This is a genomic window from Pseudoalteromonas aliena SW19 (genome assembly GCF_014905615.1).
GTDB classification, from domain to species: Bacteria; Pseudomonadota; Gammaproteobacteria; order Enterobacterales; family Alteromonadaceae; genus Pseudoalteromonas; species Pseudoalteromonas aliena.
The window spans coordinates 115,343-173,013 of the sequence record NZ_AQGU01000026.1 but is presented as its reverse complement, the minus strand read 5'-3'; the positions used below and the strand labels follow the sequence as shown (position 1 = coordinate 173,013).

Annotated in this window: 48 protein-coding genes and 1 other RNA gene (2 of these 49 running past the window's edge); 29 read left to right on the top strand and 20 right to left on the bottom strand. The window is 38.5% G+C overall.

Translation table 11 applies throughout. The features are described from left to right. Window positions 1-846 carry the 3' portion of a TonB-dependent receptor gene (locus PALI_RS12005; RefSeq protein WP_193156009.1) on the top strand. It extends 1,377 nt beyond the left edge of the window, so the window shows 846 of its 2,223 coding nt (coding positions 1,378-2,223); its start codon lies off the left edge, out of view; it ends in the stop codon at window positions 844-846. A gap of 154 nt (window positions 847-1,000) precedes the next feature. Here PALI_RS12005 and PALI_RS12000 read toward each other — a convergent pair whose 3' ends face one another. After that, window positions 1,001-1,366: a hypothetical protein gene (locus tag PALI_RS12000; protein WP_138585002.1), complete on the bottom strand. Its 366-nt coding sequence runs from the start codon at window positions 1,364-1,366 to the stop codon at window positions 1,001-1,003. A gap of 51 nt (window positions 1,367-1,417) precedes the next feature. Here PALI_RS12000 and PALI_RS11995 point away from each other — a divergent pair, with 51 nt between their 5' ends. Together PALI_RS11995 and ggt are read left to right on the top strand one after the other, a co-directional pair. After that, window positions 1,418-1,855 (top strand): GNAT family N-acetyltransferase, encoded by a 438-nt coding sequence (locus PALI_RS11995; protein ID WP_193156008.1) that lies wholly within the window; start codon window positions 1,418-1,420, stop codon window positions 1,853-1,855. Between the two features lie 67 nt (window positions 1,856-1,922). Continuing rightward, the gene (gene ggt, locus PALI_RS11990) at window positions 1,923-3,596 is read left to right on the top strand and encodes a gamma-glutamyltransferase (RefSeq protein ID WP_193156007.1); all 1,674 of its coding nucleotides are present in this window, start codon (window positions 1,923-1,925) and stop codon (window positions 3,594-3,596) included. A gap of 128 nt (window positions 3,597-3,724) precedes the next feature. Here the strand turns inward: ggt and PALI_RS11985 are convergent, their stop codons facing one another. Next, the gene (locus tag PALI_RS11985; RefSeq protein ID WP_193156006.1) at window positions 3,725-4,927 is read right to left on the bottom strand and encodes an aromatic amino acid transport family protein; all 1,203 of its coding nucleotides are present in this window, start codon (window positions 4,925-4,927) and stop codon (window positions 3,725-3,727) included. Between the two features lie 227 nt (window positions 4,928-5,154). On the opposite strand from PALI_RS11985, the gene PALI_RS11980 reads away from it, so the two are divergent. Then, a complete protein-coding gene (locus tag PALI_RS11980) occupies window positions 5,155-6,051 on the top strand; it encodes a DMT family transporter (RefSeq protein WP_193156005.1) in 897 nt (298 codons plus the stop codon). Window positions 6,052-6,065: 14 nt separating this feature from the next. On the opposite strand, the gene PALI_RS11975 is transcribed toward PALI_RS11980, so the two are convergent. Then, complete coding sequence (locus PALI_RS11975) at window positions 6,066-6,944, bottom strand: flagellar protein MotY (RefSeq protein WP_193156004.1); 879 nt, start codon at window positions 6,942-6,944, stop codon at window positions 6,066-6,068. Between the two features lie 206 nt (window positions 6,945-7,150). Between PALI_RS11975 and rnt the strand changes: the two genes are divergently transcribed. Next, the gene (gene rnt / locus PALI_RS11970; protein ID WP_193156003.1) at window positions 7,151-7,846 is read left to right on the top strand and encodes a ribonuclease T; all 696 of its coding nucleotides are present in this window, start codon (window positions 7,151-7,153) and stop codon (window positions 7,844-7,846) included. Here rnt and PALI_RS11965 read toward each other — a convergent pair. Beyond that, window positions 7,830-9,455 (bottom strand): DUF342 domain-containing protein, encoded by a 1,626-nt coding sequence (locus PALI_RS11965; RefSeq protein WP_193156002.1) that lies wholly within the window; start codon window positions 9,453-9,455, stop codon window positions 7,830-7,832. The genes rnt and PALI_RS11965 overlap by 17 nt on opposite strands. A 264-nt stretch (window positions 9,456-9,719) precedes the next feature. On the opposite strand from PALI_RS11965, the gene ssrA reads away from it, so the two are divergent. The 16 genes from ssrA to PALI_RS11885 all read left to right on the top strand — a co-directional run bounded on the left by ssrA (window position 9,720) and on the right by PALI_RS11885 (window position 28,650). Further along, window positions 9,720-10,076, top strand: a transfer-messenger RNA (tmRNA) gene (ssrA, locus tag PALI_RS11960). A gap of 217 nt (window positions 10,077-10,293) precedes the next feature. Beyond that, window positions 10,294-11,505, top strand: a complete 1,212-nt coding sequence (locus PALI_RS11955) for an integrase domain-containing protein (protein WP_193156001.1) — start codon at window positions 10,294-10,296, stop codon at window positions 11,503-11,505. Beyond that, window positions 11,498-12,544, top strand: coding sequence for a hypothetical protein (locus tag PALI_RS11950; protein WP_193156000.1), 1,047 nt, complete (start codon window positions 11,498-11,500; stop codon window positions 12,542-12,544). Before PALI_RS11955 ends, PALI_RS11950 begins: the two co-directional genes overlap by 8 nt. A gap of 318 nt (window positions 12,545-12,862) precedes the next feature. Further along, on the top strand, window positions 12,863-13,072 hold the full coding sequence (locus PALI_RS11945) for a helix-turn-helix transcriptional regulator (RefSeq protein ID WP_193155999.1): 210 nt from the start codon (window positions 12,863-12,865) through the stop codon (window positions 13,070-13,072). Then, window positions 13,069-13,281 (top strand): hypothetical protein, encoded by a 213-nt coding sequence (locus tag PALI_RS11940; protein ID WP_193155998.1) that lies wholly within the window; start codon window positions 13,069-13,071, stop codon window positions 13,279-13,281. The genes PALI_RS11945 and PALI_RS11940 overlap by 4 nt, the downstream gene beginning before the upstream one ends. A gap of 127 nt (window positions 13,282-13,408) precedes the next feature. After that, window positions 13,409-14,029 carry a YagK/YfjJ domain-containing protein gene (locus tag PALI_RS11935; RefSeq protein WP_193155997.1) on the top strand — a complete coding sequence of 207 codons (621 nt, stop codon included), beginning with the start codon at window positions 13,409-13,411 and terminating at the stop codon, window positions 14,027-14,029. After that, window positions 14,030-14,284, top strand: a complete 255-nt coding sequence (locus PALI_RS11930; protein ID WP_193155996.1) for a hypothetical protein — start codon at window positions 14,030-14,032, stop codon at window positions 14,282-14,284. Window positions 14,285-14,609: 325 nt separating this feature from the next. Next, window positions 14,610-15,533, top strand: a complete 924-nt coding sequence (locus PALI_RS11925) for a restriction endonuclease (RefSeq protein WP_193155995.1) — start codon at window positions 14,610-14,612, stop codon at window positions 15,531-15,533. Window position 15,534: 1 nt separating this feature from the next. After that, complete coding sequence (locus PALI_RS11920) at window positions 15,535-17,976, top strand: type I restriction-modification system subunit M (RefSeq protein ID WP_193155994.1); 2,442 nt, start codon at window positions 15,535-15,537, stop codon at window positions 17,974-17,976. After that, window positions 17,976-18,170, top strand: a complete 195-nt coding sequence (locus PALI_RS11915; protein WP_193155993.1) for a hypothetical protein — start codon at window positions 17,976-17,978, stop codon at window positions 18,168-18,170. The genes PALI_RS11920 and PALI_RS11915 overlap by 1 nt, the downstream gene beginning before the upstream one ends. After that, window positions 18,163-19,503, top strand: coding sequence for a restriction endonuclease subunit S (locus tag PALI_RS11910; RefSeq protein ID WP_193155992.1), 1,341 nt, complete (start codon window positions 18,163-18,165; stop codon window positions 19,501-19,503). The genes PALI_RS11915 and PALI_RS11910 overlap by 8 nt, the downstream gene beginning before the upstream one ends. After that, window positions 19,496-20,512 (top strand): virulence RhuM family protein, encoded by a 1,017-nt coding sequence (locus tag PALI_RS11905; RefSeq protein ID WP_193155991.1) that lies wholly within the window; start codon window positions 19,496-19,498, stop codon window positions 20,510-20,512. Before PALI_RS11910 ends, PALI_RS11905 begins: the two co-directional genes overlap by 8 nt. 53 nt (window positions 20,513-20,565) lie before the next feature. Beyond that, window positions 20,566-21,453: a DUF4145 domain-containing protein gene (locus PALI_RS11900; RefSeq protein WP_182758910.1), complete on the top strand. Its 888-nt coding sequence runs from the start codon at window positions 20,566-20,568 to the stop codon at window positions 21,451-21,453. An 18-nt stretch (window positions 21,454-21,471) separates the two neighbouring features. Next, a complete protein-coding gene (locus PALI_RS11895; RefSeq protein WP_193155990.1) occupies window positions 21,472-24,738 on the top strand; it encodes a type I restriction endonuclease subunit R in 3,267 nt (1,088 codons plus the stop codon). After that, window positions 24,738-27,509 carry an AAA family ATPase gene (locus PALI_RS11890; protein WP_193155989.1) on the top strand — a complete coding sequence of 924 codons (2,772 nt, stop codon included), beginning with the start codon at window positions 24,738-24,740 and terminating at the stop codon, window positions 27,507-27,509. The genes PALI_RS11895 and PALI_RS11890 overlap by 1 nt, the downstream gene beginning before the upstream one ends. Continuing rightward, window positions 27,502-28,650 carry a hypothetical protein gene (locus tag PALI_RS11885; protein WP_193155988.1) on the top strand — a complete coding sequence of 383 codons (1,149 nt, stop codon included), beginning with the start codon at window positions 27,502-27,504 and terminating at the stop codon, window positions 28,648-28,650. Before PALI_RS11890 ends, PALI_RS11885 begins: the two co-directional genes overlap by 8 nt. A 356-nt stretch (window positions 28,651-29,006) precedes the next feature. Here PALI_RS11885 and PALI_RS11880 read toward each other — a convergent pair whose 3' ends face one another. The 5 genes from PALI_RS11880 to PALI_RS11860 form a co-directional block, all read right to left on the bottom strand. Further along, entirely contained in the window at window positions 29,007-32,312 is a 3,306-nt protein-coding gene (locus PALI_RS11880; protein ID WP_193155987.1) for a PAS domain-containing hybrid sensor histidine kinase/response regulator, read from the bottom strand. A 20-nt stretch (window positions 32,313-32,332) separates the two neighbouring features. Further along, the gene (locus PALI_RS11875) at window positions 32,333-33,547 is read right to left on the bottom strand and encodes an ABC transporter substrate-binding protein (RefSeq protein WP_193155986.1); all 1,215 of its coding nucleotides are present in this window, start codon (window positions 33,545-33,547) and stop codon (window positions 32,333-32,335) included. Window positions 33,548-33,736: 189 nt separating this feature from the next. Beyond that, window positions 33,737-34,579, bottom strand: a complete 843-nt coding sequence (gene yghU / locus PALI_RS11870; RefSeq protein ID WP_193155985.1) for a glutathione-dependent disulfide-bond oxidoreductase — start codon at window positions 34,577-34,579, stop codon at window positions 33,737-33,739. A gap of 48 nt (window positions 34,580-34,627) precedes the next feature. After that, entirely contained in the window at window positions 34,628-35,209 is a 582-nt protein-coding gene (locus PALI_RS11865; RefSeq protein WP_182703313.1) for a rhomboid family intramembrane serine protease, read from the bottom strand. 115 nt (window positions 35,210-35,324) lie between these two features. Then, window positions 35,325-36,008 (bottom strand): type 1 glutamine amidotransferase domain-containing protein, encoded by a 684-nt coding sequence (locus PALI_RS11860; protein ID WP_138586717.1) that lies wholly within the window; start codon window positions 36,006-36,008, stop codon window positions 35,325-35,327. 156 nt (window positions 36,009-36,164) lie between these two features. Here PALI_RS11860 and PALI_RS11855 point away from each other — a divergent pair, with 156 nt between their 5' ends. Then, entirely contained in the window at window positions 36,165-37,088 is a 924-nt protein-coding gene (locus tag PALI_RS11855) for a LysR family transcriptional regulator (RefSeq protein WP_193155984.1), read from the top strand. Window positions 37,089-37,109: 21 nt separating this feature from the next. On the opposite strand, the gene PALI_RS11850 is transcribed toward PALI_RS11855, so the two are convergent. The 4 genes from PALI_RS11850 to PALI_RS11835 all read right to left on the bottom strand — a co-directional run bounded on the left by PALI_RS11850 (window position 37,110) and on the right by PALI_RS11835 (window position 42,643). Continuing rightward, the gene (locus PALI_RS11850; protein WP_193155983.1) at window positions 37,110-37,844 is read right to left on the bottom strand and encodes a dienelactone hydrolase family protein; all 735 of its coding nucleotides are present in this window, start codon (window positions 37,842-37,844) and stop codon (window positions 37,110-37,112) included. Window positions 37,845-37,916: 72 nt separating this feature from the next. Next, window positions 37,917-39,212 carry a glycerophosphodiester phosphodiesterase family protein gene (locus tag PALI_RS11845; RefSeq protein ID WP_193155982.1) on the bottom strand — a complete coding sequence of 432 codons (1,296 nt, stop codon included), beginning with the start codon at window positions 39,210-39,212 and terminating at the stop codon, window positions 37,917-37,919. A gap of 340 nt (window positions 39,213-39,552) precedes the next feature. Beyond that, the gene (locus PALI_RS11840) at window positions 39,553-40,398 is read right to left on the bottom strand and encodes a carboxylate/amino acid/amine transporter (protein WP_193155981.1); all 846 of its coding nucleotides are present in this window, start codon (window positions 40,396-40,398) and stop codon (window positions 39,553-39,555) included. A gap of 109 nt (window positions 40,399-40,507) precedes the next feature. Further along, window positions 40,508-42,643 carry a M3 family metallopeptidase gene (locus PALI_RS11835; protein WP_193155980.1) on the bottom strand — a complete coding sequence of 712 codons (2,136 nt, stop codon included), beginning with the start codon at window positions 42,641-42,643 and terminating at the stop codon, window positions 40,508-40,510. 381 nt (window positions 42,644-43,024) lie between these two features. On the opposite strand from PALI_RS11835, the gene PALI_RS11830 reads away from it, so the two are divergent. From PALI_RS11830 to yegD, 6 genes are all read left to right on the top strand, one after another. Then, window positions 43,025-43,885, top strand: a complete 861-nt coding sequence (locus tag PALI_RS11830) for a mechanosensitive ion channel family protein (RefSeq protein WP_193155979.1) — start codon at window positions 43,025-43,027, stop codon at window positions 43,883-43,885. 562 nt (window positions 43,886-44,447) lie between these two features. After that, window positions 44,448-46,733, top strand: a complete 2,286-nt coding sequence (locus PALI_RS11825) for a TonB-dependent receptor (protein ID WP_193155978.1) — start codon at window positions 44,448-44,450, stop codon at window positions 46,731-46,733. 105 nt (window positions 46,734-46,838) lie between these two features. Next, complete coding sequence (locus PALI_RS11820) at window positions 46,839-47,138, top strand: hypothetical protein (protein ID WP_193155977.1); 300 nt, start codon at window positions 46,839-46,841, stop codon at window positions 47,136-47,138. A gap of 434 nt (window positions 47,139-47,572) precedes the next feature. Next, on the top strand, window positions 47,573-48,229 hold the full coding sequence (locus PALI_RS11815; RefSeq protein WP_193155976.1) for an HAD family hydrolase: 657 nt from the start codon (window positions 47,573-47,575) through the stop codon (window positions 48,227-48,229). A gap of 32 nt (window positions 48,230-48,261) precedes the next feature. Continuing rightward, entirely contained in the window at window positions 48,262-49,104 is an 843-nt protein-coding gene (locus tag PALI_RS11810; protein WP_193156149.1) for a DNA ligase, read from the top strand. 62 nt (window positions 49,105-49,166) lie between these two features. Further along, window positions 49,167-50,531: a molecular chaperone gene (gene yegD / locus PALI_RS11805; RefSeq protein WP_138586928.1), complete on the top strand. Its 1,365-nt coding sequence runs from the start codon at window positions 49,167-49,169 to the stop codon at window positions 50,529-50,531. A 9-nt stretch (window positions 50,532-50,540) separates the two neighbouring features. On the opposite strand, the gene PALI_RS11800 is transcribed toward yegD, so the two are convergent. The 3 genes from PALI_RS11800 to PALI_RS11790 are packed head-to-tail and all read right to left on the bottom strand — an operon-like array spanning window position 50,541 to window position 52,884. Then, on the bottom strand, window positions 50,541-51,005 hold the full coding sequence (locus PALI_RS11800; protein ID WP_077537355.1) for a methylglyoxal synthase: 465 nt from the start codon (window positions 51,003-51,005) through the stop codon (window positions 50,541-50,543). A gap of 38 nt (window positions 51,006-51,043) precedes the next feature. Beyond that, a complete protein-coding gene (locus tag PALI_RS11795) occupies window positions 51,044-51,688 on the bottom strand; it encodes a LysE family translocator (RefSeq protein WP_182700822.1) in 645 nt (214 codons plus the stop codon). Then, a complete protein-coding gene (locus tag PALI_RS11790) occupies window positions 51,688-52,884 on the bottom strand; it encodes a multidrug effflux MFS transporter (protein ID WP_077537357.1) in 1,197 nt (398 codons plus the stop codon). The genes PALI_RS11795 and PALI_RS11790 overlap by 1 nt, the downstream gene beginning before the upstream one ends. Before the next feature lie 182 nt (window positions 52,885-53,066). Here PALI_RS11790 and PALI_RS11785 point away from each other — a divergent pair, with 182 nt between their 5' ends. After that, a complete protein-coding gene (locus PALI_RS11785) occupies window positions 53,067-53,540 on the top strand; it encodes a hotdog fold domain-containing protein (RefSeq protein ID WP_077537358.1) in 474 nt (157 codons plus the stop codon). A gap of 1 nt (window position 53,541) precedes the next feature. Here the strand turns inward: PALI_RS11785 and PALI_RS11780 are convergent, their stop codons facing one another. The 4 genes from PALI_RS11780 to hppD form a co-directional block, all read right to left on the bottom strand. Further along, on the bottom strand, window positions 53,542-54,024 hold the full coding sequence (locus tag PALI_RS11780) for a bactofilin family protein (protein ID WP_077537359.1): 483 nt from the start codon (window positions 54,022-54,024) through the stop codon (window positions 53,542-53,544). Then, window positions 54,014-55,180: a M23 family metallopeptidase gene (locus PALI_RS11775; RefSeq protein WP_193155975.1), complete on the bottom strand. Its 1,167-nt coding sequence runs from the start codon at window positions 55,178-55,180 to the stop codon at window positions 54,014-54,016. The genes PALI_RS11780 and PALI_RS11775 overlap by 11 nt, the downstream gene beginning before the upstream one ends. A gap of 217 nt (window positions 55,181-55,397) precedes the next feature. Continuing rightward, entirely contained in the window at window positions 55,398-56,711 is a 1,314-nt protein-coding gene (gene fahA / locus PALI_RS11770; RefSeq protein WP_193155974.1) for a fumarylacetoacetase, read from the bottom strand. A gap of 136 nt (window positions 56,712-56,847) precedes the next feature. Then, window positions 56,848-57,671, bottom strand: the 3' portion of a protein-coding gene (gene hppD / locus PALI_RS11765) for a 4-hydroxyphenylpyruvate dioxygenase (protein WP_077538966.1). It continues 223 nt past the right edge of the window; 824 of the gene's 1,047 nt are visible here — the last part of the coding sequence; its start codon lies beyond the right edge, outside the window; it ends in the stop codon at window positions 56,848-56,850.

Sequence of the window (57,671 nt, the reverse complement as noted above, 5' to 3'; positions counted from 1 at the left end):
GATGCGAATGCTATTTTCCCATCATTTCCTGCACGTAAATACGTAACTGCAGATTTTGACGCTATAACATGGGATATTAACGCATCATATCAGCTCAGTAGTAATATGAATGTGTATGGTCAAATTCAAAAAGGCTATCAAACTGGTGGTTTTCCACCGCGTCCATTTGGTGGCCCAGATCAATTTACTTCTTTTGATGAAACGAAAGCGGTTAACTACGAGATTGGTTTAAAAGGGCAAGTGCATGAAAATGTATCTATGATGCTTGCTGTATTTGTTACCGATTACACTGATTTAGCACTGCCATTCTCAGATCCTACTGCGGGTGGCGGCTTTGTAACTATTGTAGAAAATGCCGGCCAATCTAAAGCGCAAGGTATTGAGCTTGAAACAACGGTTGCTATCACAGATGACTTCACTATTCGCAGCGCTGTAGGTTATCTTGATTCTGAAATTACTGATGTTGCACAAGGTGTACAAGGCATTGGCAAAGGCGATTCACCCGCTTTAACTCCACGCTGGACTGTAATGGTTGCTCCATCTTACTTTATGGATTTAAGCAATGGCGGCACTTTGGCGTTAAATGCTAATTACTCATACCGTAGTGATATGCAAGGACAGTCGGTTTATAACCAAAGTGAAACAATCGATTCTCGTGAATTAGTGGGTTTTAATATCTCTTACACTAACCCGTATGGCGATATGGAAGTAACGCTTTATGGTGAGAACGTATTAAATGAAGTGTACGACGTAGGCCGTTTACAGCAATCAGGTTTTGTTGGTGTAATGCGCAGTAATGACCGAAGTGAATTTGGCTTAAAATTCAAAAAAGACTTTGAATTATAAATAATATCAATAGCGTTAAATTAGAGGTTTCTAGCTTTTTATAAAAGCCTCATTAAGCGCTATTTTAGTCGTTAAAATCGAAGTACTTTAATAGCGCTGCGATTAAACAAAAAAGGTAAGCCTAGGCTTACCTTTTTTATTAAAAGTAGGAAGATTAACCTTCTTTGTGAGCTTGACGAGCTTGTTCAATTTCGTCAGCAATTTCTTGTGCTTTTTGCTTTGTTTTTTCAGTTAATTCGCCAGCGGCTTCTTTACTTTTTACCCATGCCTCAACAGCAATTTCTTTGCCATCATCGTACATGTCTAGGCCCATAGCTTTACTTTGTTCTAATAGTTCATTTAACGACTCATCATTTTTTAAATCGTTTGTAGTCTCTTTTACATCATCCCACGCATCACCAAGCTTTTCTTGCATTTGCGCGCTTTTTTCTTTTGCATCTTCTTTTACTTCATTGGCGTCTTCACAACCAGTTAACGTAATTAAGGTGCCCAATAAAGCTAAACCTGCTAATTTGTTCATGTGTTATTCCCTTTAAAGACTAATTATTAATTCAGGGCTAATTGTAAAACAATGAAAATGAACGTACTCGGAACAGAACGATTAAATTTAAAATTAATGCATGAAGGCGCAGGCCCACAGCTATACGAACAAACATGTTGGGGGCTATGGGAGATAACAATAAAACAAAGTAATGTTTTTATTGGCTACATACTTGTAAAGCCAATGGACTTATTTAGTGAATTACCTGATTTTAGTGATATTGAAATTGGTTGGCGTTTAAAGCAAGAAAGCTGGGGAAACGGCTATGCTACAGAAGCTGCCAACCTCATGTTTAATGAAATAGCGAAGCAGCCAGATATAAAAAAAATTAGTGCGACAGCGAATAAAAACAATCAAGCTTCTATTAAGGTGATGGAGAAACTAGGCATGCAATTTATTAAAAATTATATACAAAAAGAAGAAAGTGGCGATGTGCCTTCAGTGCATTATTCAAAATGTATAAATTAACAAATTGTGTGATGATTACTTGGTATTTAAAAGCAGATTGCTATAAACAATAATTTAAGGATGTTCGATGGGACTATTTTTATCTAGAAGTACGCTTATCGCTAAAAGCGTATTTATTTTACAACTCAGTGTGTTTAATCTCGCAGCAAAGCCATTATCTCAAAGTGCTGTAGCAATGCCTGATGCATTTAGTGCAGATGCCGCTAAGAGTATTTTAGATCAAGGTGGTAATGCTATTGATGCGGCTATAACGGCGCAATTTGTACTTGCGGTAACGTTACCTGAGGCAGGTAATATTGGCGGTGGTGGTTTTATGCTTATCCAAAAAGGTGGGCAGGGCGATTTTATCGACTACAGAGAAACTGCACCAAAGGCATCTTATCGTGATATGTATTTAAACGATAAAGGTGATGTAATTACTAATAAATCTATTTATGGCATTAGCGCCAGTGGTGTACCTGGTAGTGTTGCCGGTATGTGGCTTGCACATAAGCGCCACGGCACACTGCCTTGGAAAACATTAGTGCAGCCAGCAGTGGCTTTAGCTGAACAAGGTTTTGTCGTGCCTCCTAAATTAGCAAAAGGTGTTAGCCATTATATAGCCCATCTAAAAGAGCAAAAAATAAATGTAAACTTTGAAAAATATTTTATTGATGTAAAAGCGAATAAAGTATTTAAACAACCAGAGCTTGCGACCACCCTCAAGCGTATCCGCGATAACGGACAAGATGGTTTTTATAAAGGTGAAACAGCCAATATTATTGCAAAATTTATGCATCAACATGGTGGTATTATTGATCAGGATGATTTAAAAAATTACACCGCTAAGTCTCGAGTGCCTATAAAAGTAAAGTGGAATGGTTATGAAGTACTTACTTCTCCACCGCCAAGTTCGGGCGGTATTGCTATTTTGCAATGGCTTAAAATGTACGAGTTGAAAAAGCCAAATAATGGTCTTGCACACAACTCAACGCAGTACGTTCATTTACTCGCAGAAATAGGTAAACGCGTGTTTGCCGATAGGGCTGAATACTTAGGCGATCCTGACTTTTTTAATGTGCCAGTAACAGCGCTAACAGATATAAATTACCTTAAAAACCGTAGTAACGATATTTCGTTAACGGCCATTTCAAACACAGAAAGTATTAAGCCAGGCCTTAAAGAAAGCGAGCAGACTACGCATTTTTCAATTGTTGATAAAATGGGCAATGCAGTTGCCAATACAACCACAATTAACTTAGGTTTTGGTAGCGGAGTTGTGGTTGAAGGTGCTGGGTTTATTTTAAATAATGAAATGGACGATTTTAGTGCAAAACCTGGGGTAATGAATGTGTTTGGTGCTATTGGAGGTAAAGCAAACGAAATTCAGCCACATAAGCGTATGCTTAGCTCTATGACGCCTACAATATTACTTAAAAATAATACGGTTAAAATGGTAACCGGTTCGCCTGGTGGTACAACAATTATTAGCTCTGTATATGAATCAATATTAAACGCTGTTGAGTTTGATATGAACGCAGCAGATGTTGTTAACAGCGCAAGGTTTCATCATCAATTGTGGCCTAAAAACGTGATTAGAATGCATGCGGGTTTAAGCGCGAAGGTAAAAGCTGAGCTTGTAAAAATGGGCTATGTTATTGATGAACGCCACTTTGGTGATCTAAACGTCATTATTAATAAAAACGGTAAGCTAGATGCGGCGTCTGAGGCGTTAGGTCGAGGAAAGTCCATTGTTTTTTGATCCATGTTAAACGTGGGCAACCTTTATTTGGGATTTATGCGTTGTATTTAACAACGCGTAAATACCAAACAGTCTGCTGAAAATTTAACCTCGAAAGATAAACAGGCCCCAGTTATTCGAGTGCAGTGTTACCCAATTGCAGGTATAACGCCTGCCATTTGCATAAACTGCGCTGCTATAATTGTTATCCCGCATACGGCCGCTATTCCAAGGCCTACATTACCGCTTCTTACTTTATAACCTGTTTTATCTGATGACATGCGTTGTTTATACACCATTGCAACAGGTAAAAATACGGCAAGCACCACTAATGCAATTGCAGCGTAACCGAGTGCCATAATAAATCCTTGAGGATAAAATAATGCAAATCCTAAGGGGGGAATAAAGGTAATAAATGCTGTTTTAATGCGATCTGTTTTATTATCCCCTTTTTTAAATGCATCAGCAAAAAAGTCGAATAAACCTAAGCTTACGCCTAAAAATGAAGTGGCAAGGGCTAGATCTGCAAATAATTTAACAGCAATTGCTACATTGGGGTTATGAGCAATGCCCGCCACACTTTCTACAAAGCCACTGAGCCCTTCGCTGTTAAGCAAGTTTGCTTGACTCATAATACCTTGGCTTAATAATTGCCAAAAAATATAAATAACCAACGGAAGTGCTGCACCTGCAATCATAACCTTACGCAGCACTTTTATGTCAAGGCCGACATATTTAACAATCGAAGGTATCGAGCCATGAAACCCAAATGAGGTAAATATAACGGGAATAGCAGAAAGGAGTAAGCCTTGCTCTACAGGCATTTCTAATAGGTGTTTACCTTGCACATAAGGTGAAAGCATATAAAACAAGCTACCTAATACAATAATTTTTATTGTAAACAATACCCTATTAAATTTATCGACTTTACTCGTTCCTAGCGTCACTACGCTTGCAATAACAATTGCTAATATGACAGAGCCAAGTTGTGGTGCAATATTTGTGTTAAATCCTGAATTTATACGATCTTGCAGCTGCGCCCCACCTCCTGCTATATACGCAGCACACAAAGCATAAAATAAAAATATCATTGAAAAATTAGCAATATATTGACCTTTTTTACCAAGCCATAATTTAGCCAACGTATTTAAAGTTGCGTCTCGTGGTGCGTACTGATGTAGTTCTAACATGAGCAATGCGGTGTAGGTCATAAGCAACCAACTACACACAATGAGCGCAAGCGCAGTGGTAAAACCTAAACCAGCTGAAGCGATTGGAAGCGCCAGCATTCCGGCTCCAATGGTTGTTCCTGCAACAATTAACATGCTACCTATTGTTTTATTTTTAAGCACTTAATAACCCTGATAATTCGAGAGAGGTATGCACGATATAACTAGTTGCTCAAAACTGAAATAGTTTTGTGGTAAAAGGCTGCAATTAAAATGTAACTTTCAATTTACAACTGTATTTTTAAGCGTGTTTTAACTGATGAAACACAATTAAATACGTTAAAGTGCAACAGTTTAACGGTATAATTTGTTGTTTATCATTTATGCTAATTCATAACTCAGGAATAAACGTGCCAATTAAAGCATCGTACTTTTTAATGGTTCTAATATGGTCTACTACACCACTTGGTATTGTATGGAGTAGCGAAACTGTGTCGCCTACACTTGCGGTGCTAATGCGTATGCTGGTGGGCTTATTTTTAGGTGGCTTAATTGTTGCTGTTACTAATATTAGAGTGCCTTGGAGTAAAAATGCGTGCTTACTTTATTTTTATTCGAGCATCGGTATTTTTGGTGGCATGTTATTGAGTTATATGGCGGCTAAAACAGTTCCTTCGGGCATTATTTCACTCATGTTCGGTTTAGCACCTATTTTGTCGGGATTACTTGCACAACAATTGCTAAGTGAAGCTAGGTTTAGTCCTATTAAGCTAATGGCATTGGCATGTGCATTAATTGGTTTATATTTTGTCAGTTATAACCAAATTCAACATTCGCAAACACAAGGACTTGGGTTGTTGTATGTATTTATGGCGGTGTGCTTTTTTAGTTTAAGTGGTGTGATGATAAAGCGTGTACAAATAGCCATTCACCCAATGGCGACCACGTTTGGCGCATTGGTGTTTGTAACACCGCTATTTTTTATCGCTTGGTGGTTAGTTGATGGTGAGTTACAGATAAATAATTGGAGTGCAAAGTCGCTTTGGTCTATTGGTTATTTAGGTATATTTGGCTCGCTTATTGGGGCACTTGCTTACTTTCATGTATTACAAAACTTAAATGCCAGTACGGTTGCTTTAACAACGCTCATTACACCGAGTTTTGCACTGGGGCTTGGTGCATGGCTTAACAATGAAGCACTTAGTACAGAGCTTATTATTGGTGCTGTTATTATTTTAATTAGCCTAGGCGTATTTCAATTTGGTGATAAATATTTAAAGCGTAATAAGCAACGAGCTAAAAGCTAGAGTGCTGTCAGCGACTACATTTTAGCTATTTGAATAATCAAACGACGGTTTTTATCTCGTCCTAAAATGTTGTCGTTGCTGTCTACAAAACGTTTTTCGCCCAAGCCCGTTGTTTTTACTTTGGCTTCATCAACACCTAAACTCACCATATAATCTTTTATTGTTTTTGCACGTTTACGCGAAAGATCTAAGTTATTCCAACGTCCGCCATAGCTATCTGTATACGAATCAATACTAATAGATTCAATTGTTGCGTCATTTTTTAAATACTCAGCAATTTGATCTAGGCGTTGTTGCGATGATTTCGTTAATTTACTGCTGTTTGATTTATAGTTCATAACTGTAAATGAAATATCTTCAAAACTGTAAGGAAGCAATTCATCACGGCATTGTAGAAATGCCCAGTACGCTTGTTTAAAGTTTACACTTGATAAGCCAACGGCAATTTTATCGGCACTGTTTTGCCAGTCTTGGTAGTAAAAAGTAGGGTAGAAGCCTTTCTCAAGCTCGGTGAGCATTTCCCACGAGATGCTATTATCAAGTTCGCCATCAAACTTTTTAAGTAACTTCATGTTGGTAATATCACGAGCCGGCAAACCAGCACGCCAAGAAGGGGGAACCGCTTTTAACCCTGCAATTGAATAATTGTCTGGGCGTACAACCATGTCTAAATTAAAGGTTAGATTTTTGTTTTTGCTAGCGGATGCTTTAAATACGGCCTCGCCATAATATGGAACTTCATGATTTAATTGGCATTGTAAGCGAGTTGTTTTAACTACATTCCAATTCGAATTATCTTGGTTTGCAGTATATTGGCGCATAGCAGCATCGGCACTATTGTTTAACAGTACCTCACAAATACATAGGCTAATAAATAACAACTTAAACTTCATGGGGTATTCTCCAGTAAATCGGGCATGCCAATAATTTGGCAAAATGCAGTGCCATTACAGTTAAAGTAAATAACACTCAGCTAGCTATAACTTTAAAGCAAATTGTATGCCTATAATTTAAGGCATAATTAATCGAGTAAGTGACTAGCCGAAAGGCCCTCACTTTTGACATAATAGAGGGCTTATACCTACAAACCAAGAATACTATGGCAAATACTGAGCAAACACTTTTCGCAAAACGCTTTCGCGGCTTTTTCCCAGTGGTTATTGATGTTGAAACAGCAGGGTTTAACAAAAATACCGACGCTTTATTAGAAATAGCTGTTTCTGTTTTAAAAATGGATGACGAAGGGTTGCTTAGCATAGACCATACAGTGCATTTTCATGTTGAGCCTTTTGAAGGCGCTAATATAGAACAAGCTGCTATAGAATTTAACGGTATTGATCCATTCTCACCGCTGCGTGGTGCTGTCGCTGAAGACGAAGTAATAAAAGAAATTTGTAAAGTTGTGCGCAAAGCACAAAAAGCAGCGGGTTGTCAGCGCTCAGTAATAGTGGCGCATAACGCCGCGTTTGATCATGGCTTTTTAAATGCAGCAATAGAGCGTAATAATATTAAACGTACGCCGTTTCATCCGTTTGTCAGTTTTGATACAACAACACTTGCAGGATTAGCTTTAGGGCAAACTGTACTGGCTAAAGCATGCCGTGCTGCAGGTATTGAGTTTGATAATAGCCAAGCGCATTCAGCACTTTACGATACGGAGCGTACTGCTGAACTATATTGCTTTATCGTAAATCGTTGGCAGCAGCTCGGTGGTTGGCCATTAGCAGAAGCTCAGGATAACGATGACGAGCCACAAGCAGATGATATTAATGAGAGCACTAAAACGACAGAGTAATTTTGCCTTCGCTTAGGTGAATCATATGGGGCGGATAAATACGGGCAAACTGCATAGTCTCTTTCGCTATTTTAAGCTCTACGCCTGGGTACATTAGCTCATTAACCTTTAAGCGGCTTGTTGCTAATAGCCGAGCTATCTTTTGTTTAATAAGCTTTTTTTGTCGCTGAACATTTGCTGCACGGGCTTGTATTTGCTGTTCATTGGCCGTTATTTTATCTAAAAATAATTGTCGTTGGGCAGCTGATGGTATTTTTTTTGCTTTGTCTCGCGCTTGTTCTAATGACGCGGATTTACTCGCCAGTACTTTTTCAAAGTCAGCAATTTGGATTTGTTTATCACGAAGTTCGAACCAGTTTTGCGCTAATAGAACGCGCGTTTTTATACCCGCAGGAGCGCCTAATTCACCAGTTTCAACGCGAATTGCATCTAAAATATTGCCGCCTATAATCTTCCCTTGAGGATCATCTGCTTTACCAACACGTATTAACCGCCGAGCACTTAAATCGCAATGAAGAGCTTGGCGCTCAATAAATAGATCTTGCTCTGTTTTTATATCGCAGTACTGTGCATAAGTAATCGAAATTGTTCGCTGGGCTATAATTTGGCATGTAAAAGCATCATCGTTTTCACGTTTTCGGCCAATCGCACCTTGCATAATTGTTACAGCACTTTTACTTTCAACGATGCCAGACTCAACAAATCCTAAGACAGTAATATCGCCATTTGCTTTTACGCGCATGCCATCTTTAATATCACCGCTAATAATAACACTGCCATCAAAGTCAACATGTCCGGTGCTAACATCCACATTATCAAAACATAAAACATCATCAACACGCATACCATGGGGAAGGGCAACAGGCACACCTTTGCTATCTGCAATTAACATGTTTGGATTGTTGGGATCAATTTTCGTGCCTTCAAAAGGCTGTAGTTGGTATTCGTTTCCAGGGTTTGCTGGTATTAAATCCCCAAACACCGTGTAGCCATCTTCACCATAAGTTGCAGCTACGCGCTGCATTAACGCCATACCCGGTTTAACGGTGATAATAGCACCGAGATCTTTCATATCAACTTTGCCGCCTTCTGTAGCTTGTGGGCTAAGAACACGGTCTTGAGCTGTTGAGCATAAGCGAACAAATTTTGCGTCACTGCCTTTTTTAGGGTTTCGTCCGTGGGCAACTATGGCGCTATACACGCTCCCAGCCGGTTGCTCAAGTTGTTGACCTAAAAATGTATCAAGCGCTCTGGGGCTAATCCCTTTTTTTACACCAACATCGGCAAGCGCTTTTTGTGCGTCTTCCATCGATAGTAAAGCTCCCCCTTTCGCTGTCGTGATAGTCGCCTCTGCAAGCATGTTTTTTTCATCAATATTAATTACAATAGACGCGTTAATAGCCTTAGCAATAACTAACGACTCTTCTTGATAATTTTCACTTTGTGCAAAAAGCTTGCCTATGTTGGCTGAAATAACCTCGAAATCACAATATGAAGATTGTTCAAATAACTCGATTAGCTCTGTGCCACTGGTCGGAAAACCACTATCGACAGGGTGCTTTATTAAAGACAAACTCCCTGTTTTTTCATCAAATGAAAAAACCGACATTCATTTATTCCCCACTCAATATGTGTATTATTTTTATAGTATTCAACGCGTTTATTTTTTATTACACTAAATAGCTCTCTATTTGAGCATAACAGCGTTGTTATGTTAAGCAAATGTTGTTTAAGCACTTTGTGATATAAGGCGAGAATGTGTGTTTAATACGCCGTTTTTATAATAACTAAAATAAAAGTGTGTTACCTCTTGAGTATCAGCACTTTACTCAGTTATACTGCTCGCACGCTCTGAATTGAGTTTACTAATTCAGGGGCTGATTAGGATTCGACGGAATTCAAGACGCCCAAGGTGCATGTCGAGGTGCGGTTTGCCTCGTTAAACAGCCGCAACCTAAAGTAATCGCAAACGACGATAACTACTCTCTAGCAGCTTAGGCTAGCTAGCGCTCCTTCCATGTATTCTTGTGGACTGGATTTTGGAGTGTCACCCTAACACCTGATCGCGACGGAAACCCTGGCCGGGGTTGAAGCGCTAAAACTAAGCGGCCTCGCCTTTATTTATCGTGTTCGTCCGAGATCTAAAGGTTAATTAAATGACGATACTAAACATGTAGTACCGACGGTCGAGGCTTTTCGGACGGGGGTTCAAATCCCCCCAGCTCCACCAATTTGCTGTTCGATAACATCCGAACAGATACAGGAAACCCGCTAGCCACATAGGTTAGCGGGTTTTTTATTGCCTGTAATATCCCAAGATGTTTACCTACGTCCAGTATTTTTAGTACCATGGTTAGTACCAAAGCCCTCACTTGTGAAAATGCTGTGGTACTAAAAATAAGAAAGCCTTGAATTCACAGGGCTAGAGCATGGTATATATAAAATAAATGGCCAGAACTGTAAAACCCCTCAACGATACCCAAATTAAACAAGCTAAGCCTAAGGAAAAGGAATACTCACTTTCTGATGGTAGTGGACTTCAGTTATCAATAAGGCCTAATGGTACTAAAAGTTGGTTATTTAAGTACTACAGACCATTCACTAAAAAAAGAACTAACCTCTCTTTTGGGCAGTACCCTCAAATTACCCTTGCCGCTGCTAGAGCAAAAAGAGAAGAGGCTCGCGGGCTTCTTGCTAATGAAATAGACCCAAAAGAGTACAAAGAGCAACAATATACTCAAGAGACTCAATCACGTTTAAATACATTAGAGAAAGTAGCGCTCGACTGGTTTGAGCTTAAGAGGAGTACGGTTTCACCTAATTACGCAGAAGATGTGTGGAACTCACTTGAAAGGCATATATTCCCTACTTTAGGCCAACGTCCTTTAAGTGGTCTAACGGCAAAGCTCGCTATCGATACTATTAAGCCTATTGCAGCCAAGGGGGCGCTTGAAACTGTAAAAAGGTTATGCCAGCGTTTAAATGAGATCATGGTTTATGCGGTTAATACAGGAGTCGTAGAGCATAACTCTTTGGCGGGTATTAAAGCTGCGTTTCAAACTCCGATCAAAAAGTCTATGGCCACTATAGGCAGTGAAAGGTTACCTGAGTTTATGGAGGCTCTTTCAAGAGCAAGTATTAAGTTTACAACTCGGTGCTTAATCGAATGGCAACTGCATACAATGGTAAGGCCTAGTGAAGCTGCTATGGCTGAGTGGTCTGAAATAGATTTTGAAAGCAAGGTATGGATATTACCCGCAGAAAAAATGAAAATGTCGAAAAGCCATAAAGTACCGTTAACGCCAAGTACATTACGTATACTCGAAATAATGAAGCCTGTAAGTGGTCATCGCCAGTATATTTTTCCTGCCGACAGAGAACCAAGAAGTCATACTAATTCTCAAACTGCTAATGCTGCAATTAAGCGCATGGGTTTTAAAGGTGAGTTGGTTGCTCATGGCCTCAGATCACTTGCTAGTACAATATTAAATGAAACTAAACTGTTTGATTCAGAATTAATAGAAGTTGCATTGGCTCACCAAGAGAAAAACGAAATTAGAGCTGCTTATAATCGTGCAGAGTATGTTGAAAACCGAAGAGAAGTAATGAGCTGGTGGAGCGATTATATCAATAAAGCTAAGGTGGCAGCGAGTGTTTGACAAGCTATCTCAATTCAATGCCCTTGATATTACTACTGCTAGTCTAATTTCAAACGATAAAGAACTTATAGAGTCAGGCTCTTTGTTAGCATTTTTAGATAAGCTTAGTCATTCACTATTAACCATTGAAGACAATACTGCTTTAACAGTCTTTGATGAGTTGCATATGCTTGGCATTACTCGTACAGAGATAAAGACTAAGCTCGATAAACTATATGATGCCGTTGACGCAAACGAAGAGTTGCGGCCTTCAGACTTTTTAGCGTTAGGTGAGCTTATTGGTGAACTAAATGCACTGAATCGCTATTCGAAAAGCCTGATGTATCATCAAGGGATTGCCTTAAGAAATGAGAAAGTTGCCAAGGTAAGGCAGTTAAAAACTCTAACGTATCAACGTGTGGCTAAAGAGCTGTATCAAATAGTAGTCTCGAAGGAGGCTTATAGTACTTTTGATGCTTGGAGTATTATTTCAAGTATAGACTTGTTACTTAGAATGTATCTAAATCCAAAATTAGTCATATCTGAGCATAAAGCTACCCAAAGTTTAGCAAAATACATCGGCGTTAATTTAAGCAAAGGTAAAAGGAGCCAGCAGCAAGTAAAGCAACGAGATATTGTGTTTAGTTACCTTGAAAAGCACTTTGCCTGTGATTGTACTACTTTATACCAGTCGTTTTTTGATAGTGGTTGCCAAGATATTAATGGCATAGCTATGCCTCAAGAAGATCGGCGACTCACGTTAGCTTACAGTGCGATTGATAAACTTATCAAGCTAAAAGCTTTTCAAAGCTTAAAACCTAATATTAGCCTCGATGTGCTAGTTGATAAAATACTCAAAGGGCTTGCTAAAAAGTATCGTATTTCAGTATTTGATGCTTACAACGAGGCCATCTATATTAGCAAGTTATACGCTGAAATCCCTAGTTATGAGCCTTTTTACTATCAAAATAATAGGGCTCACAAAAAGTTAAGATCTATTCAAAGTGGCAAGCTTGATGAAATGGTTAGTAATGTATTTAAAAAAACAGCATTCATGTAATGCTTGATATCGCCCTTACTAAAAGCTTGTTTGGCATACCATTTGATTAAGTTGTTACTTTATAAAATAAGATAACAAATGTAGTGAAAAATACTTTTCACTACATTGCACTCCGCAGTATTAGAACCCCTAAATTGTAGCGCTATTACGTAACGTCCAATAAGCTCTTTTAATCATTTTTTAAATGGAGTTTTGTTAGTTAAACTCCATTTAAGGTATTTGTTTTTGTATTCATAATCCTTCCCGTACTTAAGCGAACGTCCTAGTTCGTTTTAATAACTTATGGGATTCAAACCCTTCAATAATTGGAATGATATTATGAACTTAAACAACTTGTTAACTGATAGTAAGAGAATTCTTCGCCTTAAAGATGTGCAAACTTTAACTGGTTTATCTCGTACTATGATTTACGACTTACAGAGCAAAGGCGAGTTCCCTCAAAGTATAAAGTTAGTGCAAAGTGGGCGCGCTATGGGGTGGCAATATAGCGATGTTATCAATTGGATTGACTCAAGAATGCAAGCATGAAGTTTATAGCTAAACGAGAAGTTAAAATTGCTGATGAGGATATTTTCATTTCAAAATTAGCAATTCAAAAACACTTTGGTTTTTCGTCTTACTTAGTAGGCAAGCTAGTAAAAGAAGAAACTCTTTCAGAGCCTGTGAAGTTGGCTCAAAAAGTTACTGGTTGGCCTTTGAGTGAGGTAAAACAGCTCAACCAAATTAGCACTTCTTAGGATGATAAGGGATGTTATTTTAACAGGTAGACCCTTTTATATGACCGTTACTTGCTTAAAACGTCAATCATAGTGCGGTTAACTTCATTGTAATAGTGCAGGTTATTTATAATATTTAGAGAAAATCATGCCATCTCAGTTAGTTCAAAAATTAAAAGATAAATATGGTGTTGAAGTGCATTATCAAAAGCTATCAGAAGAATCTTATATGGCTTTGGAGATAATGAATTTCCCTAGTGGATATTACTACGACATTATTAAAGCTACGTTAAAGCAGTTGGATGTGATGCTTTGTAAGTTTTCCAAAGTGCTTGTACTCAGGCTCGATTTGAGATTAGAACAATATAGTAAAAATAATAAAGTTGTTTCACAGTTTATTAATAGTATTCAAAAGAAAATAAAGCATACATACGGTGAGTTCGCCTATATATGGGTAAGAGAGCAGAACAAAGCTGATCAGCAGCATTACCATATAGCTTACTTTTTTAATGGTCATAAAATTATGCACCCTAGTAAGGTCATAAGTTTAATTGAGGCTGGGTGGTTTAAGGCTTCGGCTGGTGGCACACTATATATACCTGAGCATTGCTTTTATCAGTTGTTTATTAATCAGCCTAACTTTTACGATAACTTTAAGGAGGCTGTTTACAGGCTTAGTTACCTTGCTAAATGCTATTCTAAACGACGTGTTTCGCAATCAGTAAAAAACTACTCTTCAAGTAGACTTGAATATATGGAGGGGAGTTAGATGCCGCGAGGAGGTAAAAGAAAAGGAGCAGGAGCCCCGAAAGGCAATAAAAATGCCTTTAAACATGGTGGACGTGCAAAGGTATTCTTTGGGGTTGCGTTAAACAAAGAGTTAACTTTATTTGAATATCGTGCTTTATGTTTAATGCAGCTCAATGAGCTACAAGAGCGGGTGCAATCAACAGGAAATAAGCAGCTAATTTATAAATATTTAAAGCGCTATAAAGGAGCTGTTATGGTGAACTTTAATCGGTAACGGGGGATGCCTAGGGCATAATAATATGGTTTAAATTAAGAGTTTTATAGAATCTAAAAGAGTTCGATCAGGCAGCCAAACAATCAAAAAATGAATTAAAGTTGTTTATTATCAGTATTTTATACTTACCACTGGATTGGGCGATCACTTTTAAATAAGTGATCACCTTGTAAAAGTGATCGCTTTATATTGTGAAATAGCAGAGGTTACGTTTTTGTAAGGAGTATATTTTGCTTGAAAATCTTTATTTGTATATTATGTTGATTAACAAAAGCAATGGATTAGCCATTTAGTTTTTAACGAATATGGCAGACAAAGGAATTATATGCCACTCCCTGATTACCAATCTTTTATGACCCCGTTGCTAGCATGTTTAGCCAATGGTAAAACCGTTAAACTGCGTGATATTGATGCCGATGTTTACCGAAAGCTTGGGCTTAGTGCCGATCAACTAAAGCTCCGCATACCGAGCGGCAAGCAAACCTATGCCTATCATCGCTTGGGATGGGCTAAAACTTACTTAGTCCAAGCAGGTTTAATAGAGCAGCCTAAAAGGGCTTTTTGTAAAATCACTCAAAAAGGGCTAGCTGCAATCGAGTCAGGCGCGCCAATCAATAACCAATACTTAAGTAAGTTCGATGCTTTCCTTGATTTTAAAACACGCTCTAAAGGCGCAAATGAGCCCACACAAGTAAACACCACCAGCATAGTAAGTAATAACTCAGATAAAACCCCTGAAGAGCTTCTAGAAGCTGCAGTAGATACACTCAATACCAACCTAAGTGACGAAATACTAAAAGCGATATTAGCAGCCTCCCCCGTATTTTTTGAAAACCTAGTGGTCGATTTAATGCTCGCTATGGGTTACGGCGGTTCACGTAAAGATGCAGGCCAAGCTACTCAATACACGCAAGATGGTGGCATTGATGGTGTAATCAAAGAAGATAAACTTGGTCTTGAAATGATATACTTGCAAGCCAAGCGTTATACCAATAAAACAGTTGGTCGCCCAGATATACAAGCCTTTGCAGGTGCGCTTGATATGCACCGTGCTAAAAAGGGCGTGTTCATTACCACCAGCAGCTTTAGTAAGGATGCCCTCGAATACGTAGGCATGATAGAAAAGCGCATAGTGCTGGTGGATGGCGCACAACTAACCGAACTCATGCTCACCCATAACTTAGGTGTAAGCACCAAACATGTATTTGAAGTAAAAGCGCTCGATAGCGATTACTTTATGGAAGATTAAAATGACAACTAATAATAACTTTTCTCAAACAGCTGCTTTTATCTGGTCAGTAGCTGATCTGCTTCGCGGTGACTTTAAGCAGTCTCAATATGGCCGTGTTATTTTACCTTTTACTTTATTACGTCGCCTTGAATGTGTACTCGCACCAAGTAAAGATGCAGTAGTCGCCGAGTTTGAGCGCATTAAAGCGTTAAACCTCCCAGAAGATGCACAAGAAAAGCTATTAATAAGAGCTACAAACGGCTTAACCTTTTTTAATACCTCGCCTATGGATTTGGGCAAAATGGGGCAGGGTGATATTAAAGCCAACCTTGAGCGTTATATTCAATGCTTTTCAGCCGATGCCCGCGAGATTTTTGAGCACTTTAAGTTTGATGAGTTTATAGGGCTATTAGATGACGCCAACTTGCTTTTTAAAGTCGTTAAAAAATTCGCTACAACTGACTTGAGCCCTCAAGCTATATCAAACCACGATATGGGATTAGTGTTTGAAGAGTTAATACGTCGCTTTGCTGAAAGCTCTAACGAAACCGCAGGAGAGCACTTTACCCCGCGCGATATCGTGCGTTTAACTACCTCACTGGTGTTTATGGAAGACGATGACGCCCTAACCAAAGAAGGGATTATCCGTACCATTTACGACCCAACAGCAGGTACTGGCGGCTTTTTATCATCAGGTATGGAATACGTACACGAGCTTAACCCTAATGCGGTTATGCGCGCATTTGGTCAAGAGTTAAACCCAGAATCTTACGCGATATGTAAAGCCGATATGCTTATTAAAGGACAAGACGTAAGCCGTATTAAACTAGGTAATACCTTATCGAATGATCAGCTTGCAGTAGATAAGTTTGACTACATGCTGTCTAATCCGCCATTCGGTGTAGATTGGAAAAAGATTGAAGGCGATATTAAAGACGAACATACCATTAAGGGCTTTGATGGTCGTTTTGGTGCAGGTTTACCAAGAGTGTCTGATGGTTCGCTATTATTTTTAATGCACCTAATTAGTAAAATGCGCGATGCATCACCCTCTGCAAATGATTCTAACAGCGGCGGGCGTATTGGTATTATTCTAAATGGCTCACCTTTATTTACGGGCGGAGCTGGCAGCGGTGAAAGTGAGATTCGTCGCTATATTTTAGAGTCTGACTTACTTGAGACAATTATAGCCTTACCTACAGATATGTTTTACAACACAGGTATTGCTACTTATGTGTGGGTATTGTCGAACAAAAAAGCGCAGCAGCAAAGCGCTGAGCGTAAAAATAAGGTTCAGCTAATTAATGGCGCTAACCTATGCGGTAAAATGCGTAAATCTCTTGGTTCTAAACGTAATATCATGAGCGAAGACGACATTAAACTAATCACTCGCAGCTTTGGTAACTTTGCACAAGTAGAAACAACAACACTTGAAGAGCTAGGTTTAATTAAACCAATAGAGGCTAAAAGTAGCCGAGGTCGCCAAGCGGCTAACCCTAAAGTCGATGTAGCAAAAACCTTTGCTAGCAAAATATTTAATACCTATGAGTTTGGTTTTCGCCGTATCACTATAGAGCGCCCACTTAGGTTGTCAGCGCAAGTAACTGATGAAGCTATTGCATCCCTGCGCTTTGCACCTAAGCCTTTCAATGCAGCCATGATGGCGCTTTATGAAAAATTTGGCGCACAGTGGACTACTGACAACTCGGGTAATAGTCAATATGGCGATTTAAGCGCCGTTGAAATTGAAGCCAGAGCGATTATTAAAGCCGACTTCCCAGAGCTGAAAGAAAAACAAATTAAAGATGTATTAGAGCCTAAACTTTGGTTATTCCAAAAATCACTTATGGAAAAAGCGCAGCAACTACAAACGCAATTAGGTGATGATGCTGGTGGCAAGCACTTGCAATCAGACGACTTCAACCAGTTTGACATTACCTATACACAAGCGCTTAAAGCCTTAGATATTAAGCTCGAAACCAAAGAGAAAAAACAACTGCTCGATGCCATTACGTTTAAAAACCCAGAAGCTGAATGCGTGGTTGATAAATTATTTAAAGATCAGGCAGACCCAATGTATGGAGCATTTGAATATCAAGGTAATGTTAAAAAGTGGCAAGGAAAAGTAGTTACTTATAAGCAAGATGGCGACCTGCGTGATAACGAAAACATCCCACTCAAAGAAGCTTATGCTGAAGGTGCACTGCAACCCAATATGACGACCAAAGAGATGGTTGAAAACTACTTTAACCGTGAGGTTGCCCCGCACGTAAGCGATGCATGGATTAATGACACTAAGTGCGATGATAAAGACGGCGAGCTAGGTATAGTCGGTTACGAAATACCGTTTAATCGCCATTTTTATGAATATCAGCCACCACGTGATTTAGCTGAGATTGATAAAGAGCTTGATGCTGTGAGCAGTGACATAATGACCTTATTGCAAGAGGTGCACCAGTAATGAGCGATGAACACCCAGTATTACTGCTAAGTGCAGAAGACAAACAATGGCTGACCGAGCTTACACAAAAAATGGCATCCAGCCAAAAAGGTCTTGTTAAATTGAATACCGAGCTTTTAACCTTGTGCAGCCATTTGGGCAACAACTTGTTGCCCAAATGGGTTAAACCTCAATTAGGAGGTTTGTATGAGTAAGTTAAAGGCTGGTAAATATCAGGCTTATCCTGAATATAAGGATTCGGGCGTTGAATGGCTTGGGAATATTCCATTGCATTGGAGAATATTTGATGGGAAGCGCATATTTAATACAGTTAGGGTGAAAGCTCTTGAAACTGATGAACAATTAGCAGCGAGTCAAAAATATGGTGTGATTCCTCAATCTATTATGATGAAGTTGAATGACTCGAAAGTCATGCTCGCATTAAAAGGTACTGATTCGTTTCGTCATGTAGCTAAAGATAATTTTGTCATTAGTCTTAGAAGTTTTGAAGGTGGGATTGAACATAGTAACTATGAAGGTTGTGTATCTCCAGCTTATACAGTGCTGGAAGCCGTGAAATCAATTGAACCTCGTTACTATAGATACCTACTCAAAAGTGACCCGTATATCGCTTCACTTCAAGCATCAACGGATAGCTTGAGGGACGGAAAATCAATATCTTATGAGCAGTTCGGGTCAATACCTCTACCACTTGATGATATTCAAGAACAAACTCAAATCGCCAACTTCCTCGATCACGAAACCGCTAAAATCGATACCTTGATTGAAAAGCAGCAACAACTGATTAAGTTGCTTAAAGAAAAGCGCCAAGCGGTGATATGCCATGCTGTGACTAAAGGCCTCAACCCACAAGCCCCAATGAAAGATTCGGATGTAGCGTGGCTGGGCGAAGTGCCTGAACATTGGGGGATGATAAAGCTAAAGCATATAACACATCAGATTATAGATGCGGAACACAAGACAGCTCCTTATTATGATGATGGTGAATATCTGGTTTGTCGCACAACAAACGTCAAAGATGGGAAGTTACGGTTAGAAGGCGGGAAATATACTAATAATTCCACCTACGAAGAATGGACAAAACGAGGCCTACCTGAGGTTGGTGACATACTGTTCACTAGAGAAGCTCCAGCTGGTGAAGCTTGTGTTTATACTGGGGAGGTTCCTCTTTGTCTCGGACAAAGAATGGTCTTATTCAAGCTTGATCAAACTAGAGTATCACCAGACTTTGTACTTCATTCTATTTATTCAGGTTTAGCTGATGATTTTGTAAAACAATTGTCACAAGGCAGTACCGTTGCACATTTCAATATGGCTGACATTAAAAACATTCCTTTATTTGAACCGCCAATAGATGAGCAAGTTAAGATAGTGGAGTACTTATCAATGGTTCTAGCCAAGTATGATAGCCTAACATCTTCGGTTTTTAGAGCGATTGAGTTGATGCAAGAGCGCCGCACCGCACTAATCTCTGCCGCAGTAACAGGTAAAATAGACGTGCGACATTGGGAGCAGCCTAATGACTAATAATGTTACGCCACCACTTGGGCAGTTTATTTTATTTGAAACAGATAAAGGGCAAACTAAGGTTGAGTGTCGTTTTGAAACAGAAACGCTTTGGCTCACTCAAAACTTAATTGCTGAGCTTTATCAAAAGAGCGTACCCACTATCAATGAGCATTTAAGTAACATTTATAGTGAGGGCGAACTTGAACAAAATGCAACCATTAGGAATTTCCGAATAGTTCGCAAAGAGGGCACGCGAGAAGTTGCTCGCGAAGTAGCGCATTATAATCTAGAAGCCATATTAGCGGTGGGTTACCGCGTGCGCTCTAAGCAAGGCACTAAATTTCGCCAGTGGGCAACAGGAACATTACAAGAGTACCTAACCAAAGGTTTTGTAATGGATGACGAGCGCCTTAAAAACCCTGATAACATGCAGTACTTTGATGAGCTGTTAAACCGCATACGCGACATACGTTCATCAGAGAAAATATTTTGGCGCAAGGTGTGCGATATATACGCCACCAGCATTGATTACGACGGCAAAGCACAAACCAGTGTTGATTTTTTTGCTAAAGTGCAAAATAAAATGCACTGGGCTGCTCATGGTAATACTGCAGCAGAGCTGGTGTTTAAACGTATTGATGCCGACAAACCTCATTTAGGCTTAACTAGCTTTGCAGGCACAGAGCCAACCCGCAAAGAGGTGGTTACAGGCAAAAACTATTTAAATGCGCAAGAGCTCGATACTCTAAACAGGCTAGTTAACTCCTACTTAGAGTTTGCAGAGCTGCAAGCGCGTAATGGTAAGTTAATGAAAATGGCAGACTGGGCGAGCAAGCTTGATGACTTTTTACGGCTAAGTGACTATGAAGTACTTAACCACGCTGGCAATATTTCACAGGCACAAGCTACTGAAAAAGCCAAACAAGAATACGATAAATACCGAAGAGTAATTGATGCCCAGCCATCAAAGGTTGATTTAGACTTAGCTAATGCGCTAAAGCAGCTGCAGGATAAACCTGAAAAGTAACTTAAATAAATTTTGCATATAAAGTAAAAAAATAACAAAGGGATTGAGAAATAATGGATATAGAATTATGGAAAAGGATTTCAGGCTTTATTGACTTAGATAGTTACCCTGAGCTGCCTTGTCCTCATTGTAATCAGTATTCACTAAAGTTAAGCAAAGAAAGTGTTCAATCTCGGCCTGTTAATAAAGAACACTTACTTATTACCAGTCGAAAATACCGATTTGAAAAAGAGAGAAAACAGGCTTTAATCGATAAAAGTCGCGAAGTAAGTAACAAAAGTGAAGGTCTTCTTATCCCATTGCTTCTAACTTTTACAAACGCTTATGCCGAGGCTGTTGAGCCTACAAATGGTAATACTTTTATATTTAACAGTTTTTTTGAGTGTGCGAACTGTCAACAGAATATAAGTGCTTCAGGAATGTTATTGGAGCACCAAACTGGCATGAGTCAGTCATCATCAAAGGCTAGACAAATAAAAGTTGAGCATTTTTCCCCATCTATTTTTATATTTCCGATCTCAGAAAATGTTCCCAAACATATAGCTGAAGAGTTACTAGATGCATTTAAACACTTTCATTTTGATCCTCCATCCTCAGCCTCTAAATTAAGACGGGCAATTGAAAACTTTTGCAAGGATATGCAGGTTGAGGGTAACAACCTTGGGCGAATGATCAAAAGTTTGGAGAAAACCCATCCTGAAGAGGCTAAATACCTTGATGCCTTGCGACAGATTGGGAACGAGGGGACGCATGGCTCTGATGTAGCTGAGCTCGATTTGCTATACGCTTTTCAAGTTTTCCAGTTTGTTTTAGAGCTTTATGATCGAAATGCTCGCTATAACGAACTCACTCATGTGTATGACAAGTTGGCTAAAAAATATGAGAAAAAGAAGCAGCCACAGCAGCTCCCCAAGCTTGAACAATTAGATAATACTAAATAACAAAATAAGAATAAAATCATGAATGATGTAACTCAAGAACGTATTTTTCAAGATGACATAATTAGCCAAATGGTGGCGAATGGTTGGGTTGAAGGCACAGGCGCTGGCTATAACTGCGAAACTGCTCTGTATGAGCAAGATGCGCTGACCTTTGTTAAAAACACCCAACCTAAAGAGTGGCAAAAGCTGTGTAAGGTGTTCCCCAATGACCCTGAATGCCACTTTTTAGACGCGCTGGTGGCACAACTTAAAAAAGCAGATATAAACGCCACAGATAAAGCCTCACGCACGTATGGTGTATTAGGTGTATTACGCCATGGTTTAAAAATTCGTAATGCGCGTTTTGAGTTATGTCAATTTAAACCAGAGCATAACCTAAACCCCGAAACCTTAGCGCGTTACGAGCAAAACACTTGTCGTATAGTGCAAGAATTGGTGTATAGCCCGTATGCCAATGCTGAGCACTTAGCTGCAACAGGTAACAAAGCCAAAAGCTGGCGCATAGATTTAGTGTTATTTATAAACGGCTTACCCGTATCAACCCTTGAGCTTAAATCAGAATTTAAACAAGCGGTTGAAAATGCAATTAAGCAATACAAACAAACCCGCTTACCTAAAGACCCTGCGACTAAAAAACCAGAGCCACTACTTACCTTTAAGCGCGGTGCATTAGTACATTTTGCCGTAAGCCAGTACGAAGTGTATATGACTACTAAGCTTGCAGGCGACGACACTTTCTTTTTACCCTTTAACAAAGGCACAAGCGAAGGTGGTGCAGGTAATGATGTACCTGAAGATACTAGCCGTTATGCAACCGATTACTTGTGGAATGAAGTATTAGTGCCTAAAAACCTGCTTAACATTTTAGGCAGCTTTGTACACTTGCAAATAGAAGAGTTTGAGAATTGGGAAGGGCTAAAAGATAAAAAAGAAACGCTTATTTTCCCGCGCTATCATCAGTGGGATGTAGTAAGTAAGCTTATTGAGGCTGCAATTGAAGAGGGCACAGGTAACAAGTATTTAGTTCAACACAGTGCGGGCTCAGGTAAGTCAAACTCTATTGCTTGGACAGCCCACCAGCTTTCTACTTTGTATGACGAGCAAGGTAATAAACAGTTTCATTCAGTGATTGTTGTAACAGATAGAACAGTACTTGATGATCAGCTGCAAGATACTATTTATCAGTTTGAGCATGCAGACGGTGTAGTAGGGCGTATAAATAATAAAGAAGGTGACGGTTCTAAATCAGAAAAGCTCGCCAGTGCACTTGAAAACGCTCAGCCAATTATTATTGTAACCATTCAAACCTTTCCGTTTGTATTACGTGCTATAGAAAACAGTACCAGCTTAAAAGAGCGCAGCTATGCGGTTATTGCCGATGAAGCCCATTCATCACAAAGCGGCTCTACAGCTCGCCAGTTAAAAGAAGTACTAATGACTGAAGAAACTGATGACGACATTGAATTGTCATCAGAGGATATACTCGATGCAACTGTTGCAGCTCGCCGTGGTAGTGCAAACCTTAACTACTATGCGTTTACTGCCACACCTAAAGCAAAAACAATAGAGCTGTTTGGACGATTACCTAACCCAGAACTACCTCCATCAAAACAAAATAAGCCAGTGGCGTACCACATATATTCAATGCGCCAAGCAATAGAGGAAGGCTTTATATTAGATGTACTTAAAAATTACACTAACTATAAGGTGATGTACCAACTTGCTCAAAAAATAGAAGCGGCAGATGAAGAGGTTGATAGCAAAAAAGCTGCGGTAAAACTTAACCAATGGGTGCGTTTACACGACCATAATATATCGCAAAAAGTTAAAGTGATTATTGAGCACTTTAAAGATAACGTAATGGGTTTATTAGGCGGGCAAGCTAAAGCAATGGTAGTAACTGGCTCACGTAAAGAGGCTGTACGTTATAAGTTAGCATTTGATAAGTATGTAGCTGAAGCCCTAGCAGAGCAAAAAACAGGTTACTCGACAATACGCGCTATGGTGGCATTTTCGGGCGAAGTTGAGTTTACTAAAAGTGACCCTGATAGTGCTGCATTTTTAGATAAAAAGTTTACTGAAAAAAATATGAACCCTGATCTTAAAGGCCGCGATATGCGCAAAGCCTTTGATAGTGACGATTACCAAGTAATGCTGGTGGCTAATAAATTTCAAACGGGGTTCGACCAACCAAAGCTATGTGCTATGTACGTAGATAAAAAGCTAGGCGGCGTTGAGTGTGTACAAACTCTGTCGCGACTAAATCGTACTTACCCAAGTAAAGCAGAAACAGGCACGTTTGTACTGGACTTCTTTAATGCCCCAGAAGACATATTAGAAGCATTTCAGCCTTACTACCAAACAGCAGAGCTTGCTGATGTAACTGACCCTCAGATTGTTTTTGATTTGTTTGAAAAACTGCGTGCTAGCGGTATATTTTTGTGGGCTGAGGTTGAGCAGTTTTGTGCGGCCTTTTTCACTAAAAATAAATCTAATGCGGCGATAAGCAATATTATTCACCCAGCTAAAGAGCGTTGGCAAAAGCGTTACGCATCTGCAATTGAGGCGTATATAAAAGCCAAAGAAATGTTTGAACGCACTAAAAAGACTGAAGACGCTGTATTAATAGCTAACGCAGAAACAAGCTTTAAAGAGTGCAAACAAGAAAAAGACCGTCTAGAAATATTCAAAAAGGATTTAGGTAGCTTTACCCGCTTTTACGAGTTTATGTCGCAGCTGGTGGAGTACGATGATAAAGAGCTTGAAAAGCTAAGCTTGTTTGCCCGCCACTTACGGCCATTGTTACGTGAAAAAGTAGTGACTGAAGATGAGCTTGATTTAGACAACGTGGTAATGAGCCATTACCGCCTATCAAAAATACGCCAACAAGATATACAGCTAAAAGAAGATGCGCCTGATTATAAGCTAGAGCCAAGTAATGATGTGGGTAGTGCTAAAGCGAAGGATAAAAAAGAAGCGTTTTTATCACAAATAATCGACAAGCTTAATGAGGTTTTTATTACAGATAACCTAACCAATAAAGATATGCTTAATTACGCCATTACAGTACGCGATAAGCTAACTGAAAACGCCTCTGTAATGAGCCAGATTGCAAACAACAGCCCAGAGCAAGCTATGCTTGGTGATTTCCCTCAAGCGATGGATGACGCCATTTTAGGAAGCAGTGATGCACACCAAGAACAAATGATGCAGCTACTATCAGATCCCGCAAGAAACCAACAATTTGCGCGGGTGATATTTGATATGTTGAGCGGAGAGAAATAATGCTTCTTGTAAATAGCCCTTGGTTTGAAAACTATAAAAAATTATCAGAAGCTCTTCAAAGGCTTTATCGAAAAGGCAATAACCCAAGCAGAAGACTTTACGAAGCGGTTTGCAATGATACAAAGTTCACTAATACTAATAAGTGGATAATGAAGTTTTCTTCGCTCAGAAGCTTAGATCCTGTCCACATTTTCTCCGCTATTTCAGCAAACAATCAAAAAGATAGTGCTAGAACTGAAAAAATCTTAAATGTTATAGATTTAATAAATCATGAAATTGAGCAAGTGTATATGTCAGAGGTTCAGCCCTCTACATTTTATGAAATTGATTATACGGGGTGCCCAGCTCCACCAGCAATCCATTCTCTTTCACTACGGGATGTGGATAAACAGATGGAGATATGGGAAGCCTTTATCTCTATTTATGAAAAAGAACAAGATTGTGACCTAGAGTTAATATTTGAGAAGTCAAAGACCTGGTATGGAGTGTCTCATAGACTACTAACTATGTTTATGTTTTGGGTTAGTCCTTATAACTTTCTTCCTTTAGATCGAAATACAGTCAGTTTTTTAGATAATAACCTTGATGGTTTTAAAGAACCAAAGACGGGGGGGGCTTATAGAGAGCTTTTGAAATATAAAAATTCGCCAGTCTATAAAGATATTGCTGTGATGTCTTATTCTCCAGATTCTTATAAGTCGCTTGAAAATGTGCCTGAGTATGAGCGTTATTTCGGAAAGGAAAGTACTGATTTAAAAACTAAACGGCATAATTTTAAAATACTAGCTATGAAGCCTCTTACAGGATGCAACCCTAAAAACTTAAAATCTCTTGCAGAGGAACAGCTATACAAATTAGACAAAAACTTTCACTTAGATGAAATGACGAACATTGAATATAAAGAAGACTTTAATATTTATAGTTTGAATTCAATGACCCTTAATTTTAGTGCTATTGTTGGAAAAAATGGAACAGGTAAAAGTACATTAGCAGAGTTGTTTATTGCTTGTATTAACAATGTAGCCTTTAAAGTTTTTTCTGAAAATAGTGACGTAAAGTTAGGTTATGTGGATTCATTATTTGCTGAGCTTTATTTTTACAGTGATGAGTTATACAAATTTGAGCTAAAAGGTAGTGATATTAGAGTTATTACTTATGAAGAAGTTAGAGAAGGTGTTTTTTATAAGTCAGAAGAGGCAGAACTACTCTCTCTAAAATTTGATAGTTTATTTTACTCATTACTTGTTAATTACTCCCTACATGGCTTAAACCAAAGATATTATGAGAAAGACTGGCTAGAAAAACTTTTTCATAAAAATGATGGTTATCAAACCCCTATAGTAATAGAGCCATATCGGAAAAATGGAACCATAGATATTAATGTTCAAGATGAGCTTGTAAAAACAAGGTTAATCCACAACCTTTTATCACCGTCAGGTAGTGATGACTCTTTTAGAGTTTTAAAAAGAAGTGAAAAAAAAGATTATCATGCTCATAGCTTTAAGCTTTGCAATAACCATTCAAAAATAAAAGATATTAAGAGAGAGTATAAACGAGCTGACAGTAGGGATGAAGAAGGGCACTTCCTTAAATTAAGCGATATTGTTGTAGGTGATTTAATAAAAGAGTTATTTCGAGAGTTTGAATGCGAAGATAAGGTAGAAACACTCGATGATTATGGTAGGAACTACTTGCTAAGGAAGTTATTACTAATCACATTGAATAACAATAAATATTATGAATTCTTTAATTTAGTTAAAGGTGAGTACAAGTTTTTAAAAACCAAAAAGTTTATAAAGGCAATTAGGAATGATACTAGTCATAGAGTTGCAAAGTTAAGAAGAGCAATTAACCATTATAAATTTAGTTTATATAACTCAACTGCTAAAACATATATTATTACAGAGGTTTCTCAAGCTATTGAAGAGATATTAAACGAATCTGGAGATGCTCATCTTCATAACAAGCTACCTGAAGATAAATTAGAGTTCCTACTCCCCCCATCATTTTATTATCACCACATTTACTTAGAAGATGAGACTGAATTTTCATCATTAAGCTCGGGTGAAAAGCAAATAGCGTATTCTTTAAATTCGTTAACCTACCATCTGAGGAATTTAGATTCTGTTCTTATTGAATCCGAAAGAGCTAAATATAATTTTGTGAATATTTTTCTAGATGAAATTGAGCTCTGTTTTCACCCTGAATTACAGCGGATTTACCTAAATGAGCTATATAAAACGTTGAAGCGTTTTGACAATGAGAGCGAGCATATTAATGGAATAAATATCTGCTTTATTACTCACTCACCATTTGTATTGTCAGACATACCAGATAGTAATGTTTTATTTCTAACACATCATAATAAATATGAGTTGTTATCTGTACCTTTTGAATCAACTACCAAAACGTTTGCGGCCAATATTCATGACTTACTGAATGATGGCTTTTTTGTAAGTAGCACCATTGGGGCTTTTGCTGAGAGATGTATTAAATGTATTTTAGATTTTGATTTAGAAGTACAACAAACTGACCTATCTAATGAGGAAAGTAAGAAGAAATTGGAAGAGAAGTTTCACAAAGAGGCGAATAAGTTTAGGTATATTATTAGTAGCTTGGGGGATTCATATATTAAACCCATAATGGAAAGTCATTTTATGGCAATAGTTGAGAGGCTGGGTCTAGCTGATATAAAAAGCAACTTGAAGGAAGAAAAAATTAAAGCTTTGGAGCAAGAGCTTAAGTTACTAAGGTCGGATGAAAATGCTTAAAATAGAGTATCCTGAAGTAGGTTCCCCTGAATCTGTAAAATTTATTGAAGATTATCAAAGTGTCTTTAGTTCAGGCATTGATGAAATGCAAAGAAGACTAGATACTATATTGAAAGATCCTAAGTTCTCAAAAGTAATAGTTAAAAAAGTTGATGAAATATTAGTCTTAGATTTTGAGAGTTTGATAAAGCTAAATAAGTCATTCTTAAGTTGTAATCCAGCTCAAAAAGAATTTGAAGAAGTTCAAAAGATTTTTAAATATGATGGAAAGGGGGCTGGGAGTCTGCAAAGAAGAATTGCTAAATTTTTCGTAAAAAATAAAGAATTATTAAATATTCATACATGCTACTTTTGTAACTTAGAATACATAAATCCTTTCGTAGATGTTGCTGATTACCATGATGTTTATGACTTTATTCAAACTGCTCCTCGGAGTGATTTGAATAAAATATATTACATAGTAGAGAGCGATACTAAGAAGATAGTAGAGCTTAGAAATCTATATTCAGGTGATGCGCTTCTTTTAAAAATAAAAGAAACATTAACTCCACGCAAGTTTGAGAATTTGAAATATATGAATTTTAACGATAGTAAATTTCATTTCACTCTTGATCATGTGCTAAGCAAGGGTAAGAACCCACTGTCAGCTTTATCCTTGTTTAACTTAGTACCGAGTTGTTATTCTTGTAATTCAAAGTTCAAGGGGGAACATAGGTTAGTAACTTCAATAAAAGACTCTATATTAAGCCCTACTTGTAATAAGTTTGACTTCAGCTCAAGAAATAAATTTATAGTGGGTTTTTCTAACCCCTTAGTAGACTATTCATTAGTCAAAGGTATTAAAGACTTTACAATTAAGCTCCATATACCGAATAAAACTAAAGGCTATGGTAAGTATGAAGCAGTTTTTAAATTGAATGCTAGGTATAAAGAACATAAAGAAGACATATTAGATTTAATAAGTAAAAAAGAGAAATATCCAACAAGTCATATTCGTACTATTGCTAGGCTTACCAAAACGCCATTTGATGATGTTAAAAAGTCAATATTTGGCGAAGAATTGAGTTTGAGATCTTCCGAACTAAACCGAAAGCCTAAAGCTAAATTAAAAGTTGATATTGCTAGGCAGCTGAAAATTTAGTTTTGAAGCCCTAAGTGGGTGATTGAAGTAACCCATAAATTTATTATTATTGTCTTTCTTACCGAGCTGATGATGTGAAATTGATATACCATCAAAAGAATGTTGACCGTTAATTATAAGGTTCGTAAAGTGTTTTGTACTGCTGAGATTATTTATCATATTTATTTTTAGTACCATGAATAGTACCTGTCATGGTAATTGTTAGTTTTAAACAGCTTTTAAAACAGTTGGTTGGCTTCTCTGTTAAGACTCCCCCAGCTCCACCAATAACGGTTTTTAGATTCGTTGTCTAAAAACCATAAAAAACCCGCAACTTGAGCAATCAAGTTGTGGGTTTTTTTATGGTTATAGCTTATTTATTGCAGCTGATCCGATTTAAGAGAATAGGGTAGCCACTTTAAGAGTTTGCTAAACAGCATATCTTGGGAAATAGGTTTGGAAATATAATCATTCATGCCTGACTCTAAACATTTTTCTTTATCGCCGGTCATTGCATTTGCAGTCATTGCTATAATGGTAATTGGCGCTGCTTTACTTTGTTTTTCATTGTTTCTTATTGATATTGTGGCTTGATAACCATCCATAACTGGCATTTGGCAGTCCATTAAAATAAGTGAATATGGATTTGATGTGTTTGCTTGAGCTAAATATTCAAGGGCTTCTTGGCCATTGGCTGCAATATCGACAAAAGTAATGCCCATTTTTTTCAAAGTGATTGAAGCAACCATCTGATTGACCTGATTATCTTCTGTTAATAAAATTCTAATATTCTCGGCCCATATAATATCATCTGGAAGTAATGCTTTTTTACCTATGGTGGGCGTGTGTGAACGTGTACCTTCTGAATCTATTTTTTCAGGTAAGCACGCTTCAAGCATGCGAATAAGGCCTTTTGTTGTTATTGGTTTAGGAAATTGCGTAGCAAAATGACTTTGATTTAGCACTTCGTTACTTTCAGGTTCATTTATAGTTGTGATTAATGCGAGTTTAGAAATATGAGGATGATCTAAAGCATTTATTTTTTCACCAAGGGCTAATCCATTGCCGTCATTTAATTTTTTGTCAATTATAACAATATCAAAAGGGCGAGTAGGTTGGGTATAACATTGCTCGTAACTGACAAGTGCAGACTTGGTCGATGAACTTGTTGTTACATTTGCTCCCCAATGTGAAAGTTGTCTTTCAAGCATAGTAGAGAGGCTGCGATTACTGCACACAATATGTATGTTTTTATTGGTTATGTTAACCGGTTGGCTGATTTTTTCTGGTTTAGTGCTTTTTTTAAATGTTACATCAAAGCTGAATTTACTTCCTAGATGCTCTTGCGATTCAACGTTGATATCACCTTCCATTAAAAGGCATAGTTTTTTTACAATTGCTAATCCTAAACCCGTTCCACCGTATTTACGTGTGGTGGATGAATCAACCTGAGAGAATGATTTAAAAAGCTTTGTTTGTTGATCAGCCGTTATACCAATGCCGGTGTCTTTTACTTGGCAGTAAAAGCGCATTTCAGTTGTATTAATTGGCAATAGTTTAGCTATTATTGTTACTTCGCCTTTCTCGGTAAATTTAAGCGCGTTATTAACAAGGTTGACGAGTATTTGCTTAAGGCGTCCAGAGTCGCCAATTACATAGCGGGTCTCAATGTTAGTCGTATCTAAAACCAGTTCAATGTTTTTTTGATAGGCTTGTATTGCTGATGTTTCAATAAAATCGTCAAGTACGTCGCGCACGTTAAATTGGAGCTCTTCCAGTTCAAGCTTACCGGCATCCACTTTTGAAAAATCTAAAATATCGTTAATTATATTTAATAAAAAATTCGCGCTGTTAACCGCAATACGTGCATGCTCTTGCTGAGTCGGCTTTAATGGGCTATCTAGTAGAAAATTTAACATCCCCAAAACCCCATTTATAGGGGTACGTATTTCATGGCTCATTGAAGCTAAAAACTCACTTTTAACGATACTTGCTTGCTCAGCCAGCGCTTTTGCTTCAATTAATGAATCGTTAGCAGCAATACGTTTTGTTATATCTTGTTGTATCCCTACAAATGCTGTGAGGTTGGAATACTCATCAAATACGGGAGATATTTGCAAACTATTCCAAAATGCAGTGCCATCTTTTTTATAGTTTAATATTTCTATCCTTTGCGTTTTGAGTGCTTGTATTGCATGTTTAAGAGTAGAAATTGATTTTTTACTTGTTTCAGGTCCTTGCAATATTTTGCAATTGACTCCAAGCATTTCGTGCTTTTTATAGCCGGTTATATTTTCAAAAGCAGTATTAACAAAAACTAAAGGAAGCCCTTGCACTTTAGCGTCGGCAATCGAGATACCTACATTACATGACTCTATAGCATGAGCGAGTAAATCATTTTGCTCTTTCGCTTTTTTTAACGCGTCTTGAGATGCTTTTTGTTCGGTAACATCCGTAATTGACCCCGCCATTCTTATTGCAAAATTATTTTTATCTCTGAGTGCCATTCCTTTTACTCGATAGTAGCGGTATAGCCCCGATTTTGTTTTTAACCGGTATTCAATATCATAAGGTGTACTATTTTTTAAGTGAGCTGTTAGGCGTTTATTGTGCTCACAAATATCGTCAGGGTGTACAAGCTCAAAAAAAGAGTCTGCCTTGTTTGGTAGTTCATCACTATCTTGATAACCAAGGAGCGCTTTAATACGTGGTGAAAAATACATCTTCGTTGATACAATATCCCAATCCCATATACCATCATTACTGCCTTTCACTGCCAGTTCATAACGGGCTTCGCTTAATTTAATTGCTTTTCGAGATGATTCTAAGAGTTTAAAAGGGTTGAGTAGTAAATGTCGTCCAAACATTAGCAATATAGTTGAAGAAATTAACAGGCTAAAAACAAGGGCTACAGCAATATCTTTCATAAAGCTGGCTACTTTATTTGTCAGTAACGTACTTGTTGTAAAATACTCAAGTTTAATATCTGTTGAGCCAATCTGCTTATGATTAATATTTATATAGTCTTCATTTTCTCGTAAGTTTGAAAAGGACACCCACGGCCCCTGTAAGGTAAAACTATGGCTATCAACTTTAAACTTTGCAGGTAATAGCTCTACCAATGGGGTATTAAATTGAATAATTAACGCACCTTCACTAAGGCCGTTATATTTAATAGGTACTGCCATGATAAATAAATCATTTTTACTCGTTTGATTCAGGATTATGGCCGTGTCTAGTTTGTCTTCGAGAATACCCGATAACCAATTGGGCGCTAATGAAATTATTTTCGCTAGCGAAGTGTCATTACTGTAAACAACTTCCTGAAGTATATTAACAATAGCAATGCTTTCTATTTTACCTAAAATTTTATACTCAAATAAATAATCCAGCATGATCGCTTTTGATGTCTCTGAGCCCATAGTTGACGTTGTAAGTATTGGTTGCTTGGCCAGATCTTTAAGAATTTGCTCTCTTGTTTCAATAAAGAGTGTTAAGTAGCTCGTTGTAAGCTCTGACTCCATTTCAATACTTTCACTTTGTAAGTTTCGAATTGTATCCTCAGCGCGGCTACCAACAAGTACAAGGCTTATACCTATTGAAAATAAAAGACTTAAAGCCAAAAAAGTATAAAAAGCATAATTAGTATTAAGCTTAATTTTTTTACTAAATTTGCTAAGCATATGTCGTTATACCTCTTCCTTTAGTTATTTTTTATCACATATATGCTGCCATCGGTTTTATAATTGGCCATACATAAATCATCAACTCCTAGCGCCTCATGGGCATCAGTATTGCTTGTAGTCCAAGTACTAAAAGGCTGTTTATATTCTTTAATTAAACCATTTACAGGTTTGTTTATATTCTCTAATGCTACTTTTATGTTTGCTCTATTATTACTGACATTATCCGTAAGAGTGATTTGCGAAATAGCTTGAAGAAGTATTTTTGTTAAATCATATGCATGTATAAACCCAGCGGGTGCAGCTAGTTCTTCTAAAGAAACAGATAAAAGCGTTGCTTGCTCTTGTACATGTTTTGTAAGCGTTGCTTGCGGTTTTTTTAAAAAAGAAAAGCAGCTTTGAATAAAGTGTAAGTTTAGATTTGACTGCAAGGCTGTTTTTACTTTACTAAAAAAATCCCCACCCGTAATCCCCCAGTGGCTGACAATGGGTAGGCGTTCACTTGCTTCAAAGCTCTCCATAGCACGAATTATTTCAGCGCCTTCAATTGCATTGCCAACAAACAAAATACAATCTGCTTGATCATTTATTATTTTGCGTAAAATTATTTTTGCACTGTTTATTTTAGTGTTCCAGTTAAACCAATCTACTTTAGTGTCTTTGTCTCCAATTGCTTTTATTATTGAGTTGTAGTTAGATTTCCCCCATGGCGTATTTTCTAATAATAGTTGTGGGTTTTTGCAGTTTAAGGTGTTGGTTGCATATTGGACCATTCTGTATCCTGCTTTTGTATCGTCAACAGAGAGTCTAAATACCCAGTTTTTATCGCTTGGGTAGCGTGTAATAGGCCCACCTGCTGCCCATGGCACCAAAAGTAACAGTTCGTTTTTATTTATAAAATCTCTATTTTTAATATAAGGTGGTGAATGCAATCCGCCTAAAAAAACCAGCGCATTTGGGTCTTTTAAAAATTGTCGCATATGTAATAAGCTGCGATTAGAGTTACCTCTGTTATCTTTTTCGACAATATTTATTTGGTAGTTTTGGGCACTATAATCAACTTCAGCAAGCGCAGTAAGTGCCCCCATTTTCATCGCATAAGCAGATTCGTTATGGTTTGAATAGTCAGAGTCATGATAAATGGTGAGTGTTTTAACACTTTGCGTATTTGCGCTTAGTTCAAATGGCAAGGTAAATAAAAGGCTTAATAAGGCAAGTAAAGTGGTGATACGCATAGAGAAACTTTATGTTAGTAATTTGTTGTAAAGTTAGCGTATTTTTTGATTATTTTCCCGTTTTAAAAGAAATGATTTTGGTATAAATGAAAAACGATAAATTAGTATTGAGTAATAGGCGCATTTATTTAATGCTTATGTGAATAAAAAGAACCCGTATTAAAACGGGTTCCTTTTGAAATGCTAAGCTTATTTAAAGTCGCTTGGGTTGTGGCGCTCTACCATTTGTTCTTCTTCAGGACCCCATGTGCGATTAACACGACGCCCTCGTTTTACAGCGGGGCGCTCTGATATTTGTTTAGCCCAGCGAACAACGTGAGTGTATGAAGCAACATCTAAAAATTCAGCTGCATCGTACAAATCGCCAAGCACTAATGAGCCGTACCACGGCCAAATTGCGATATCAGCAATAGAGTACTCATCACCTGCCATATAATCATTGTCACCTAAGTGACGATTTAATACATCAAGTTGGCGTTTCGTTTCCATAGTAAAGCGGTCAATGGGATATTGCATTTTGCTTGGTGCATAACTGTAAAAGTGACCAAACCCGCCACCTAAATAAGGCGCAGAGCCCATTTGCCAAAATAGCCAGTTACGACACTGCGTTTTAGCTTTCAAATCTTTAGGGGTGAGCACATCAAATTTTTCGCTAAGGTACTGTAAAATAGAGCCTGATTCAAAAATGCGAGTCGGTGGCGTGGTTGAATGATCCATAAGCGCTGGAATTTTTGAATTTGGATTAATATCAACAAAGTCAGATCCGAATTGATCGCCATCACCGATGTTAATGAGGTATGCGTCGTACTCGGCATTCGTTAAACCAAGCTCTAAAAGCTCTTCAAACATAATAGTGGCTTTTTGACCATTAGGTGTCGCAAGGGAATAAAGCTGAAATACGTGCTCGCCAATAGGTAAGGTTTTATCATGAGTCGCGCCCGCAATTGGGCGGTTAATACTGGCAAATTTTCCGCCACTTTCGCTGTCCCACGTCCATACTTTTGGTGGTATATAATCATTTTGCTCACTCATAAATAACCTCTCTGTTAGATAAAATTGTTTAAAGGTGGTCTGTTTAATTTATCGATCTTTAAATTTATCGGCTTTTGCTAATTTAAAACCTAAAAGGATTCCGCTTAACGCTCCAAATAAATGACTTTCGAACGATACATGAAAACGTTGTGGTAAAACGCCCCATATAAAACCGCTATAAAGTACGGCAACTACAACGGCAATAATGATTGATTTTAGTGAGCGCCTGATAACTCCGTAGCAAAGTATAAAGCCCCACAGGCCATATATAACGCCGCTTAAACCGACATGAATATTACTGCGGCCAAATATCCACACTAACAACCCGCCTACACACGCTGTAAAAATAAATACATTGTAAAAACGCTTAACGCTGTATTGGCAAATTAGCCAACTTAACACTACAAATGGGACCATGTTGCTAGCGAAGTGCCACCAGCTACCATGTAAAAAGGGGGCGCACAGTATGCCAATTAAACCTTGGATACTGCGTGGATATATACCTAGCCCATTTAAGTTAATTCCGGGTAGACTATTGATCACTTGTAATACAAAGCAAATAGTAACGACGCTAAAAATTGCGAAACGCGTACTGGTTAGCAACGACAGGGTGGTTGGCTTGGTTTGCATATAATTGCTCTAGTTAACTTAAGAGTTGCCAGTATAGGAATTGTATTTAGTAATTAAAAGCAATTAAAAAAGCACAGCATAAAAATGCTGTGCTTTTTTTAATTACTACTGGCTATTAACCAAGTTTGGTTAGTAGCTTTTTAGCGGCGAGTTCAGAACTTGCAGGATTTTGGCCTGTGATTACTAAACCATCTTCTAGTGCAAGTACGCCCCAGTCTTCAGTTTTTTGGTAATCGCCACCTTTTTTAATTAGCTCGTCTTCAACTAAAAATGGCACTATGTCGGTAAGCTGCACTGCTGCTTCTTCAGAGTTAGTAAAACCAGTTACTTTTTTACCCGCAACTAATGCATTACCATCAATATCTTTAACATTTAAAAATGCCGCACTTGCATGGCATACCGCAGCCACTGGTTTTTGCTCTTTTATAAAGCTTTCGATAAGTGAAATTGAATCAGTGTTATCAACCAAATCCCATAATGGGCCGTGGCCACCTGGGTAAAATACGGCATCAAAGTCGCTTGAATTTACTTCACTCAACACTTTAGTGTTTGCCATTAATGTTTGTGCTGCGCTATCTGCGTCGTAACGTTTAGTTGCATCTGTTTGGAAATCAGCAAGCGTACTTGTCGGATCAATGGGTGGTTGGCCACCAGCTGGAGACGCTAAGGTTACTTCAACACCTGCATCAATGAATGCGTAGTACGGGGCTGCAAATTCTTCTACCCAAAAACCAGTTTTTTCGCCAGTGTTACCAAGCTCTGCGTGAGATGTAAGAACCATAAGTATTTTTTTAGACATTAAATGTATCCTTCTGATGATTTGAATTAGTTAATCTTGCTTACCAACTACTATATGCACTAACACCGCTTTAAACAACGATGATAAATTTAACTTTATTGGTTTAATAATTGATACAATAAAGAGGTTGAATTTTAAATACGCTACGGAGCGTTTATGAAAGTCTCGTTTGAGCAATTAAAAAGCATGGTTGTATTTGCGCAAATTGTAGAGCAGGGCAGCTTAACCGCTGCTGCAAAGCAATTAGGGCTTACGCGAGCCGTGGCAAGTTATCACTTAAAAAAACTTGAAACCCAGCTTGAGGTTACTTTATTAAATCGCTCAACTCGTACTATGGCGCTTACTGAGGCGGGTATTGCTTATTATGAGCGCTGTAGAATCATTACCGAACAGGCTAACGCAGCTAATCAGCAAATAGAGAATATAAAAAGTGAACCACAAGGTTTGCTTAAAATTAGCTGCCCTGTAAATGTAGGAATGCAGCTAATTGTGCCGGCAATAAATACCTTTAAGCGCCAATACCCTAAAATTCAAATAGATTTACAACTTACCGACGACGTTATTGATATTATTAAAAATGGCTTTGATTTTGCTATTAGAGGGGTGGCGCTGAGTGACTCTAATTTACAAGCAACTAAGCTGACGACAATGAGCACATGCATTTGTGGTGCGCCAGATTATTTTGCTCATTTTGGTAAACCTAAAACGCCTTTAGAATTGGCAGAGCATCAATGGGTGGTTTATCAATTGGGTAGTAAAACATTAACACTTCAAAAAGATGGAAAAAAACACGACATCATAATGCAAGGTGGTTTAAGTACTAATAACGCCGCTGCGCGTACCGCTTTTGTCGAAGCCGGGCATGGCATTGGCCGTATACCGCTTTATGATGCCTGGCCAAAAGTACAAGCAGGGTTGCTTGAAATTGTATTAGATGATTATAAAAGCAAAGATATTGAACTGTACGGGGTATTTCCGCCAGGAGCAGCGGGCTCTAAAAAGCTACGGTTATTTATTGATTACTTAAAAGCCTATTTTGTAAAACAGCATACCGCTTTAGGTATGCTGAAAAGCGTTTAATTATTTTCGTTTTTAAAACATTTATAAAGTACGGTTAAATAATGCCACCGCTTGTTGATACATATTAATTGCAAGGGCAGCGTCGTATCGCTCGCCTTCATCACGCATAAAGGCATGTTGCGCATTAACTTCTTGCCATTGGTAATTAATAGCTGTAGTTACACATTGCTGATAAATTTTTGTACGACCTTCTTGCGGTACATGTGGGTCTTGTTTACCCCATATAAAGTGAATTTCACCTTGTATATCAGCCATACGCTCTAATGAGTTATTTCCAGGCTGTGCAGGTAATATATCGCTGTGAATATCGGTTGCGTATAAACAAAATGCCGCTTTAATTTCAGGATTTAGCGCCGCTCTATAAGCTAAATGTCCGCCAATACATACGCCCATAGTGCCGACGGTTCCTGTGCAATAGCTTTGTAATCTAATAAAGTCGATTAGGGTTTGTGTGTCGCTATCGTGATGCTCAAGTGGCTTTGCCCATTTATCAGCGTTGCCTTTATCCTTACCTGCATCATCGTAAGCGAGCACTGTACCTATAGGATTTAACTCATGAAACACTTCAGGTACTAAGACTACAAAGCCATGGCTTGCTAAAATAGCTGCGCTGCGTGCAATAGGGGCCGTTTGTTGAAAAATTTCAGAATAAAAAATAAGTGCAGGGAACTGTCCTTGCGTCTGAGGACGGTAAACAGTGGTGCGCATCAGGCCTGTTGGCGTTGGCAAGTCTGCGGTATGGTGTTGAACAATCATAAAAGCGCTCAGTTATATAAAAGTATATGGTAACCGAGCGCGATAAAATAAACGACTTTTGTTGTCGAGTATTTAAATACTAACAGGCATTTTAGTGCAGCTTGCGTAGTAGCTTACTGTTGCGGGCCAGTCTGAGAATATTCCCATTACGCCTACATCTTGTGCCAGTACATCAACAACGGTCATCATGTCGCCATCGTTATTTATAACGTCAGCAATTGACTGATAGTAATAACCGCCACCTTCATTTAGTGGGCCTGAGCGCTCAAGGCTCCATGCAATAATATTAAGCCCCGCCGCTTTAGCGTCAATTGCGTATTGCGAAGGTGTAATGTTGTTATCGTTATCAATTGTTAAAAGCATCCACATAGGCGGCGCTATAATTTTAACGCCATCAGCAAAAAGTTGTTCCATGCTTGGCTGCCATGTATCTGCATTATTTGGGTCGAAACCAGCATCGCTATCACGACCATCTAAGTAAACACTTTGCGCCGCAAATTCAGGGTTTGAATTAATCCAATATTTCACATCGGCTAGATTAAATGATTGCGGATAAACACGATTAGCAGGGACATCCATTTGTGTATATTCATCGATCATTTTTTGCGCGTACTGTGTTTGCGTCATCCCATCAAAAGGCATGCTAACTTGTGGCGATTTAAGCTCTGGGGTCATTTTTACACCCAACTCTTTAAATAGCGTAATACTTTGCTTATGAGTTAATAGTGTACCGCTGGTGGCGTATAAGTCGGTGCGCCAACTTGGCGTGCCATCCATGTAATCGGCAACCGTTGTCGCACTGGTATTAGCGCCATCCATTTTACCTTCAAGGGTTAAAAACTCCGCTAAGCTTATGTCGCTGGTACAACATTTAGCAGAAGCGGCAATACTATTAGCAGGGTCGGCTGGTGTAAATGGCACACTGCATTTAGCTGCTAGTTCAGGAATGGCTAAAATATTAGTTGTGGTGTGTAAGTCGCATTGAGAATGGCGACACACAAGCTCTTTATCGTTTGTAAATGTGACATCACATTCAATAATGCCAGCGCCCATTCTAGCGGCGGCAACGTACGCCTCCTTAGTATGTTCAGGGTATTGCATTGGCGCACCACGATGACCTATTGAAAAGTCGGTACGATAAAAAGGCCCTTCATTACATGATGCTAATTTTGTTTTTAGTGCACTGGGTGCCATATCATTAATTAAATAGTCAGGGCGAGTACCGAGTTGAATTTTTCCTTTATTAGCGACTTCTTCAACTTGATCATTGGTAACAGTAACTTGTTTTTCTATTATTTTTTCATTGTTATTGCAGCCAGCAAGTGTACTCAAAAACAGGCAACTCGCAAGCAAGGTAATGCACTTCATTGTTTATCCTTAAAAAGTAAAATTTTTATTATTTTAATGGTTATTAATGACAACTTAGCTACAAGCTTATTAATTTACGTTTTTATTAGGGCCTGTTTATCTTTCGAGGTTAAATTTGCAGCAGTGTGTTTGGTATTTAGGCAAGGCAGAGCCTATGGTGTGTGGTTATTCCCCATAAATAGGCGATAACGCAGCATAAATGCCAAACATGCGCTGCCCTTGGGTTCTGCCTAGGGGCAATTAACTCTTTGTTACTCGGTTTTTACTTAGCCCACTAGGTTACAAACCTCACGCCGCGATTAAATCGCCCCTAGATTGAACGAATTTTAATCCTGAAAGGTCAACAGGCCCTAAAAATTTGATTCACTAATAATGCGCCTAACATTATAGCTGCTCCAATGCTTAGCCGGAGGATATCAGCGTCTCGGTTCCAAATAAGCACATTAACTATAATACCAGCCGGAATGAGTAAATTATTCATAACAGCCAGTGCACCCACATTGACAAGCGTTGCGCCTTTATTCCACATAAAGTAACCAAGGCCAGATGCTACAACGCCTAAATAAACAAGTATGCCCCATTGTGTTGATGTGCTTGGCAGCTTATTTGCGTTGCCAAATAAGGCATAACACACACTGGCGACAATTAATGCGCCGATAAAAAACCAGCCAAATACAGTTTTATCGTCAAGCTGTTTGTTTTGCATTAAGCGTTTGTAGGTTACTTGGCCTACAGCAAAACTTATATTCGCACCTTGAACTAATAATAAGCCGATTATGAAATTGCTATTTAGATTTTCGTAACGAATGGTAATTGCACCGATTACAGCAATAAGTGCGACTATAAAAAAGCGCGGGTTAAAATGTTTGTTTAATGCATCATTTAGCAGAGTAATGTACAAAGGAGTCATTACTGTAAATAGCAGTACTTCGGGAACGCTTAAAAATAAAAAGGAGTGATAGTAAAAGCTATACATAACACCAAGTTGTATGGCGCCAATCAGCATGAGCTTTAACGCTTGCGGCCTAGGAGTTTGCTTAAACTTTAAAAAAGGCAAAAAGATTAATGTTGCCAGTGCGATGCGTATTAATACGCTAAACCATGCATCAACCTGACCTGCTAAATACACGCCAATTAAACTAAACGAAAATGCCCAAAGTAAAGTTACTGCAAATAAGTACCGCATAGTCATCATCTTTAAATAATTAATGACAGCAGTTTATCTGTTATATATTGATCTATAAACAATAAAAGCCCGCAAGCGGGCTTTTATAAGAGAATAACTAAATTATTAATTATTCAACTAAACCACGGCGCTTAAGTAGTGCGTCGGTTGTTGGTTTTTGACCTCTAAACTCAATATAGCTTTGCATTAAGTCGCGGCTATTACCTTTTGATAGGATTTCTTTACGGAACTTATCACCATTTTTACGTGTTAAGCCGCCGTTATTTTCCATATGTGCAAAAGCATCTGCTGCAAATACTTCAGTCCAAAGATACGCATAGTAACCAGCTGAATAACCGCCTGCGAATGTATGGCTAAAGAAGTTTGACTTATAACGCGGTGGTACAGGGTAGTAAGCAATACCGTGTTTTTCTAATGCATCTTGCTCAAAGGTTTGAACGTCAGTTACTTTTTCATCAGAACCAAATGAATGCCATTCCATATCAAGCAATGCAGCAGCTAAATACTCAGTAGTACCGTAACCTTGGTTGAATTTTTGCGATTCAAGCACTTTATCAAGTAACGCTTTTGGAATTGGTTCACCCGTTTTGTAATGCTTAGCGTAGTTAGCAAGTACCGTTGGTTCAATCATCCAATCTTCGTTTGCTTGCGACGGAAATTCAACAAAGTCACGCGCCGTTGCAGTACCCGCTAAGCTTGGGTATTTAACATCTGAGAATAAACCGTGTGCAGCATGACCAAATTCATGGAACATAGTAGACACTTCGTCAAACGTCATTAGCGTAGGTTCGCCTGCAGCAGGTTTTGGAATGTTTTGCGCATTATAAATAACCGGTTTAGTGCCTTTTAAGCCACTTTCGCTTACGTATGCACTCATCCATGCACCGCCACGTTTACCTTCACGTGCGTAAGGGTCTAAGTAAAATAAGCCAATGGCACTGTTATCAGCGTTAAATACTTCATACACAGTTACGTCTTCATGATAAACAGGCAGGTCTTTACGCTCTTTAAATGTAATGCCGTAAAGTTTATTCATTGCGAAGAATAAACCGTCGTGAATTACCGACTGCATTTCAAAGTATGGTTTAACAAGGGCTGGGTCTAAGTTGTACTTTTCTGCTCGTACTTTTTCAGCATAAAAAGTCCAATCCCATGGTTTAAGCTCAAAGCTTTCGCCAGAATCGTTAATTACTTTTTGAATGGCGGCAGCTTCTATTTTCGCTTTTTCAACTGCTTTCGGTGCAAGATCATCTAAAATGCCATATACGTTATCAGTGGTTTGCGCCATACGTGATGTCATTACATAAGAAGCCCAATCTTTATAGCCTAAAAGCTCAGCTTTTTGAGCGCGTAGGTTGGTTTCTTTGATAATGATAGGGCCGTTAGTTTTTGCAGCACGGTTTGCAGAAGCTTTAAAAACTTGCTCACGTAAATCGCGGTTTTCAAGGCTGCTTAAAATTGGCTGTTGCGTTGTATTTACTAGCGTGATCATGTAGCCGTCTTTGCCCGCTTTTTTAGCAGAAGCTGCAAGACCGGCAATTTCACCTTCAGAAAGACCCGCTAATTTGCTCTTATCAGTAACGACAATAACGTCTTCTTTGTACGATTTTAAAATGTTCTGTGAAAACGCAGTCGATAGCTGAGCTAGCTCTGAGTTTATTTCACGCATTTTAGCTTTTTCAGCATCGTTTAATTTAGCACCTGCTTTTACAAACTGCTTGTAGTAAAAATCAACTAAGCGTTGATCTTCTGCGTTCAATTTATCTTGGTTGTCGTAAATTGTTTGTACGCGTTTAAATAATGCACTATTTAAATAAATATCATCTGAGTGAGCCGATAATACAGGCGCCATTTTTTCATCAATGCGTTGGTACTCATCATCTGAGATCAAGCCAGATAAGTTATAAAATGCGGCTGATACACGATTCAATAACTCGCCTGACAGCTCCATTTCAACTAATGTGTTTTCAAATGTTACTGGAGCTGAGTTATTAGCGATAGCTTGAATTTGCGCTGTGTGTTGTGCAATGCCTGCATCGAATGCAGCTTCGTAATCTTTAGTGCCAAACTTATTAAACTCAGGGGCCATGTACTGTAATGGGCTTGGTTTAAATAAAACATTGTTTGCGTTAATGTCTTGCACTTGTGCAGTGTCTTCTTTTGCCGTGTTTTTTGTTTCATCTGATGAACAGGCAGATAGTAATAGGGTACTAGCAATAGTAGTGGCGATCAGTGTCTTACGCATAATAACTCCATAGAAAGATTAGCCGGAATAGGCTTTGCGAGTTGAAAAACACAGCTAACTTATCAAATTTTGATTTATATACAATAAAGTTTATCGGTATTAAGCGCTATTTGGGCGCAAATTAACTAATAATGAGCATTTAGAGGGTAAAGCAGCCCTAAATAATATTATTTGAGCTACTTTAAAATATAAAAAAGGAGGTTGTTTGTGTATTAGGAGTTAACTGCGGCTAAAGTCATAAAGAGTTAATAAATTGTACATAAAGCATATATTGAACTTATTAACTGCACGTTTTAGTTATATTATGGCGTGCTAATTTAATGCTAAAATCTTACTTTAAAGCGACTTAATTTAAAGCGCTCCTGCTTATTTGGAAAATAAATGACGTTAGAATACATAAACCAAATTCTTGCCTTTGTTGTATTTAGTTACAGCGATGTACACATTACCGTAGCCAAGATAATTAAAGTGCCTTTAATACTCTTTGCTATTTGGTTTATTGTTACGCGTATTGGTAAGTTAATAAAAAAAACCTTATTGGCAAAAAAATTAAGTCTAGACGCAGTGCATTTATTTACACGTATCTACTTTATTATCAGTATCGCTATTTTGGTTTTTACATCCTTAGAAGTGCTTAGCATTCCTGTTACTGCATTTGCATTTGTATCGGGTGCTATTGCTATTGGTGTTGGTTTTGGTGCGCAAAATATTATCAACAACTTTATAAGTGGTTGGATACTTATGTGGGAGCGGCCAATTCGTATTGGTGACTTTTTAGAAGTCGGTAATGCAAAAGGAGTCGTAGAGACAATAAATACGCGCTCAACACGTATTCGCCGAAACGACGGTGTGCATATGCTTATTCCCAATAGTCAGCTATTAGAAAACACAGTGACTAACTGGACATTAATTGATGGTAATGCACGTTCAGCCGTAAGTGTGGGGGTTGCTTATGGATCAGATGTGTTGCTGGTTAAAAAATTAATTCAGCAAGTGCTCGATGATCACGAAGCTATATTAGGTGATCCAAAGTCGACGGTATTATTTGATGACTTTGCCGATAGCTCACTGGTGTTTAATGCTATTTTTTGGGTGTGTGCAGAGTCTGAAACTATGCTCAGAAAAGTACGCAGTGATATTCGCTTTAGTATTTATGCCGTATTTGAAGAGCATGATGTTGTCATCGCTTTTCCTCAAAGAGATATTCATATAGACGGTGAGATTGCATTTAAGCGGAGCTAATACCAAACTGCATAAATCTTTGCTCAATTTAACGAATTAAATTGCACTATAACGTCGTTAAAATTTTTTATTTAGAACCACTAGATACAAAAATTTTTGCCTAGTTCTAGCGTAATTTTTTAACGTTAAATAGACCTCATATATAAGCAGATTGGTATAAAAGCATTTCATCATTAAAAATAACAAAGCCGCTCGTGCGGCTTTTTTGTTTTTAATTTTCATTATAAAAACGAAACTAGCTACTTTAATAGCTATTTTACAGGGAAGGACATATGTCCTCTTTTTCGTGCTTTTAGACGCTAAAGTGTATGAAAATGGCGTGAATTGTAGTTAAATGTTACAAAAAAGTTTACAATTTTATGCAGTAAAATTATTTGGCAGTGGTATAATCTCCAGCGTTCGTTCAGCCTTATCGCATCGTTTTTGTACTCTCGATAATAAGGTCCGCGCAGCATATAGCAAGACGCGAAAAATTGGCCGAGCCCGCAACTTACCTCCATGGTATAAATTGCGCAACACATAAACCGTTGAATAAGAGTGCACACAAAAGGTTAAACCCAACATGAAAGCAATGAAAAGATCTACGTTAGCGACCCTAATCAATGCAACGTTGTTCTCTGCAGTAGCAGGTACTTCATTTTCTTCTTTAGCTGCGCAAGAAACAGCTAAAAAAAGTAATCAATTAGAAGTTATTCAAGTCACAGCTCGTAAACGTGTAGAAAACGCACAAGAAGTTCCTGTCGCAGTATCTGCACTGCAAGGTGATAATCTTGACGCCTACAGCTCAGCTGGTATGGATATTCGTTTTTTAAATGCAAAAATTCCAAGTTTATCTATTGAGTCTTCATTTGGTCGTTCATTCCCACGCTTTTATGTTCGTGGTTTAGGTAATACCGATTTTGATTTGAATGCATCACAACCTGTTTCTCTTGTAGTTGATGAAGTAGTTCAAGAAAATGCTATTTTAAAAGGTTTCCCTGTATTTGATGTTGAACGCGTAGAGGTTTTACGTGGACCACAAGGTACATTGTTTGGCCGTAATACACCGGCTGGTCTTGTTAAGTTTGATACAGTTAAACCAAGTCAAGAGTTTGATGGCTATGGCTCTGTTTCTTATGGAAGTCGTGGTGCTATAGATACAAGTGGTGCTGTTGGCGGTGCTTTAACAGATCGCTTATCTGCTCGCGTGTCTTTATTATGGCAAGACAAAGATGATTACATTGATAACCAAGCGCCAGGCTTTGAGGCTAAAGATGAGCAAGGTGGATACACTGAAAAAGCAGCGCGAGTTCAATTTTTATACGAAGGCGATGACTTCACTGCTTTATTAAACTATCACACACGTGATTTAGATGGTTCACCCATTGCCTTTCGTGCAAACGTAATTAAACCAGGTACTAACGAGTTAGTCGATAATTTTGAAAACGATGTTGTTTATCAAGATGCGGCATCACGCTCTACTCAACAAGTAGAGTCTGAAGGCGTAAGTTTAAAGCTTGAATGGGAACTTGAAAACCACACAATTACGTCAATTTCTGCTTGGGAAAGTGCTGAAATATACTCACGTGGTGATATCGATGGTGGTTATGGTGGTTACTCTATTGATAGTGTTGCCGTTAATATGGGACCTGGTTTCATCCCTTTCTCTTCAGAAAGTGCTGATGGTATTCCTGATCACGACCAGTTAACGCAAGAGCTACGTTTATCAAGTAATTTCGATGGCGACTTAAATTATCAAGTGGGTGTATTTTACTTTGATGAAGAACTAACAATTGAAAACTTTAGTTACGATACATCAAGTAATGGCACTTTAAATGGCTTTGTTCGCCAGCAACAAGATACAACTGCTTGGGCTATATTTGGTTCAGTAGATTATACTTTTACTGATGATTTAAAAGTAACAGCGGGTCTTCGTTACTCTGATGATGATAAAGATTTTGTAGCTGACCGTACACTTAGCCCAATTGGTGGTGGTGCTTTACTTGTAGAGCGTGATGTAAGTGATGACCACGTTAGCTGGGATTTATCTGCAAATTACAAAGTAAACGATGACGTTAACTGGTACGGCCGTATAGCAAACAGCTTCCGCGCACCGAGTTTACAAGGTCGAATTTTGTTTGGTGATGATGTAACAACAGCTGAATCAGAAACAGTAACGTCATACGAAACAGGTATTAAATCAGACGTTTTAGACGGTCAAGGCCGTGTTAATGCAACTGTTTTTTACTACACAATGGACGACCAACAACTTACTGCCGTTGGTGGTGGTGCTAACTTTAACCGTTTAGTGAATGCAGATAAAACGACGGGATATGGTTTTGAGTTAGATACTCAATGGGTATTAAGCGATGAATTCAATGCATCATTTAACTTAAGCTACAATAAAACAGAAATTAAAGATAACGGTTTAGCTGTAGCCGTTTGTGCTCAATGTAAAGTTACAGACCCAACTTTCCAAGTCGCAGGTGCATTTGGACCTGAAGATCGCGCAATCCTTAATGGTAACAGCTTACCGCACGCACCAGAGTGGATCTCGAACTTTACACTTCGTTATACTAAAGAGCTTGCCGATGGTAACTTCTTCGCTAGCGGTGATATTTCTTACCGTAGTAAAATCAATATGTTCCTTTATGAATCAGTAGAATTTGAAGGTAAAGAACTTGTTGAAACAGGCCTTCGTACTGGTTACACATGGTCTGAAGGCGACTACGAATATGAAGTTGCTGCCTTTGTTCGTAACTTATTTGACGAGCAGCAAGTAATTGGCGCAGTCGATTTTAATAACAATACAGGTATTGTTAATGAAGAACGCTATGTTGGTGCTGAATTTAAAGTTAACTTTTTCTAAAGATAACCCTAAATTATATTAATTTTTAAAAGCCTGCCTTGTGCAGGCTTTTATGTTTTTATAAAGCTGGTAAAGTAGCGCTAATTAATTTAATGGGATAAAACAATGGCTGGATTTTGGAATTACCGTGTGATTTTTTGTGAAGCGACTAAAGATGAAGCAGCACAGTACCAAATACACGAAGTAGAATATAACCTAAATGGTAAAGTAACTAATTGGTCTGAAACGGGGGCTGCGCCTTTTGGAACAACGCTTGATGAATTAAAAGATGACTCGGAGCGCTTAAAAACAGCATTTGAAAAACCGGTGCTTAAAGTCGTGCGAAAAGCACGTGGTTATGAACTTGTTGATATTGAAACGGGTGAAGAAGCTATCGGTGAGCCGCCAGCTGGTTTAACTGAATAATACCAATCTTATAAAAAACATGATCATTCTAGCGTATTAAATAACTCACTAACTACGTTAAAAATTATTTATATAAAACAACTATGTATCATAATTTTAGCCTTGTTATTGCGCTATTTTCTTATCGCTATAATAGATCACTAATTTAATGCAATTGGTATAATGTTAATGATAGAGGTGCTTAAAGCGCCTTTTTTATTGTCAAAATTTAGATCAAGTTAAATAACCTGAACTCTGGACAATAAATCTATCTCAAGCAGCTATTTTCAGCGCTAACTGCGTTGAATTTACTTGCAATAGGCCCGCTATTGACGCGTAAATTCGCCTTGCTTTCACTGAAAATCTCTGGATAGAGAAAATAAATTTAAATATCACTATAATTCAATATGTTAGTAAATATCTTAACCAGAGTTCAGGTTAAATAAGGAATAAGGATGACTTTAAAAGCAATATTATTTGATATGGACGGCACATTAGTCGATTCAGAAAGTATGCACTTTGTATGTTGGAGTAAATTACTTAAGCCTTATGGCGTTAGTTATGCAGAAGATGATTTTTGTCAGCGTTTTTCAGGTCGTCCGACTTTAGAGGCCGCAATCGAAATTAAACAAGAGCATAATTTATCAGTAACCGCACAGTTTTTAGCGGATGAAAAATATCGCTTGTTTGGTAAATATGTAATAACACATTTACCAGCGCTTATGCCATTTACTGAGCAAACATTAAGGGCGGTAAAAAATAGTGGACTTAAAATGGCCTTAGTGACAGGCAGTGCTAAAAGTGAGGCCTTACCAATACTCAAAGGTTTAGGCTTTTATGAGCTATTTGACACCGTTGTGACAAAAGATGATGTAACTAATCCTAAACCAGCTGGAGATCCATATTTACTGGCGCTTAAGCAGATAAATATACAGGCAGGCAATGCAATTGCTGTTGAGGATACATTCACCGGCGTTACGGCGGCCAACAATGCCTCTTTACGTGTTGTCGCTATTGCTAATAAATATACTCAAAGCCATGACTTTAGTCATGCTACATACTGTATGAATAACTTAGGTGAGTTTTGGCAATGGGTGCAATCTCAACTATAGTTTAAGCCAACTTTTCTAGCTTGGATGCGCCAATAATGACGATTAAATACATGCTTTTAATTATAGCGGTACTTTTTACGCAATGTATAAGTGCAGCACAACCGTCTGTTTTATTAGCTAAAGTATACGACGAAACTAAGCATTACGAGGTCAGTCAGTATTTAGTCAGTGAAAAGTTTGATGGCGTAAGAGCCATATGGACTGGCACTGAGTTTGTTACTCGTAAAGGTAATATTATAAATGCGCCGAGTTGGTTTACAGCCCCTTTACCAAATATATGGCTTGATGGGGAGCTTTGGGTAGAGCGCGAAAACTTCGCACTGGTGAGCGGCATCGTAAGAACAAAAAAACCTAATAACCATGATTGGCAAACAATTACTTATAAAGTATTTGATATGCCTGATGCAGCTTTGCCTTTTAGTATTCGCTACCAAAATTATAGTAAGCTTATTACTCGTTTAAACGCCCCTCATATTGATGCAGTAGAGCAATTCCGCTTTGCTAATAATGAACAGCTCACCAAGTACTTCAAACAAACCACTCAACAAGGCGGCGAGGGTGTAATGCTTCATTTAGCCTCTGCTAAACATAGTTCAGGGCGCAGTAATACATTATTAAAGTTAAAGCCTTATTTGGATGCTGAAGCGGTGGTGATTGCACATCTACCAGGCAAAGGTAAGTATCAAGGCATGCTAGGTGCATTAAGGGTAAAAACAGCACAAGGGCAGGTGTTTTCTATAGGTACTGGGTTTAGTAATGCTGAGCGCTCCATTCCGCCCGAGATAGGCAGCACTGTAACGTATCGGTTTCATGGCTTAACAAAAAATGGTTTGCCGCGGTTTGCCAGTTTTTTACGAGTAAGAGATAGTTTATAGCGTTTATAATTTTCACAAAGTGTGCTAAATTGCGCGGCCTTTTTGGTAATGTGTGGTGAAGTATGTTTGTAGGTTTTGATTACGGTAGTTCTAATTGTGCTATGGGTGTAATGAACGAAGGTAATGTTCAATTGGTACCGCTAGAGCAAGGGAAGCATTACTTACCGTCTACACTTTACACTCATCACAGTGCGCTGGTGGTTGACTTTGTTGCTAAGCATTTACATGGCACGGCTCATGAACACGACTTTATATCGCAACGCCAAGCCCTTTTAAATACCTTACCCCGTATTAAGTCAGATCTTGATTTACATCCTTCAGATGACACCCTATTTATTGGTCGTGAAGCGATCAGCGAGTACGTGCAGTTTCCTGAAGAAGGCTATTTTGTTAAATCCCCTAAATCATTTTTTGGTGCAACAGGTTTAAAACAAGGTCAAATTAACTTTTTTGAAGACATTGCTACGGCAATGATCTTAAAAATTAAGCAGCGCGCTGAGCACTCTTTAGGCAAAATGCTGACACAAACAGTGATTGGTCGCCCGGTAAATTTTCAGGCCGTTGGTGGTGAGCAATCAAATCAACAAGCCGTGGGTATTTTAGAGCGTGCGGCCAAACGTGCTGGTTTTAAAGATGTTGCCTTTTTATATGAGCCACTTGCCGCAGGTATCGATTACGAAAGTGATTTGACACACGATCAAAAGGTACTTGTTATAGATATTGGCGGGGGCACAAGTGACTGTTCATTTGTACAAATGGGGCCAAGCTTTAGGGGCAACAGTGAACGTGATGCTGATTTTTTAGCGCACAGTGGTAAACGTGTTGGTGGAAATGATTTAGATATTGCATTGAGTTACCACGGCTTAATGCCATTGCTGGGGTTAGGTAGTACGTTTAAATCGGGATTACCATTACCAAATCAGGCATTTTGGCAAGCGTGTAAAATTAATGACGTAAACCTACAAAGCCAATTCTATAGCGAAAGCCATACCCGTGAGTTAAATGCACAATTACGTGACGTAAGTGCACCAGAGCTTTATAAACGTTTAATGCATTTACAGCAAAATAAACAAGGTCATCAGCTAGTACAGCAAGGTGAGGCTGCAAAAATAGCCCTTTCATCAGCAAGCGAATTTAACTGTGATTTAAGTTTTTTAGATAAAGATCTTTATAAAAATCTATCAGTGCACGATCTATCTGTTGCGGTAGAGAGTAGTATTAGTCAAATTGTGACGCTTGCTAAACAAGCTATCAGTGACGCTGCAACTATCCCAGACGTTATTTATTTAACAGGTGGTAGTGCACAGTCACCTTTAATTAAAGCCGCGTTGAGCGAGCATTTAGGTGATATAAAAATGGTTAATGGAGATCACTTTGGTAGTGTAACTGCTGGCCTAACTAAATGGGCCAGCATGCTTTATAAGTAGCTTAAAAATTTATATATCTATTTGTCGGGTTGCGAGGTATTTTTCGTAATCTGGCAAAGTACGTTCAAGCTCAACGTCCATAAGCGGTGAGCTTAATAGCATATCAGCACTGACCTCATTACACGCCACGGGTATATTCCAAACAGCCGCTAAACGAAGCAATGCCTTAACATCAGGATCGTGAGGTTGCGATGCCAACGGATCCCAAAAAAATATCAAAACATGTATTTCATGTTCTGCTATTTTTGCTCCTAATTGTTGATCGCCACCCATTGGGCCACTTAAAAGTTGGATTACATCAAGACCAGTGGTTTTTTGGATTAAATGCCCCGTCGTACCGGTGCCATACAAAGTGTGTTTGCTTAGTATGCTTTTGTGTTTTTCACACCATACTTTTAATGCTGCTTTTTTACCGTCGTGGGCAACTAATGCGATATTTTTTTGCGCGGGAAGAGACTGTCTTTTTTGTTCCATGTTGATTCTTTTTTTTAGTTAACCAAAGTGCAGGTTAGTTAAAATAATAGATTGATAGCAAGGGCGATGAACACTAAGCCGGTGATCCTATCAATCCAAAGTTGGCTATTGGGATTACTTCTAAAAAATTGTGCTATTTTATCGCCAAAATAAATATACGTGCAGTCAATCGGAAAAGCAAAAATAGGGTAGAGCAAGCCAAAAAAAGCCAGTTGTAAAGTAGCAGATGAAAGTGTGGGATCTACAAATTGAGGAATAAACGCAATAAAAAACAATGCAACTTTAGGGTTTAATACTTCAGTCATCATGGCTTGGAACATCACATTACTTTTTTTGCTGGTACTCACGTGAGGTTTATCACATTGCTCATTATGAGCTGCTGGCTGACGCTTGCGCAATGTGCCTTTAATCATCATAAGCCCTAAATAGCACAGATATGCAGCTCCTGCATATTGTACTGTTGCATACGCTGTAGCGGATGCTTTTAGTAGTGCGCTTAAACCAACTACCGCTAAAAAAGTATGTACTACGCCGCCTAAAGCAAAACCAAAGGCACTTTGCATGCCTGCACTGCGCCCGTTAGCAAATGTTTGCGCCATTAAAAAAGCATTGGATGGACCCGGTGCAACCGCCATTAAAAAGCTAGCCAATAAAAACGAGAGTAAAAAGTCAGGGTTGATCATCATGCGCTTTTAGCCGGATGTAAAGTATGGGCTTTTTTAGTCATTAAAATAAACCAAAGTGGCACCAATAATAAAAGGTGAAAAGCAATTAACCAAGGTGTACTTAGCCCTAAAAATTGAGTTAAAACGACAAGTATACTGGCCCCGCTCATTTGCATTGCCCCCAGTAATGCTGAGGCTGTACCTGCTTGTTTAGGAAAGCTAGATAGAGCCATACCTGCTGCAGAGCCTAAACTTAACGCAAACCCTAATGCTGCAATTAAAATAGGTAACATAAGTGCAAACGCCGTTTCTATACTGCTAAGAGCAAGCATTAATAAACCTGAAAAAACCAACAAACTTACACCGAGTCGCAAAGCTTGCTGGCTATTTCGTTTAATGTACGTTGGTAATATAAAGCTCGCGACAATACTTATTACAGCATTTAACGTAAACCAAAAGGTAAAATCAGCTACCGTGCCACCTAAATGTGTAATGATCCAGCCAGGCGCGAGTGTTACATAAACCAAAATAGCCGACATCGCGACCATACAAATTAGACTATTAAATAAAAATACCGGTGTTTTAATAATCGGGGTAAAGCGACGTAAATCTAAAATATGGCCTTGATAATGGCTATCGGCTGGGCGTGTTTCTCTAAAAAAGAATAGCGTGACAATAAGGCCGACAATAGCAAAAACGGTTAAAAACATAAAATTCATACGCCAGCCAAACTGTACGGTCAGCCATGCACCTAAAATAGGCGCCATTGCAGGAATAAAACACACAATCCCATTTAGATAGGTGATCATCTGCCCGCTGCGTTCTGGGCCATATTTATCGCGTACTATCGCAAATGCGACAACAAAGGTGGCACACGCTCCTAAACCTTGAAAGGCGCGTGCAATCATCAATACATCAAAAGAAGGCGAGTAGTAAGCGAGCAATGCCGAACTTGCGTATAAACTAACTCCAACAATAGCCACCGGTTTTCGACCAAATCTATCCGCCAGCGGTCCCGCAATTAATTGACCTAAACCAACAGTTAACATAAAAATAGCAACGGTTTGTTGTACTTGTTGTTCTGTAACTGCAAATTGCTCTGCAATAGTAGGAAAGGCGGGTAAGTAAATATCGATTGCCATAGGGCAAAATATAACGAGTAACGCTAAGATAAGTAACAAAGTCGTATTTGGTTTTGCGGGCTGTGTTTGCATTGAGTCTCCTTTTGCCGAGTATTTTAGGTGGGCGCCCATAAAAAAGAAAGGGCTTATGACCCCTATGGATGCTATCCGTTCTATTTTTTATTTACATTAAGCTAAAAGGCAAAGTAAATGCACTTTTTAAAACTGGTCTGATGTGTTAATTTGAAAAAAGTAACCGTTGATGGAAAATAATAATGAGTAATAAATCCGCACTTGTAAAAACGTGGCTTAGGTTTAAGCGTTTACCTTTTGGTAATTGGCTTTTTACTAAAGCTGTTTGCTTTAAAGCGCCTTACTTTGGCTCTATGAAACCTTATGTACTCGATTTGCGAGAAGGGCATTGTAGCGCAGTGGTTAAAAACCGTCGTAGTGTTCATAATCACATTGGAACTATTCATGCTATTGCCCAGTGTAACTTAGCTGAGTTGTGTGCTGGCGTTATGGTGGATGCCACTGTGCCAGTTAAAACACATCGCTGGATCCCTAAAGGTATGACGGTTCAGTATTTAGCTAAAGTGGATACAGATGTGACAGCAATTGCTGAAATTGATTTACCGCATAAATGGGTTGATAAAGAAGACTTGGTGGTGCCTGTAAAACTTTATAATACCCGCAATGAGCTTGTTTTCACTGCAGATATTACAATGTACATTACTGAGAAAAAGTAACTTAAATTTTATCAGTAGCTTGTTTATTTACAAATGACAAGCTGCTGCTATCTTCCTCTAATAATATTTTGGCTTCACTTGCTGGTTTTAGCTTATCACTAATAAGCTCAACCTCTTCTTTTTCGAAGCGTTGTTTTAAACTGCCTTCAATAATAGCCCCAGCATCAATACTCAACGTATCGTGAAATACATCGCCATGCACATGTGCACTTTCTTGAATTTTCACCTCACTCGCATTGAGAGTGCCAATAATTTTACCTTTAACGACAACACTTTTAGCTTCAACTACACCTTCGACAATACCGGTAGAGCCTATAACTAAATGCTCAGCTTTAATATCGCCATCAATGCGGCCATCTAACTGTACTTCGCCTTGGCTGATTAATGTGCCCGTCATACGTACATCTTCAGAGATAATTGAAGGTGTATGAGATACTCTTTTTAAAGATGAATTATCTACTTTCTGCTTTTTTTTACTGAACACTAGAAAACGCCTTTGTTATTTTTAGAGGATTGACTTGTTTGCCATTAAGTAACACTTCGTAGTGTAAATGAGTGCCAGTACTTCGTCCTGTACTGCCCATTAAACCAATAACATCATTTTTATAAATTGTTTGATCTTTTTTCACATTAATTTTATTTAAGTGGCCAAAACGTGTTACTAAGCCGTTTTTATGTTTAAGCTCTATAAAGTTACCATAACCGCCATTTCGGCCAGCTCTAAGTACGACGGCGTCTGCTGGAGCAAATATTTCTGTTTTGTGCCAACCGGCAAAATCGACCCCTTTGTGAAACGCATGACGACTGTTCATAGGATCGTTACGAAGACCAAAACCACTTGAGATATAATACTTTTTAGCAGGTAATGGAAGCGTGTTTGGCAACTCAGTTAAAAAGCTTTCTAAGTTATTTAATAATAATAATTTGTCTACAACCGCTAGAAAGTGCTTAGGTATTTTTGTTTCGTCAAATGTGTCAAAAGGACCACCTTGTGCAACTGTTTGATCGCCTAACGCTAAACGCTTTTCAAGCACTGATTCAAGACCAGCGCCTTTTAACATTGCTACAATAGCTTTACGTCGAGTGCTTATTTGCTCATCGAGTTGACTAAAGCTATTTTCGTATTGCAGGTTTAAATGTGCTGTTCGCTGTGCAAAGTCAACCGTTGTATTTAACGTAAGCGCAGCATTTTCTTGTGCGTTATCATCTATTAACGGCTCATGAAATTCGTTTTCATTTTCGTTGATTGGTAATTTTAGATCGGTATCAAGTTTTATGGACTCTTTACTAATAGAGGCCGGCAACGATTCGATCATATTTTGTAGCAGCGCCTGTTTTTGCTCTAGCACTTCAAGTTGTTCTAGTTGCTTTATGTAAAGTGCGTGTTGATCACTCGTTTTTTTCTTCCAAAGAGTTTGCTTATCTTGTTGGCTTTGCTCAATATGTGAAATCTGATTTGTTTGCGAATAAACACGAAAACTAGAAATACTCATCCATGTGACAGTTCCTAAAATAAGCAATACAGCAAAAAATTGAAGCCAAGGTGCTAAAAGAACATGCTTAACTTCGCCATTTTGACGAATAAGCAGCTGACGAGCTGGGAAAAATTTATGATAAAAAGATTTTATAAATACTAACATGGCATATAAACACTGGCTATTAACCGAATTAAGATATCAATCTGAGCCTAAAAAGCCAGAAATAAATTGTAACCACTCAAAAATTAATAAAAAAGGGCTGCTTTTATTCCGCAACCCATTTATAACTCATTGTGTTTTTTATACTATTTAACCTGGATTCAACGCAGTTAGCGCTGAAAGTAGCTGCTCGAGATAGATTTATTATCCAGAATTCAGGTTATTTAGTTGGCAGTACCGTACTCTCTACTGAACCAAAGCCAATACGTACATAGCCTTCTTTTTCACACCAACCACGCATAATAACGTTATCGCCATCTTCTAAAAAGCTACGTTGCTCACCATTACTAAGCGTGATTTTTTCTTTTCCACCACGAGATAGTTCAAGCAAAGAGCCCGCCTCTTCATGGGTAGGGCCTGATTGCGTACCTGAGCCCAGCATGTCACCAGGCATGAAGTTACAGCCATTTACCGTATGGTGAGTAACCATTTGCGCTACAGTCCAATACGAGTGTTTAAAGCTAGATGTTGATACACGCGTTGGCGTGTGACCCTCATTGCGCATTTTTTGCGTTTGGATTTTAACATCCATTTGTATATCAAAAGCACCTTGCTCACGGTTCGCTTTTGATTCTAAGTAATCCATAGGTTGCGGATCGCTTTCATCACGCGTCCAGCTTGTTCTATAAGGAGCTAAAGCCTCAGTTGTTACAATCCACGGAGAGACAGTCGATGCGAAGTTTTTAGCTAAAAATGGGCCAAGCGGTTGGTATTCCCATGCTTGTAAATCGCGCGCAGACCAATCGTTAAATACACAAAAACCAAACACATGGTTTTCAGCATTCTCAATAGCGATTGCATCGCCCAGTGCGTTACCTTTACCCAAATAAATACCAAGTTCTAACTCGTAATCAAGGCGCTTACATGGACCAAATGACGGTACTTCTGCATCAGGTGCCTTAGTTTGACCTTTAGGGCGGTGAAATGTTTGACCCGATACATCAATAGACGAAGAACGTCCGTGATAACCAATAGGTACCCATTTGTAATTTGGTAGTAATGGGTTATCTGGGCGAAATAAGCTGCCCACAGCAGTTGCGTGGTAGATTGACGTGTAAAAATCGGTGTAATCTCCGATACGACAAGGGAGTGAAAACTCAATATCAGCTTGTGAGACAAGCGCATCGCTCAGCGTTTGTTGATGCTCAGAGCCTACTCGTAGTGCTTTTGAAAGCGCTAAACGCAGTGCTGACCAGTATTGTTGACCCAAACCCATAAACGTATTTAGGGTGGCTTCACTTGCTGCATTAGCGGCTGTTTTAGCATCACCTGTTAAAACGTTTAATTTGCTCAGTTTTGCTAAATCAATTACTTGGTCGCCAATAGCAACACCACCACGAAAGGCTTCATCAGCGCCTTTACGACGAAACTCTGCAAACGGTAAGTTTTGAATAGGGAAGTCGCAGTTATCAACATTAGCTGATTCTACCCAGCTGATTAAATTAATATCGTGGGTTTCGTTAATTAGGCTCATTACATTTCCTTTGGATTTTACGGTATAGCGATAAAGTACAGTTTATTTAATCATACTTGTACTCAGCGCAATACTTTTTAAATATTAAAACGACAAAAAGCAGCGAAATTCGCTGCTTTTAATTTACTCAAATGTTTTATAAAACGCCGCGACGCTCTTGGTCGCGTTCGATTGATTCAAATAATGCTTGGAAGTTACCTTCACCAAAACCACCATCATCAACGCGTTGGATCATTTCTATAAAGATTGGGCCAAATAAGTTTTTAGAGAAGATTTGCAATAAGTAACAATTTTCACTTTGGCTATCAACGAGTATTTGATGCTGACGAATCTTTTCTTTATCTTCCGCAACCCAAGGTACACGGTCAAAAATAGTATCGTAGTACTCAGGGATAATATCCAAAGTAGCAATTGTTGATTTATCCAGCTTATCAAGAGAGCTTACTAAGTCATCGGTTAAAAACGCTAAATGTTGAACGCCTGGGCCATTGTACTGGCCAAGGTATTCGTCAATTTGGTTGTTATTATCACCTTTACCTTCATTTATCGGAATGGAGAAGGTGCCACAAGGGGATTTAAGTGCATACGAAATAAGCGCTGTTTTTTGACCTTTAATGTCAAAGTAGCGTACTTCTGTAAAACCAAACACATCTTTATAAAAGTTAGCCCACTTTTCCATAGTGCCTTTATAAACGTTATTGGTTAAATGATCGATTCGGATAAAGCCTTTATCTTCTACAACATTTTGCGTTTCAAGGTCTTCAAAATCACTTTCGTAAATAGTGCCTTTGTCGCCAAATTGTTCAATAAAATAAATTAGGCTGTCGCCAATGCCATAGATTGCAGGGTATGGCAGGTTTTTATGGGTTGAATCAGTTGCGGGTTTTGCACCACGCTCTACTGCTGTATCAAATGCTTTTTGTGCATTTTCAACACGCCAGCCCATAGAACAAATAGCAG

Bases quoted from the DNA above. Each gene is read 5' to 3' on its own strand.
- PALI_RS11840 (WP_193155981.1), bottom strand. From the start codon at position 40,398: ATGCGGTACTTATTTGCAGTAACTTTACTTTGGGCATTTTCGTTTAGT.
- yghU (WP_193155985.1), bottom strand. From the start codon at position 34,579: ATGAGTGAGCAAAATGATTATATACCACCAAAAGTATGGACGTGGGAC.
- PALI_RS11860 (WP_138586717.1), bottom strand. From the start codon at position 36,008: ATGTCTAAAAAAATACTTATGGTTCTTACATCTCACGCAGAGCTTGGT.
- PALI_RS11845 (WP_193155982.1), bottom strand. From the start codon at position 39,212: ATGAAGTGCATTACCTTGCTTGCGAGTTGCCTGTTTTTGAGTACACTT.
- PALI_RS11855 (WP_193155984.1), top strand. From the start codon at position 36,165: ATGAAAGTCTCGTTTGAGCAATTAAAAAGCATGGTTGTATTTGCGCAA.
- PALI_RS11895 (WP_193155990.1), top strand. From the start codon at position 21,472: ATGAATGATGTAACTCAAGAACGTATTTTTCAAGATGACATAATTAGC.
- rnt (WP_193156003.1), top strand. From the start codon at position 7,151: ATGGCAAATACTGAGCAAACACTTTTCGCAAAACGCTTTCGCGGCTTT.
- PALI_RS11935 (WP_193155997.1), top strand. From the start codon at position 13,409: ATGCCATCTCAGTTAGTTCAAAAATTAAAAGATAAATATGGTGTTGAA.
- PALI_RS11940 (WP_193155998.1), top strand. From the start codon at position 13,069: ATGAAGTTTATAGCTAAACGAGAAGTTAAAATTGCTGATGAGGATATT.
- PALI_RS11945 (WP_193155999.1), top strand. From the start codon at position 12,863: ATGAACTTAAACAACTTGTTAACTGATAGTAAGAGAATTCTTCGCCTT.
- PALI_RS11925 (WP_193155995.1), top strand. From the start codon at position 14,610: ATGCCACTCCCTGATTACCAATCTTTTATGACCCCGTTGCTAGCATGT.
- PALI_RS11910 (WP_193155992.1), top strand. From the start codon at position 18,163: ATGAGTAAGTTAAAGGCTGGTAAATATCAGGCTTATCCTGAATATAAG.
- PALI_RS11865 (WP_182703313.1), bottom strand. From the start codon at position 35,209: ATGCAAACCAAGCCAACCACCCTGTCGTTGCTAACCAGTACGCGTTTC.
- PALI_RS11995 (WP_193156008.1), top strand. From the start codon at position 1,418: ATGAAAATGAACGTACTCGGAACAGAACGATTAAATTTAAAATTAATG.
- PALI_RS11835 (WP_193155980.1), bottom strand. From the start codon at position 42,643: ATGCGTAAGACACTGATCGCCACTACTATTGCTAGTACCCTATTACTA.
- PALI_RS11920 (WP_193155994.1), top strand. From the start codon at position 15,535: ATGACAACTAATAATAACTTTTCTCAAACAGCTGCTTTTATCTGGTCA.
- PALI_RS11905 (WP_193155991.1), top strand. From the start codon at position 19,496: ATGACTAATAATGTTACGCCACCACTTGGGCAGTTTATTTTATTTGAA.
- PALI_RS11885 (WP_193155988.1), top strand. From the start codon at position 27,502: ATGCTTAAAATAGAGTATCCTGAAGTAGGTTCCCCTGAATCTGTAAAA.
- PALI_RS11800 (WP_077537355.1), bottom strand. From the start codon at position 51,005: ATGGAACAAAAAAGACAGTCTCTTCCCGCGCAAAAAAATATCGCATTA.
- PALI_RS11955 (WP_193156001.1), top strand. From the start codon at position 10,294: ATGGCCAGAACTGTAAAACCCCTCAACGATACCCAAATTAAACAAGCT.
- PALI_RS11975 (WP_193156004.1), bottom strand. From the start codon at position 6,944: ATGAAGTTTAAGTTGTTATTTATTAGCCTATGTATTTGTGAGGTACTG.
- PALI_RS11900 (WP_182758910.1), top strand. From the start codon at position 20,566: ATGGATATAGAATTATGGAAAAGGATTTCAGGCTTTATTGACTTAGAT.
- PALI_RS11815 (WP_193155976.1), top strand. From the start codon at position 47,573: ATGACTTTAAAAGCAATATTATTTGATATGGACGGCACATTAGTCGAT.
- PALI_RS11820 (WP_193155977.1), top strand. From the start codon at position 46,839: ATGGCTGGATTTTGGAATTACCGTGTGATTTTTTGTGAAGCGACTAAA.
- PALI_RS11965 (WP_193156002.1), bottom strand. From the start codon at position 9,455: ATGTCGGTTTTTTCATTTGATGAAAAAACAGGGAGTTTGTCTTTAATA.
- ggt (WP_193156007.1), top strand. From the start codon at position 1,923: ATGGGACTATTTTTATCTAGAAGTACGCTTATCGCTAAAAGCGTATTT.
- PALI_RS11915 (WP_193155993.1), top strand. From the start codon at position 17,976: ATGAGCGATGAACACCCAGTATTACTGCTAAGTGCAGAAGACAAACAA.
- PALI_RS11775 (WP_193155975.1), bottom strand. From the start codon at position 55,180: ATGTTAGTATTTATAAAATCTTTTTATCATAAATTTTTCCCAGCTCGT.
- PALI_RS11850 (WP_193155983.1), bottom strand. From the start codon at position 37,844: ATGATTGTTCAACACCATACCGCAGACTTGCCAACGCCAACAGGCCTG.
- PALI_RS11790 (WP_077537357.1), bottom strand. From the start codon at position 52,884: ATGCAAACACAGCCCGCAAAACCAAATACGACTTTGTTACTTATCTTA.
- PALI_RS12000 (WP_138585002.1), bottom strand. From the start codon at position 1,366: ATGAACAAATTAGCAGGTTTAGCTTTATTGGGCACCTTAATTACGTTA.
- PALI_RS11875 (WP_193155986.1), bottom strand. From the start codon at position 33,547: ATGCGTATCACCACTTTACTTGCCTTATTAAGCCTTTTATTTACCTTG.
- PALI_RS11825 (WP_193155978.1), top strand. From the start codon at position 44,448: ATGAAAGCAATGAAAAGATCTACGTTAGCGACCCTAATCAATGCAACG.
- PALI_RS11785 (WP_077537358.1), top strand. From the start codon at position 53,067: ATGAGTAATAAATCCGCACTTGTAAAAACGTGGCTTAGGTTTAAGCGT.
- PALI_RS11930 (WP_193155996.1), top strand. From the start codon at position 14,030: ATGCCGCGAGGAGGTAAAAGAAAAGGAGCAGGAGCCCCGAAAGGCAAT.
- PALI_RS11795 (WP_182700822.1), bottom strand. From the start codon at position 51,688: ATGATCAACCCTGACTTTTTACTCTCGTTTTTATTGGCTAGCTTTTTA.
- yegD (WP_138586928.1), top strand. From the start codon at position 49,167: ATGTTTGTAGGTTTTGATTACGGTAGTTCTAATTGTGCTATGGGTGTA.
- PALI_RS11890 (WP_193155989.1), top strand. From the start codon at position 24,738: ATGCTTCTTGTAAATAGCCCTTGGTTTGAAAACTATAAAAAATTATCA.
- PALI_RS11830 (WP_193155979.1), top strand. From the start codon at position 43,025: ATGACGTTAGAATACATAAACCAAATTCTTGCCTTTGTTGTATTTAGT.
- fahA (WP_193155974.1), bottom strand. From the start codon at position 56,711: ATGAGCCTAATTAACGAAACCCACGATATTAATTTAATCAGCTGGGTA.
- PALI_RS11880 (WP_193155987.1), bottom strand. From the start codon at position 32,312: ATGCTTAGCAAATTTAGTAAAAAAATTAAGCTTAATACTAATTATGCT.